Here is a 56,837-nt window from a genome sequence, read left to right on the forward strand (position 1 = left end):
GTGCCGGCCTGGTCGGTCGGAGCCGGAAGGGTCGTGGACCGGTTGATCGTGGTGAAGTCGTAGAGCCTGACCTTGATCGTGATCGTGCGGCCCGAGAGCCCGTTCTTCTTCAGTCGGCCGGCGACCTCGCCGGCCTGCCGGGTGAGGATCTGCTCCATGAGTGGCCGGTCGGTCAGGTCGGTGTCGTAGGTGCCTTCCACGCTGACCGACTTGGTCTCACGCTCGGGCTCGACGCGGCGGTCGTCCTGGGCCATGGCCAGCTTGTAGAGGTTGGTGCCGTGGGACTTGCCCACGAGGCGTACGAGCTCCTCGACGCTGACCTGCTCCAGATCGGCCACCGTGTGGATGCCCGCGCGGCGCAGGCGCTCGGAGGTGGCAGGACCGACGCCAGGGATCACCTTGACGTTCATCGGACGGAGCAGGTCGAGCTCGGTGCCGGGCGCCACCACGACCAGGCCGTCGGGCTTCTCGAGGTCGCTGGCGATCTTCGCGATGAACTTCGAGCTGGCCAGGCCGACGCTGGCGCTCAGCCCGCCGGTGACCTGGGCGACCTCCTCGCGGATCCTCGAGGCGGTCGCGGTGACGGTGTCGACCTCGAGGTCGGGGAGGTCGGCAGCGGCGAGGTCGACGAAGGCCTCGTCGAGCGAGAGCGGCTCGACCAGCGGGGAGAGTTCGCGCAGGATCCCGAAGACCTGCTCGCTGACCTTCTTGTAGGCATGGAAGCGCGGGTAGAGGAAGGCGGCGTGCCCGCACAGCGCACGGGCCTCGCGGGTCGACATCGCCGAGCGGACGCCGAAGGTCCTGGCCTCGTAGGAGGCGGTGCTGACCACGCCGCGTCCGCCGATGCCGCCGACGACCACCGGCTTGCCGCGCAAGGAAGGCTTGTCGCGCTGCTCGACCGAGGCGAAGAACGCGTCCAGGTCGAGGTGCATCACCGACGCGTGCGCTCTCATGGTGGCAACCTATCTGGCAGCGGGGACAGTCTGAGGCGGGCCGTTCACCGTCCACAGGTGCGGTTGGGGAGGCGGTTGTCCACAGGCACGGTTATTGGCGCCGAAACTGTCGGTGGGTCGCGGCGAGTGTGGTCCGCATGACCACGAAACTCTCCATCGGCCGTCCCGAGGACGTCCTGGCGGCAGTCCCCGTCCTGCTCGGCTTCCAGCCAGAGAAGTCGATCGTCATGCTGACCTTCGGCGGTGAGCATCAGGTCCACGGCAGGATCGACCTACCTCCGCCGGACGAGGTCGAGGACTGCCTGGACAGCCTGCTGCTGCCCGCGGTCCGACACCAGGTGCGCGGCGTCCTGCTCGTCCTCTACGACAGTGGCCCGCGCTTCGGCGTGAAGCTCGCCCGCCGTCTCGCCGAGAGGCTCGCCGAGTGCGAGATCGACCTGATCGGGTGCCTGCGGGTGCAGGACGGCCGATGGTTCGACCCGCTCGGGTTCCACGGCGTTTCCGAGGATGGCGTGCCTTTCGATGTCGGGGCGCATCCGTTCCGCGCTCAGGCGGTCTACGACGGACATCTGGTGCGCCGCTCACGGACGGAGCTGGCGGCCTCGATCGCCGCTGTGCCCGCGGCTGTCGCCGAGACCGAGGCGGCGCTGGAGCAGGCGTCGCCGATGAAGATCTACGAGGTCGGCAGGCTGGTCGACGATGCGGTCGCAGGGATGGTGCTGTCGGCCGTCCAGATCGCCTCCCTGCTGCTCGCGCTGCGCGACCCGCAGCGGCGCGACGCCGCCTGGGGCGGGATGACCCGGGCAGAGGCCAGGTCCCACGTGCGCCTGTGGACCGATGTCGTACGCCGCAGCCCCGACGACCACGTCGCCCACCCGGCCGCCGTGCTGGCCTTCGCCGCCTGGCTGGGCGGTGACGGCGCGCTCGCGTGGTGTGCGCTCGACAGGTGCTTCGCGAGCGAGCGTCACCACGGTCTCGGTGTGCTGGTCGCGCAAATGCTCGAGGGTGCTGTTCCTCCGACGGCATGGGAGGAGGCGCTCACCTGGTCGGACCGTCCGGCCTAGTCGTTGCGGTAGCGCAGCCGCTTCCACCGGCGACCCAGCCCCGAGCGCGGATCGACCCACGCGTTGCGGGTCACCACGACGTACGTCAGGGGTGCCCCGATCTCCCGGAACGCGGCTCGGGCGGCGGCGAGCCAGCGGAGGTCGACGTCCTCGACCTCCAGGCCGACAGTGCCTATCGCCTCGGGCTTCGCTTCGGCAGTGCCTATGGCCTCGGGCTTCGCTTCGGCAGTGCCTATGGCCTCGGGCTTCGCTTCGGCAGGGCGAGTCAGCCACACGATTGGATCCGGCACGCCGACCCGGCGACGCATGCTGTGGATGATGTCGGTGCGCAGCCAATAGTCGGTGGGCTCGTCCTCGCGATGCGCGTGGGCTACCTCCTTGCCGCCCGGGATGCCGAGGTGGACGAGCGCCAGGAACGAGCGCCGATGCTCGGTGGCGGTGTGGTCGAGCACAGCACGTCGCAACCGCTTCTCGAGCACCGGCGAGAGCGGCTCGTGCAGCCCTTCGACGGACGTCTCGGACAGAGTGGGCATGGTGGCCATGGGCCTAGCGTGCAACGGACGCCGGAATCCCGCGACCGTCTTTCCACAGGCATGACCACGTACTACATCGCGAGATGAGGCAGGATGTCCCTTATGCCTTCTCTCCACATCACCGGCGACGAGGCCGCCGACAAGCTGCTCTCCGAGGATCCGTTCGCGCTGCTGCTGGGTATGGCCCTGGATCAGCAGTATCGGATGGAGGATGCGTTCAAGGGCGGTCACAAGCTGGTGACCCGCCTCGGCCACCTGGATCCCGCCAAGATCGCCGAGATGGACCCCGAGGAGTTCAAGACGATCGCCTCGACGCCGCCCGCGATCCACAGGTTCCCCGGCTCGATGTCGGCGAAGGTGCAGGGGATCGCGACCATCGTCACCAGCGAGTACGGCGGCGACGTCACCCGGCTGTGGACCGAGGCGACCAGCGGCAAGGACCTGCTCAAGCGGGTCCAGGCGCTCCCGGGCTTCGGGAAGCAGAAGGCGCAGATCTTCGTATCGCTGCTGGCCAAGCAGCTGGGAGTGCGGCCCGATGGCTGGCAGGAGGCCGTCGGTGACTACGCACTCGATGGTTACCGTTCTGTGGCTGACGTCGTCGACGTTGCGTCGTTGCAGAAGGTACGTGACTACAAACAGCAGAAGAAAGCCGCAGCCAAAGCAGCCGGATGAGTTGCTGGGGGACATGATGCCCCGGATGGGGAATGTTCACCACCATCGTGGCAGAATGAATCTGCGGCTCTTGACGACCCCGGGCCCTGCCGCGCCCAAACTCAGTTTTTGATAAGTCTCGACCAAGTTCGACGGAGAGGTGTTCGTGTCCTCGAACGCGCGCAAGATACCTGCTGAGGTACTCGCCCACCCTGCCGTGAAGGCGCTGATCGACCAGGCCAAGCCAACCGGACGGGTCAGTCCCGACCAGGTCCGCCAGGCCAGCGAGGATGCCGCGGTCGAGCCCAGGCACCTCAAGGCACTGCTCGGTCACCTGAGCACGCTCGGCATCTCGGTGGACCTCGGCACCGCCGTCACCGGCCGTGCCGCGGCGGCGACTACCTCGACCCGCAAGACGACCACGGCCAAGGCGCCGGCGAAGAAGGCCGCCGCCAAGAAGGCGGCGGCTGCGCCCGCGAAGCCGGCCACCGAGGTCGCGGCGAAGAAGGCCGATGAGCCCGAGCCGAAGAAGACGACCGAGATCGACGAGGACGGCGAGGAGATCGTCCTCGAGGACGTCGAGGTCGATGTCGACGACATCGAGGTCGACGACTCGGACAACGACACCGACGACGAGACCCCGGTCGTCCAGCTCGGTCCCGACGGCAAGAAGATCCTGCCCGACATCCCCGACGAGCAGTTCGAGAAGGATGTCGCCGCCGATCCCACGATCAAGGAAGACGAGAAGGAGGCCTCGAAGCAGAGCTTCGTCGTCTCCACCTCCGACGACACCGACGAGCCCGAGCAGACCGTCATGGTCGCCGGCGCGACCGCCGACCCGGTCAAGGACTACCTCAAGCAGATCGGCAAGGTCCCGCTGCTCAACGCCGAGATGGAGGTCGAGCTCGCCAAGCGGATCGAGGCCGGCCTCTTCGCGGAGGAGAAGCTCGGCAAGGGCGGCAAGATCACCCCGAAGATCCTCGACGAGCTCGAGTGGATCGCCGAGGACGGCAAGCGCGCCAAGAACCACCTCCTCGAGGCCAACCTCCGTCTCGTCGTCTCGCTGGCCAAGCGCTACACCGGCCGCGGCATGCTCTTCCTGGACCTGATCCAGGAGGGCAACCTGGGTCTGATCCGTGCGGTCGAGAAGTTCGACTACACCAAGGGCTACAAGTTCTCGACGTACGCCACCTGGTGGATCCGTCAGGCGATCACCCGCGCCATGGCCGACCAGGCCCGCACCATCCGTATCCCGGTGCACATGGTCGAGGTCATCAACAAGCTCGCGCGCGTCCAGCGCCAGATGCTCCAGGACCTGGGCCGCGAGCCCACCCCGGAGGAGCTGGCCAAGGAGCTCGACATGACCCCGGAGAAGGTCATCGAGGTCCAGAAGTACGGCCGCGAGCCGATCTCGCTCCACACCCCGCTGGGTGAGGACGGCGACTCCGAGTTCGGCGACCTGATCGAGGACTCCGAGGCGATCGTCCCGGCCGACGCGGTCTCCTTCACGCTCCTCCAGGAGCAGCTGCACGCGGTGCTCGACACGCTCTCCGAGCGTGAGGCCGGCGTCGTCAGCATGCGCTTCGGCCTGACCGACGGTCAGCCGAAGACTTTAGACGAGATCGGCAAGGTCTACGGGGTCACCCGCGAGCGCATCCGCCAGATCGAGTCCAAGACGATGTCGAAGCTGCGACACCCGTCCCGATCGCAGGTTCTGCGCGACTATCTCGACTGAATCTGGCTAAGATCTCCTCGAACGCCTTCCCGGACTTCTGGGAGGGCGTTCGCCATTTCGGCAGATTCGCCTGCCACAACTGCCCCGCGACAACTGCGGATTCGGCTAGGTTGCACGGGTCGGTTTGTCCGCGTCCCGGGAGGTCTTCTCGTGCCTATGCGTCTCTCACGTCCACACCGGCCGGCCCTGGCCGCGGCCGGAGCGCTGCTCGGTGGCCTGCTCGTCGCGGTTCCGATCACGGCGGTTGCCTCGGCCGCCGAGCCCGACTGGAATGCCTGCCTGGCGGGCACCACCGACCGACAGGCGGTCTTCGAGCGAGCGGCGAAGACCAGCGGGGTGCCGGCCGAGGTGCTGCTCGCGGTCTCCTACATGGAGTCGCGCTGGGACGCCCACGGGGAGGCACCGAGCACATCGGGCGGCTACGGACCGATGCACCTGACGGACCTGCCGGCCCTGGCGAAGGACACCGAGGCCCATCCCGACCCGCTCGGCAAGGGCGACGGCTCCAACCTGCCCGCAACCACCACGCGCCAGCGCGAGGAGGCGGTCAGGCTGGGTGAGGTCGAGACGCTGCGTACGGCCAACGACATCACGGGGATCCCGGTCGCCGACCTGCGCGAGGACGCGGTCGCCAACATCTGCGGTGGCGCGGCGGTGCTCGCCGACTACCAGGAGGCCGCGGGCGGGGCCGAGACCCTGGCGGACTGGAGTGCGGCAGTGGGCCGCTTCAGCGGGGCCGCCGACGAGGCGACCGCTCTCAAGTTCGCCCGGCAGGTGTTCGCGACGCTGAGCGCGGGGGAGTCGCGTACGACCAACGACGGGCACCAGGTCACCCTGGCCGCGAAGCCGGTCGCCGCCAGCGAGGAGGCGATCGGTCGGCTCGACCTCGCCGAGTCCTCGACCGGGGACGCGGTCGAGTGTCCGGCCGTGCTCGGCTGTGAGTCGCTGCCGGCGCCCTACGAGCAGACCGGCGACACGATCGGCGACTACGGCAACCACGACCTCGGCAGCCGGCCCGAGGAGGGGTCGGTCGACTACATCGTCATCCACGACACCGAGACCTCCTACGACGGCACCGTGAGGCTGGTCCAGGACCCGACCTACCTCGGCTGGCACTACACGCTGCGCTCGGTCGACGGCCACGTCGCTCATCACATCCCCGGGAAGGACGTCGGCTGGCACGCCGGCAACTGGTACGTCAACAGCCACTCGATCGGGCTGGAGCACGAGGGCTACGCCGCCGACGGAGCGTGGTACACCGAGGCGATGTACCAGACCTCGGCCACCCTGGTCGGCTACTTGGCCCAGAGCTACGGGATCCCGCTGGACCGGGCCCACATCATCGGCCACGACCAGGTCCAGGGCGTCGCGCCGGCCAACGTCGCCGGGATGCACTGGGACCCTGGCCCCTACTGGGACTGGAGCCACTACTTCGACCTGCTGCGGTCGCCGATCAAGGCCGACCGGAAGTCGCGAAGCGAGATCTGGACGGTCAACCCCGACTTCGACACCAACACCGGCAACGTGATGACCGGCTGCACGGAGGCGGGCGTCCCCTGCCCGAGCGACCGGGGCACCAACTTCGTCAACGTCTACTCCGAGCCCTCCACCGACGCTCCGCTGCTGCCGGACACCGTCGTCGGCGGCTCCGCCAAGGTCTCCAACTGGGGCCCGCGCCTGGCGGCCGGGCAGAAGGTCGTCGTCAACGACCGGACCCGCTCGACGTGGTGGGGAGTCTGGTTCGGCGGCAAGCAGGGCTGGATCCAGAACCCCCGCGACGTACTGCTGCCCTCCGACGGCAAGGCCGTCACCCCGAAGGCCGGCGCCGCCGCGAAGGTCTACGGCACCGCCTATCCGACGAAGGCCAGCGACTATCCCGACGGGGTGACGCCACGGACGATCGCGCCGCTGCAGTACACCATCCCCGCAGGTCAGAAGTACGTCCTGGCCGACGCGACGGTGCCGACCGACTACTACAAGGCGGTCAACTTCAACTGTGCCACCGTCGACGGCGTCCCCGACTGCATCGTGATCACCGGCGACACGACCTACTACCAGATCTGGTTCAACCACCGGATCGCGTACGTCATGGCCGACGACGTGACAGTCACCAACGGCTGACCGACCCCAGCCGAGACCGCAGGAGATGCGGCCGAGAATGTAGTTGTGGGCGACGAAACCNTTCTTGAGACCGGCCTTCTTCCGCTCCACGACGCGGGCGTCGCGGGTCAGCAGACCGGCCTTCTTCAGGGTCGGGCGGTTGGCGTCGGTGTCGACGTCGTTCAGCGCACGGGCCACGCCGAGACGCAGCGCGCCGGCCTGACCGGCGATGCCGCCGCCGTCGATGCGGGCGATCACGTCGAAGCGACCCTCGAGCTGCAGCGCGGCGAACGGCTCGTTCGCGATCTGCTGGTGCAGCTTGTTGGGGAAGTAGTCCTCGATGGTGCGACCGTTGATGGTCCACTCGCCGGTGCCCGGGACGATCCGGACGCGGGCGACGGACTCCTTGCGGCGGCCGGTGGCGGCAGCCGGGGCGATGGTCGCCGGGCGCTCGGGGGTGTCGGCGGACGGGGCGCTCTCGGAGGTGTACGCGAGGCCCTGCTCGTCGGTCTCGAAGGTCTCCTCGACCTCTACGGTGTTCTCAGTCATGTCCTGGTCCTGGCTCACTGGGCGATCTGCTTGATCTCGAACGGAACGGCCTGCTGCGCGGCGTGCGGGTGCGTCGGACCGGAGTAGACCTTGAGCTTCTTGAGCATCTGGCGGCCGAGCTTGTTCTTCGGCAGCATGCCCCAGACAGCGGTCTCGATCGCCTTGCGGGCGTCCTTCTCGAGGATCTCGCCGATCGGGGTCGCGGTCAGACCACCCGGGTAGCCGGAGTGGCGGTAAGCCAGCTTGGTCTTGGCCTTGTTGCCGGAGAGGGAGACCTTCTCGGCGTTGATGACGATGACGAAGTCGCCGGTGTCCGCGTTGGGCGCGAAGATCGCCTTGTGCTTGCCGCGGAGGAGCTCAGCGGCCTGGACAGCGAGGCGGCCGAGACGGACGTCGGTCGCGTCGATCACGAGCCAGGCGCGCTCGATGTCGCCCGGCTTGGGAGCGTAAGTACGCACGTGTGCCTTCTTAGTTCGTTGGACCCGGCGCACGGATGCGCACCGGGATGGTGCTGCGTGGCTTCTGACGAACACGGCCCGGCTTGCCCTGCCCTCTGGGTGTTCCAGCGGCAGTCATCCGGATCTGCGTCCCTGACCGTGCGAAATGATCAGGACGCGGCAGGAGTCACGACCTCACAAGGTTACGAGCCCCCGCACGGCGGAGACAAATCAAGACGTACGCCGCCGGTCGGGGAGCCGGGCGGCGTACGCGATCTTGGGATGGGTCAGCTCGACTGACCCTGGGAGGACTGCCCGTCGGACCGGTCCAGTTGCTGGCCGAACCCGCCGGGGCCTCCGCCACCTTGGCCGAAGTCAGGCATCTGGCCACCGTCGGGCGTCTGCCCGTAGGGCATCTGATCGCGCATCTGGCCGAGCTCTCGCGGGCCCTGGTCGTCGCCACCATCGACGACGGCGGCGACCACCCCCGCGACGACCCCACCGCCGAGGACGAGACCGACGGCCGCAGCAGCTGCGACGCTCTTCCAACCGAAGACCCGCTCGGAGAGCTTCTTCTTCGGCGTCGGCGAGACCGGCGCGACCGGCGCGACCGGCACGACCGGCACCGCAGCAGCGGCGGTCGGAGGACCGTAGGTAGGCGGCGCGTACGCCGCCGGCGCGGGCTGCTCGACGGCCGGCTGCACCGGCTCGGGAGCCTCGCCGTCCGTACTCTTGTCGCTCATGTTTCCAGAGTGCGCCGGCTTCCTGTGGGGAGGCTGTGCCAGGCCTTTGGTGCCCCTGAAAACCCAGGGCGACAACGATGAGACATCTGGCGTAGCCTGATCGTAGGATTGTCCGACAATCAGATGATCCTCATCGGATCACCGAGAACGCCCCACAGATGGAGGAGTGCGATGACCCTGCTCAACGAGGCTCAGGCCACCGCTGCGACCAGCTTGACCCCCGCCGCTTTCGCGGCCGCCGAGGCGCACTCCGCGCACAACTACCACCCCCTCGAGGTGGTGATCAGCCACGCCGAGGGCGCCTGGGTGACCGACGTCGACGGCCGTCGCTGCCTCGACATGCTGGCCGGCTACAGCGCGCTGAACTTCGGTCACGGCCACCCCGCTCTGCTGTCCGCGGCCCGTGAGCAGCTCGACAAGGTCACTCTCACCTCGCGTGCGTTCGTGCACGACCAGTTCGCCGAGTTCACCGCCCGCCTGGCCGCGATGTGCGGCAAGGACATGGTGCTGCCGATGAACACCGGCGCCGAGGCGGTCGAGACCGCGATCAAGGTCGCCCGCAAGTGGGGCTACGACGTCAAGGGCGTCCCCGCCGACCAGGCCGAGATCATCGTGATGGCCGGCAACTTCCACGGCCGCACCACCACGATCGTCGGCTTCTCCGACGACGCCGACGCGCGCGACGGCTTCGGCCCGTTCGCTCCCGGCTTCGTGATGGTCCCCTACGCCGACCTCGCCGCGATCGAGGCCGCCATCACCCCCAACACCGTGGCCGTGCTGGTCGAGCCGATCCAGGGTGAGTCCGGCGTCGTCATCCCCGCCGACGACTTCCTGATCGGGCTGCGCGAGGTCTGCACCCGCGAGAACGTGCTCTTCGCCGCTGACGAGATCCAGGCCGGCCTGGGCCGTACGGGCTACACCTTCGCCTGCGACCACGCCGGCGTGAAGCCGGACATGTACATCCTCGGCAAGGCCCTCGGTGGCGGCATCGTCCCCGTCTCGGCCGTCGTCGCCGACCGCGACGTGCTCGGTGTCATCGGCCCCGGCCAGCACGGCTCCACCTTCGGTGGCAACCCGCTCGCCTGCGCCGTCGGCACCGCCGTCATCGACCTGCTCGAGACTGGTGAGTTCCAGGCCCGCGCCGAGGCGCTCGGCCAGGTCCTGCGCGACCGGCTGATGGCGATGGTCGGCAAGGGCATCGTCGGCTTCCGTTCCCGCGGCCTGTGGGCCGGCGTCGACATCGACCCGGCCATCGCCAGCGGTCGCGAGATCTGCGAGCGCCTCCTGGCCCGCGGCGTACTCGCCAAGGACACCCACGGCTCCACCATCCGCCTCGCGCCGCCCCTGGTGATCGCCGAGGACGACCTCCACTGGGCCCTCGACCAGCTCGAGGCGGCCGTCTCGGCCTGACGCCAGCGAATCTGTAGTTCTGGCGGGCCGAATCCGTAGTTGTGGGCGACGAAACTCAACTTTCGTCGCCCACAACTGCCATCTCNCGAGGGCGGTGACCTGGTCGGCACTCAGCTCGAAGTCGAAGATCGCGAGGTTCTCCTCGAGCCGCTCGCGGCGTACGGACTTGGGGAAGACGATGTCGCCACGGTCGATCTGCCAGCGGAGCAGCACCTGGGCGGGCGACTTGCCGTGGGCGGAGGCGATCTCGGCGACCACCGGGTCGGCGAGCTCACCGCCGCCCTGCCCGAGCGGGGACCACGACTCGACCTTCGCGCCGTGCGCCAGGGTGGCGGCGCGAGCGGCCTCGTTGGCGAAGTAGGGGTGGACCTCGATCTGGTTGACCGCGGGCGCGACACCCGTCTCGGCGACGATCTTGTCGAGGTGGTCGGGCTGGAAGTTGGAGACGCCGATGGAGGTGGTCAGGCCCTCCTCGCGGAGGCCGACGAGGGCCTCCCACGTCTTCGCGTACGTCCCGTCGTACCGCGTCGGCAGCGGCCAGTGGATCAGGAACAGGTCGACGCGGTCCAGGCCGAGCAGCTCCAGGGACCTCTCCAGCGATGCCTTCGCCAAGGCCTGGTCGTGCTGGGAGTTGTTGAGCTTGGTGGTGACGTAGACGTCCTCGCGGGCGAGCCCGGCGCTCTTCAGCGCGGCGCCGACTCCGGCCTCGTTCTGGTACATCTGCGCGGTGTCGATGTGGCGGTAGCCGACCTCGAGAGCCTGGCTCACCACCTGCTCGGTCTCGTCCTGCGGAACCTGCCAGACGCCGAGACCGAACTGCGGGATCGAAGTGCCGTCATTGAGCTTGATCGTGGGAACCGTCATACCCACATACAACCAAGCGTGCGATGGCCTATTCCATCTTCGCTTCCATCTCAGCCGATCGTCACGGTCACGACGTTGGAGTAGATGCCGGTGTCGATGTCCTTCATCCGGAACTTGTGCTTCCCGACCCGGCCGGACTGGATCGGGGTGGAGAACTGCTCGCCCCTGACCGGTACGTCCGGGATCCCGAACTCCTCCCAGCCCTGCCCGTCGTTGCGCTCCAGGCGGAGGATGGCGCCCTCGCCGCGCGGGTAGATCCCGCTGAGGTCGATCTGCTCCATCGGCTTCGCCTGGACGATTCCGGCCTGGAGGGTGATCTCCTTCTTCGCCGGCTTCTCGTCGACGGTCCTGGACGGCGACGGGCTCGTGGAGGCCGCCTGCTTCTCCGGAGCGCTCGTGGGCGAGGCGTTGAGCGTGATCGCCGGCCCGCTCGCGGTCTTGGTCGGCTTGGGCGACGGAGCGTAGAGCGATGCGCCCGCGTCCGGGTCGGTGGCCTGGTCGTCGGCGGCACCGCCGCCACCCAGGCCCAGGATGTTGGCACCGACAAACATCCCGATCCCGATGATCAGTCCCACCCCGACCGCGACCGCGACGAGCGCCGTGACTCCGGCTGCGATCGGGTGCTGCCCGCCCTGCTTCACATCTGCTCCTCGACCCGCCCGTGGTGATGGTGACAATTCAGCCACACGTTCCCGGCGAGCACCACCAGATCAGCTGATCAGCTGCTGACGGCGCGCGATGGCGGCAGCCTCCGTGCGACTCCCCGCGCCCAGCTTCCCCAGGATGTTGGAGACGTGCACGGAGACCGTCTTCGTGGAGATGAACAGCTGCTTGCCGATCTCGCCGTTGCTGCGGCCCGCGGCCACCAGCGTCAAGATCTCGCTCTCCCGCGGCGTCAGCGACGTCGACGTCGCCTGCTGCTGCTTGACCGCCGTCGCGCCGAGCGATCTCAGCTCGTCGAGCAACGGCTGCAGCCCGAGCCGCTTCGCGGTCGTCCGGGCCTTGTCGGCGGTCACCCGCGATCCTGCCACGTCGCCCGTGGCCCGCTGGATGGTGGCGTACGTCGTCCGGACGGCGGCCAGACCCGGGACGTCGCCGTAGGCCTCGACCTGCTGCTCGGCGCGCTCCCAAGCCGCCAGCAGCGACTCCTGGGGCGGGGCGTCGATGCCGGCCAGCCAGTGGACGCGCAGCACCTCCGCCTCCAGCCGGGCGGTCCAGGACCGCCCTTCGGGACCCCACTCGCCGGGCTCGTACTGCGCGACCACCTGCTCACCGTCACTGTGCAGCCCGTCGACGGCCTCCACCAGCGCGGGCCAGCGCGCCGCCGGCAGTGAAGGCAGCATCTGCGCGATCCCGGAGGCGGCCACGACCGCCAGCCGCACCCGGCCGCCGAACCACTCGGTCCAGAACTGGGAGAGGGTGTCGACCGCGTCCGCGTAGACCTTGAGCACCCCCTCGGGGTCGCCGGCACGGGCGAGCGCGATCATCTCCACGATCGAACCGTAGAGGGCGATCAGGCCCTCCTGCGTCCAGAACGGCCGCAACGCGTTCGCAGCCTCACCGACCGATGCCCCCTGCGCCTGCTCCATCATCATCCGGAGCACGTCGAGAAGCGCCACCGGGACCGGCGGCGCGTCCGGCAGGTTGCCCCCGGTCAGCGCCAGCGCCTCCTCCCACTCCCCCAGGACCATCTGCATCCGGACGATGTCGGAGCGAGCCGCGGCGGCGTAGGGCGACCACTGCAGCGACTCACCGCCGGCGTCGTCGATCACCGCCCGGAACCACCTCAGCGCTTCCGCGTAGTCCCCGGCCTCGTCGTAGGAGCGGCCGAGCGTGAAGAGACCCCGGCTGACCGCGTACGTCGACCCGACCTGCCGTGCCTGCTCGATCGTCTCGCGCAGCACCTGCCGGAAGCCCTCGACCTTGTCGCCGCCACCGCGACCGGTGCGGACCTTGAGCATCGACAGGCTGGTGGCCATGTCGGAGGCGAGCTTGGAGAGGCTGTGTCGCTCGGCGATCTCGATGCCCTCCAGCCCGACGGCCTCGGCCTCCTCGCTGCGGCGGAAGGTGACCAGCGTCCGGGTGCGCACGGCGAGAACCGCGCACCGCGCCTTGGGCTCGGCGTCTGCGGGAAGTGCGACCATCGCGTCGTGGGAGTGGGTGAGCGGGTCGCCGTTCTCCATGGCGAGGGCCGCCTCGGCCCGGGTCGCCAGCAGCAGCGCGCGGCCCACGGACGGGCCGGCCGGGATGGCGTCGAGCCGCTCAGCCAGGATCGCGTCGGCCCGCGAGGGCAGTCCGGCGAGGATGAGCGTGTCGGCGGCGCGCTCGTAGACCCGGTCCAGGTTAACCGCGGCCGCCTGGGCGACCTTCGGGTCGGCGGCGAGGCCCAGCGCCTTCTCGTAGTGGTGGGCGGCCTCGCCCACACCACTGACGCTGCGGGCCTCCTCGGCCGCGGCGATGCGAGCCCGGAGCGCGGTCGCGAGGTCGCCGGCGTGCTTGGCGTGCAGCGCGAGCTCCGCGGCCGCACCCAGCCCGGGCGTCTCCTTCAGCACCTCGGCGAACCGAGCGTGCAGCCGCACCCGCTCACCGGGCAGCAGGTCGTCGTAGACCGCCTCGGCGAGCAGCGCGTGGCGGAACGTGTAGCGCGAACCGGTCGGCTCGAGCACCTTCTGCTCGACCGCGGTGCGCAGCGCGTCATCGAGCTCGTCGGTCTTCATCTCGGTCACCGCGGCGAGCAGCTCGTGAGTGACCCGGCGCCCGGCGATGCTCGCCGTGCGGACCACGCTCCGGGCCGAGCCGTCGAGCCGGTCCAGCCGCACCAGCAGCAGGTCGGCGAGGTCGACCGGAAGGTCCTCGTCGCAGCCGGCCTGCACCAGCTCCTCGACGAAGAAGGCGTTGCCCTCGGCGCGACGTACGACTCGCTCGGCGTCGACCTTGCCGGGAGCCAGCTCGTGGACCAGCAGTCGCACCGAGTCGTCGGAGAGCGGCTCGAGCACGATCCGCTCGACATCGGGCAGCCGGCCCCACTCGCCGACCTGGCGGCGCAGCGGGTGGCGGCGGTGGATGTCGTCGGCGCGGTAGGACGCGACCATCGCCACCGGACCGTCGTAGGGCCGGGTGAAGAGGTAGGTCAGCAGGTCGCGGGTGGACTGGTCGGCCCAGTGGGTGTCCTCGACCACGACCAGCAGCGGCGCCTTCTCGGCGGCCGCCTCGAAGAGGGTGTGGACGGCATCGAAGAGCTGTCCGCGGTCGGTGCCGGTCGGGGCGGCTCCCTGGTTGGCGCCCATCACGCGGCGTACGGGCCTCAGCCTGGCCAGCGCCGGATAGTCGGCCGCCACCCGCTCGACCACGTCGGGCAGGTCCGCGACGATGCGGTCGAGGATCTCCGAGAACGGCATGTACGCCACGGCGCTCTCGCCGAAGTCGACGCAGTGTCCCGCGTGCACCTGCCAGCCGTCGGAGACGGCACTGTCGCGCAGCGCGGTGAGCAGGCGCGTCTTGCCGACGCCGGCGTCACCGGCGAGGAGGACGTGCTGGCGCCGACCGGAGCTCGAGCCCGACTCCTCGGTGGACGAGACGCCGAGCAGCCCGGTGAGGGTCCGCAACTCAGGGTCGCGACCCACGAATGACCGAGCACTTTGCGCCATGTCCCCTATCATCGCGCCTCCGGGCCCGGGATTCTCCCGCATTACCGACCTCTGAGGACTCAGTTGTGTATCGAGTCCATCCGGCGGGGACGGCGGCGCCTCACCTGGCGAGCGAGGCGGTCGGCCGCGGTCGCGCGGCGAATGCTCTGCTGTCGGTACGCCAGCTCGGCGTCGTAGCTGATCTGGTTGCTGTAAGTCATGCATCCAGACTCGGCCCCTGAGGTAGCGCCACGCATGAGGCGCCTGCCTTAGGCGTACGTCAGGGGTGCCTCATTCGGCCGTGATCAGCGTCACTCCACGAGCCCGCGACGGCGGCCGATGGCCGCCGCCTCGGTGCGGCCGGAGGCGCCGAGCTTGGCCAGGATGTTGGAGACGTGGACGGAGACGGTCTTGGTCGAGATGAACAGCTGCTTGCCGATCTCGCCGTTGCTGCGCCCGGCGGCGACCAGAGCGAGGATCTCGCTCTCCCGGGCGGTCAGCTGGCCGGAGGGACCGGTCGCCGACCGCTGCGGCGTGCTGCCGAGGGTGAGCAGGTGGTCGAGAAGCGGTCGAGCGCCGAGCCGCTTCGCCGCTTCCCTGGCCTGATCAGCCAGCACACGAGCGCCGGCGGTGTCGCCGCCGGCCCGGAGGATCTCGGCGAGCCGGACCCGTGACCAGGCGAGCTCGTGGACGTGCGGAAAGGCTTCGAAAGCGGCCACGGTCTCGCGCCACGCCTCGACGAGGTCGGCCTGCTCGGGCACGGAGATGCCGGCCAGCCAGTGGGCGCGGAGCCCCTCGGCCCGCAGCCGCGCCGACCACGCCTGCCCCTCCAGCCCCCAGGGCTGCTCCGTCTCGACGGGCCGCGTGCCGGCCTCGAGGATGCGGTCCACCTGCGCCATCACCTGCGGTCGCGCACCGACGGGGACGGCCGGGACGGCGGAGCCGATCGCACCGACGGCGATCGCCGAGAGCCGGGCATGGGCGCCGAACCACGCTCCCCAGCCGGTGGTGAGTGCCGCGACGCCGGCGTCGTAGGCCTCGATCGCCCCGTCGATGTCTCCACGCCCCGCGGCGGCCCGGATCTCGATGGGTGCCGACTCGCTCGCGGTCGCCACCTCCTGCTTCCACGACGGCCTCAGCCGCCGTGCCTCGGCGCCGACATCGGCGCCGCGGGCCTGCTCGATCATCAGCCGCTTGGACTCCAGCCACGGCCACAGCACCGGCGGGATGCCGTACGCGTCGGTCAGCGCGAGCGCCTCGTCCCAGCGGCCGGCTGTGTGGAGGTAGTCGAGCCAGGCGATCCGGGCATCGAAGGCGTACGGCGCCCAGGGGACGCCCCGCTCCACGCTGAGCTCGAAGGCGCTGCGGTAGCTCTCGCCGGCCTCGTCGCGACGGTCGGCCGCGTCGAGGGCGAAAGCGAGCTGGAGCCGGGCGCGGAACTCCGGGTGCAGCGCGCCGACCTTGGCGGCCCGCGCCACCGCCTCCCGGAGCGGCTCGATCCACAGCTGCGGCGGACGTCCCCACGACCCAGCCAGCGTCGCCGCGACCTCTGCGGCGAGGCCGGTCCGGCCGAGCTCCTCGGCCAGCGCCAGCGCCTCCCGGCCGGCTCGTTCGGCGTCGTCGTGACGGCGGTAGATCATCAGCGACCGGGCGTAGGCCGCGAGCAGCCGCGCCCGCACCAACGGCGGGGCGTCCTCGGGCAGCTCGGCCATCGCCTTCTCCGCGAGCGCCCCCACCCGGACGTCGTTGACGTACGCGAAGCTGGTCTCGATCTCGACCGTCATCAGCTGCGCGCGCCACAGCCCGGGCGCGTCGGCCGGGAGCGATTCCCGCTGCTCACGGGCCAGTTTCCCGGCCCGGTCGGCGTGCCCGGCGGCCACCATCGCATCGCTGGCCTTGACCACCAGATCGACGAGGCGCTGGGTGTCATGCTCGGAGTCGGCGCGGCCGGCGAGCTGGGCGATCGCCTGCTGATAGTGCTGCGATGCCTCGTCGGGCCCACCGGCGGCGGCTGCCTCGTCACCGGCGGCGATCCCGGCGGTGAGCGCGGTCTCGTGGTCGCCGGCGAGACGGGCGTGACGGGCGAGACCGGCCGCGCTGCCGGTCGTGAGGTCGCGGCTCAGCGCCTCGACGTAGCGCTGATGGAGCCGGACCCGCTCGCCCGGCAGCAGGTCGTCATAGACGGCCTCGCCGAGCAGCGCGTGCCGGAAGACGTAGTAGCCGTCCTCGCGCGGCACCAGGATCGCCCGCTCGATCGCCTGCCTCAGCCCGGCGTCGAGGGTGGCCCGGTCGAGACCGGCGACCGCCTCCAGGAGCTCGTCGCTGACGTCGCGCCCGGCGGCGCTGGCGGTGTCGACCACCTCGCGCGCGGTCGCGTCGAGCTGGTCCAGCCTGATCAGGAGCAGGTCGGCGAGGTCCCAGGGCAGCTCGTCGGCGCCGGCGGCCTGCACCAGCTCCTCGACGAAGAAGGCGTTGCCGTCGGCGCGACGTACGACGCTCTCGACGTCGACCCCGTCGGTGAGGTCACCGGCGAGCTCACCGACCAGGATGCGTACGTCGTCGTCCGAGAGCCGGCCGAGGTGGAACCGCTCGACGGACGGCAGCCGGGTCCACTCGGCGAGCTGGCGACGCAGCGGGTGGCGCCGGTGGAGGTCGTCGGCGCGGTAGGACGCGAGGATCGTGACCGGGCCGTCGAACGGCCGGGTGAAGAGGAAGGTCAGCAGGTCACGGGTGGACTGGTCGGCCCAGTGGGTGTCCTCGACCATCACCAGCAGCGGCGCTTTCTCGGCCGCGCGCTCCAGGAGTGAGTGGATCGCGGCGAAGAGGTTGCCCCGGTCGAGCGCCTCCTGGACGGCGGTGTCAGCCCCGCCGAGCGCGCGGGCCACGGGGGCCATCCGCAGGAGCGCCGGATGTACGTCGGCGACCTGCGCGACCACGTCGGGCAGCGCGGTGGTGATGTTGTCGAGGATCTCGGTGAAGGGCAGGTAGGCCTCGGCGCTGTCGCCGAAGTCGAGGCAGTGGCCGACCAGCACCTGCCTGCCGTCGACGGCGGCACGGCCGCGGAGCTCGCGCAGGATCCGGGTCTTTCCGACACCGGCGTCGCCCGCGAGGAGGACATGCCTACGTCCGCCCGGCTGTGCGGTGCCGTCCAGCCCCACCAGCCCCACCAGTGTCTCCAGGTCGGCATCACGTCCGACCAGCCTCTCGGCACTCTGCGCCATGAGCGCAATCATCGCGTCACCCGACAACAGACGCCGAGCCGGATCTCTCCCTGCTCGGCGTCTGCCTTGTTCGGTGCTGCCGTTCCGCGCCCGCATCTCAGCGAGTGCGGTTGCGTCGCGACTGACGAGCCTCGTTGGCCCGCTGGCGCTTGGCCAGGTCCTTCTGGATCTGCTGGCGGCGGTACTTGACCTCTGCTTCGTAACCTGCGGTGGTGTACATCTCGATCTCCTGCTGAGTTTGTCCTGCTGGGGTGTCCTGCTGACATCGAGAACACTCCTCCGCTGAGGTAGGCACCCGAATCGGTCGCGCGCCCTACTTACCGACCCAGGCGCCTTACTTTCCGACCTAGGGCAGGCGCTCCGCGCCTTAGACGGGACACTGGGCCTATGGAGTTCTCCGAGGTCGTACGTCGCCGCAAGATGGTCCGCAACTACACCAGCGATCCGGTCGACCCGGCGGTGATCGACAAGATCCTGCACAACGCCACCCGGGCGCCGTCGGCCGGCTTCTCGCAGGGCTGGGCCTTCCTCGTCCTCGACACCCCCGAGGACGTACGCCGCTACTGGGAGGCCACGGCCCCGGCAGTCAAGGCTGGGGACAACCCCGACAAGTGGCTGACCGGGATGATGCAGGCGCCGGTGATCGTGATCCCGTGCTCCTCCAAGGCCGCCTACCTGGACCGCTACGCGGAGCCCGACAAGGGTTGGACCGACCGCGACGAGGCCCACTGGCCGATGCCGTTCTGGCACATGGACACCGCGATGGCGACCATGCTGATCCTGCAGACGGTGGTCGACGAGGGCCTCGGCGCGCTCTACTTCGGCATCCCGCCGGAGTCCGACGCCGCGGTCCGCAAGGCGTTCGACATCCCCGCCGACTTCGACCCCATCGGCGCCGTCACCATCGGCCACCCCGCCTCCGGCGGCGCCAAGGGCTCCCCCACCCGCCGCAAGCGGGCCCCGCTCGAGGACGTCGTCCACCGCGGCCGCTGGTGACCCGTCAGTCGGTGGTCCGAGCCGCTCCACGAGCGGCAGCGGAATCCGGCGTACGCACGTGCGAGACCGCCATCGCGAGATCGGCCAGCCGGGGCGCGACGATGTTCAGGACCTCGAAGGCCGAGCCGAAGGGGCCATTGACGGTCACCGGCCGGTCCTCGAGCGCGCGGACGACGCGCTCGGCGCACTCCTCGGGGCTCTCGCCGCGGCCCTCGTACTCAGCGGTCGGGGCGATCATCGGCGTCCGCACGATCGCGACGCGCATGTTGGTGCAGGTCACGTTCTCGAAGTAGGCCTCACGGCTCAGGATCCGACCGAACACGTCGAGCGCCGACTTCGCGGCGATGTAGGCGGCGAACTTCGGCGCCTTGATCTGGTTGCCCCAGGTGACGATGTTGACCACGTGGCCGAACCGCTGGGCGCGCATCGCCGGCAGCAGGCCCATCGTGAGCCGGACCGCACCGAAGTAGTTCACGGCCATCATCCGCTCGAAGTCGTGGAAGCGGTCGTGGGTCAGCTCGAGCGACCGCCGGATCGACCGGCCCGCGTTGTTGACCAGGTAGTCGACCGCCCCGTGCTCGGCGAGCAGCTGCTCCACCAGCGCGTCGATCGAGTCACCGTCGGCCATGTCGACGAGGTAGGTCGACGCCCTCCCGCCGCTCTCCTCGATGGTCTTCCGCACCCGCTCGAGCTCCTCGGCCCGGCGGGCGGCGAGGAGCACGTGCGCGCCCCGTCGAGCCGCGGCGTACGACGTCGCCTCACCGATCCCGGAGCTGGCGCCGGTGACCAGCACCGTGCGCCCGGCGAGCGGCCCCGGAGCGCCGGTCACAGCCCGGATCGTGCGCGCCACCCGGGCGCGGGGTGTCTGCAGAAGCGGGAGCGAGAACAGGCTGGCCACGCCTTGCACCCTAGTGGCGTCAAGGGCGCACCGGTGCGTAGCGCAGGTCGACCTCCAGGTGCGGATCGTCGCCGACGAGGTTGTGCAGCCGGATCGGCTCGCCGCCGGGGTTGTCGTAGAGGCGGATGCCGTCGCCCAGGAGCACCGGCGCGATGTGCAGATCGATCTGGTCGATCAGTCCCCGCTCGAGGAGCTGGCGGCCGATGTCGGCGGAATGGACTTCGACGTTCTTCCCGCCGGCCGCCTCGATCGCGATCCGCAGCGCCTCCCCGACGTCGCAGCTGAGGAAGGTGACGTGCTCCTGCGGCCGGGCGTCCTCGGGGTGGTGGGTGAGGATGAAGACCGGACCCTGCCAGTCCCCGTACGGCATCGCGTCGGGGTAGGCATCGTGACCGTTGCGGCCGCCCAGGACGGCGCCGAGCTGCGAGGAGTACGCCTCCGCGACCCCGGGCGGGCCGGTGACGTCGCTCAGCCACGCCATCCCCGGCTCGGGACCGTCGACGAACCCGTCGAGCGACATCGAGAAGTGCCACAGCACCTTGCCGCTCATCACGAGACCTGCGCCCGGTCGAAGGTGATGTGGGTGACGCCGCTCGGCGTGGTGGTCGAGGCCACCTCGTAGCCGTCCTCCAGCGCCTCCAACCCGTCCCACAGCCGTACGCCACGGCCCAGGATGATCGGGACGACGGCGACGTGCAGGTGGTCGACGAGACCGGCCGCCAGGAAGTCCCGGAGCGAGGAGGGGCCGCCGCCGATGCGTACGTCCTGGCCGGCGGCCGCCTCCTGCGCCTCGGCCAGCACCTCCTCGATGGGCGCGTCGCGGAAGTGGAAGACGGTGCCGCCCTTCATCTCGATCGACTCGCGGGGCTGATGGGTCAGCACGTAGGTGGGTGTGTGGAACGGCGGCTCCTCGCCCCACCAGCCGGTCCAGTCTGGGTCGTCCTGCCATCCCGGAGGACCGAACTTGCCGGCCCCCATGATCTCGGCCCCGATGCCCTCCCAGGCGCGGGCGGCGAAGGCGTCGTCGGGATCGGCGGCCGGGTCGACCTCCATCCGCTCCCGGTGACCGGTCGCGCTCTGGAAGGTCCTGGTCGGGAAGAACCACTCCATCAGCCGCATGCCGGCGTGACCGAACGGCGCCTCCAGGCTCTGGCCGTCGCCGGTGGCGAATCCGTCCAGCGAGACGCCGATGGTGTGAGCGCGTACGAGTGACATGTCCGTCTCCCTCGAGTCCAGGGTGGTTGCACTTTGCAATCACTGGCGTCGAGAGTAGACTCCCCGATTGCAGATTGCAACCACTATTTCCGAGTGCAGGAGACACCGAGTGAGCGAGCCCAGATCGGGGTGCCCGATCAACGCAGCCGTGGAGGTCTTCGGCGACCCCTGGTCGGTGATCGTGCTGCGCGACGTGATGTTCGGGAACCGTCGCCACTTCCGCGAGCTGCTCGGCAGCTCCGAGGAGGGCATCGCGTCCAACATCCTCAGCAGCCGGCTGAAGAAGCTCGTCGACGGCGGGCTGCTCACCAAGGAGGAGGCCGGCCGCGGCCAGAAGGCGGCCTACGCGCTGACCGAGGCAGGCATCCAGACGCTGCCGATCATGGTCGCGCTCGGCAACTGGGGGCTCGCCCACCGCGACGGCACCCGGCAGCTCCGGGTCCGCGCGGAGCTGCTGCGCGATGCCGGCCCCGAGATGGTGGCGTCGTTCATGGACGAGCTGCGTGAGCTCCATCTGGGGACGCCACGGCCCGACCCCGACGCTCCGCGGGCGAGCGAGCGGCTCGCCGCGGCGTACGAGGCGGCCATGGCGGAGTGAGCCGGAGCCTCACTTCTCCTTGCCGTGGAGCTTCAGCCTCGAGATCTGGTTCTTCAGCTCGTCGAGGAAGAGCGTCCTGATGCTCTCTGTGTCCAGGGCGCCGTTGACCCCGCGCAGCTTGCCCTCGCCGAGCTTGACGCAGACGGCCGACCAGGCGGCGCCGATCGCGCCGGTGAAGCCCGCCGCGACGGTGGCGTTGATCGCGCCGCCGCCGACGGTGCCGAACCCGGGGATCATCTTGAGCAGGTTGCCGGCCACGGTGCGGCCGGCCTGGGTGGCGGCCGCGGTGGCCGCGATCGAGGCCATCGCGGCCTTGTCCACCTCGATGCCGTAGATCGCCGAGATGCGCGCCATCATCCCGAGCTGGATCGGCACCAGGACGACCGCGTCGGAGAACGGGATCGGGGTCGCTCCGGCCGCGCCGGCCGCGGTCGCGGCACCCGCGATCACGGTGTTCGCCTGCTCCTGCTTGCGCTTGAGATCCACCCTCTGCGCCGCGGTGAGGGCCTCCTCGACCCCTGCAGGCGCGCATCGAAAGGTGGCATCAACGAGTTCCTGCAGCCCGTGGACCTGCAGGCCCGAGAACTCGTCGGCCTTGGCGTTGGTCAGGTAGACCCGGGCCCCGTGCACGGGCAGGCCCCGCGCGTCGATCTGCTGGGCGAACTCGACCGCGTCCGGGTGGTAGGCACCCGTCGGCGAGGTCGGCACCTGGGTCATCACCAGCACGACCGGCAGCCCCAGGTCGGCGAGCTTCTGGATGAACGCGGCCTCGGTGTCCTCGAAGCGGCGGTCGGCGAAACGTACGGCGTACCAGGCGACATGGATCTGCTCGGACTGCGGCTTGCGGCGCCGCTCCTGGATCAGCTTGGCGAGATCCTTGATCACCCGGTCGCCCTCGACGCCGATCTCCAGGCCCTGGGTGTCGAGCAGCCCGAAGAAGCCGCTGGTGTGCAGGTAGAGCGTGGACTCCTTCGTCACCGGCTCGCCGATCCCGGTCGTCGCCACCTCCGCCCCGAACACGGCGTTGACCAGCGTCGACTTGCCGACCCCGGTCTTGCCGAAGACGGCGAGGTTGAACCGGCCGATCTCCTTGGCCGACTCGGAATACCTCTTGTGGAACTCGTCCTTGAACCAGCCGTCGGATGCGAAGTTGTTCACGGAGACAAGAATGCCAGCCGGCACCGACCCATCCGGGAAATCGCAGAGCCGGGGACTCGGACAGCTGAAATGTCATGGCCGGGTCCCCCGAGGAGGAATAGCGTGCCGGGCATGAGCCCACGGTCTCGCCTCGCGTACGTTGCCGCCCTCGCCACCGCAGTCGTCCTGGTCGCGCCCACGACTCCGGTCCACGCGGCCGAGCCTGGGACCCAGCCCTCCGACGTCACCCTCACCCGGTGGAACAGCCTCGAAGACTTCGCGGAGGGCAGGTCGAGCAACCTGCGCCCCGACCGGCACGGCACCCTCCGGATCGGCCGCGGCAGCGAGACGACCACCTACGCCGACCCGTTCGGCGACGGCACGGCCAAGACCTACGAGTACGGCACCTGGACCTCGCCCGTGGTGAAGACCGGATACCCGATCGACGAGTCGGTCACCTCGTGGGACGTCGACACCCCGACCGGCACCTGGGCCGAGATCCGGTTCCGCGGTCGGAAGGCCGACGGCACCTGGACGAAGTGGTTCGTGATGGGTCGCTGGACGGCCGGCGACGACTTCGCGGCCGGTGACATCCACCGCACCTCGGTCGAAGGACAGAGCGACACCGATGCGGCGCTCTACACCGACACGTACGTCGCCCGGACCGGCAAGGAGCCCGAGGCGTTCCAGACCAGGGTCACCCTGCTGCGCCCCGAGGGAGCGACCGTCTCCCCCAGCCTGCGGACGGTCTCGACGCTGACCAACGAGTACCTGCCCGACTCCGCCTACCCCGGCACCAGTACGCCGACCCTCGACGACGCGATCGATCTCCGGGTGCCGCCGTTCAGCCAGAACATCCACCGCGGCGAGTATCCGGAGTTCGGTGGCGGCGGCCAGGTCTGGTGCTCACCGACCTCGACGACGATGGTGCAGTACCACTGGGGTCACGAGGTCCCGGCGGGCGAGCTGACGGACATCGAGGCGCCCAACGGCGACCCGCAGGTCGCCTACGCCGCGATCAACACCTGGGACTACGCCTACGAGGGCGCCGGCAACTGGCCGTTCAACACCGCCTATGCCGGCCGCTGGGGCCTCGACGGGTTCGTGACCCGACTGCGCTCGCTGGCCGAGGCCGAGACCCTGGTGGCGGCCGGCTTCCCGCTGGTCGTCTCCGCCAACTGGGAGCTCGAGGAGATGCCGGAGGCGGGCTACGGCACCGACGGCCATCTGCTGGTCATCGGCGGCTTCACCGCCGAGGGCGACCCGATCGTCTACGACCCCAACTATCCCTCCAACGACGAGGTGCGCAACGTCTACACCCGCGAGAACTTCGAGCGGGTCTGGCAGACCTCGACCGATGGGATCACCTACGTCATCCACCCGCGGGACGTGCGGCTGCCCGGCGCAGGGAAGGCCACAAACTGGTGACGGAGACGCCACCACGGTGATTCGCACCACGACGGCCGACTAGGTTGCGGCCATGACACTCGATGCCGTCGCCGCTCTTCAGGCCGCACTTCGAGCCCCGACCGTCAACGACGGCTCCGGCGCAGAGAAGAAGGCGTTCGAGCAGCTCCACGAGGCGCTGCGCGAGCACTTCCCGCTGCTGCATGCGACCCTCGACCTCACCCCGGTCGGCGAGCACGGGCTCCTCTTCCGCTGGCCAGGCGCCTCGGCCGAGAAGCCGGTCGTGCTGATGGCCCACCAGGACGTCGTCCCGATCGCAGGCGCTTGGACCCACGACCCGTTCGGCGGCGAGATCGTCGACGGAGTGATCCACGGGCGCGGCACGCTCGACGACAAGGGCCAGCTGGTGGCGATCTGCGCCGCGGTCGAAGGACTCCTCGCCGACGGGTTCGAGCCGGCGTACGACGTCTGGTTGTCGTTCGGCTCCGACGAGGAGACGACCGGCGCGGCCGCGCGGGCGGCCGTCGAGGAGCTCCGCGACCAGGGGGTCGAGCCGTGGTTCGTGCTCGACGAGGGCGGCGCGGTCGCCTTTGACGCCTTCCCGGGCGTCGCCGCGCCGATCGGCGTCGTCGGCGTCGCCGAGAAGGGCACCACCGACGTACGCCTCCGGGTGACCGGCGACGGCGGCCACTCCTCCACCCCACGCCAGAACGGCCCCACCGCGCGGCTCGCCCGTGCGATCACCCGGCTCGACCGGATGTCGATGCCCGTCCAGCTGCCTGCGCCGACGGTCGAGATGTTCGAGCGGATCGCCCCGTACGCAGCCAAGCCCCTGCGACCCGTGCTGGCCAACGCCGGCCGGCTGGCGCCGGCGCTGGCCCGGCTGCTGACCCGGCTCGGACCCGAGCCCGCCGCGATGACCCGCACCACCGTCGCGATCACGACCCTCGAGGGCAGCCCGGCGGCCAACGTCATCGCCTCGGCCGCCTCGGCCGGGGTCAACCTGCGGATCATGGTCGGCGAGACGGTCGCCGAGGTCGTCGAGCGACTGCGGGCCGCGATCGGCGACAAGCAGGTCGAGATCGAGGTCGTCCGTGCCGGCGAACCGTCGCCGATCTCCCCGCGCGACGAGGCGTTCTCGCTGGTCACCGACACCATCGCGGAGATCTTCCCGGAGGCCGTACCGGCTCCCTACACGGTCATGGCCGCGACCGACTCCCGCTTCTTCTACGAGATCAGCGACCGGGTCTACCGGTTCGCGCCGTTCCGGATGTCCGCTGCCCAGCGCGCCACCATCCACGCCGCCGACGAGAACATCAGGGTCGATGACTACCTCGACGGGATCCGCTTCTACCGAAGGTTGGTCGAGTCGCTGTGACCACCGAAAGTCAGCGCACCGGCGTCGAGAAGGCCGCCCGCGGAATCTGGGTGATCGTCGGCTTCCTGGTGGCCGTCGAGTTCGCCAGCGGCATCCTGCAGGGCTACTACACCCCGATCTTCTCCGATCTCGCCGACCATCTCGGTGTCTCCGACGCCGACCTCAACTGGCTCGAGGCCGGGCAGCTGATCGTCTCCGCGTTGTGCGTGCCCCCGCTCGCCCGGCTCGGCGACCTGATCGGCCACAAGAAGGTGCTGCTGCTGGCGACCGGCATCACCGCGCTCGCCACCTGGTGGACCGTGGCCGCTCCCGACTTCGGCTCGTTCCTGGTCGCCTGGTCGATCCAGGGCGCCTACGTCATCTGGCTGCCGCTCGAGGTCGCCATCGTCCACAAGCGGACCGGGGGCGACACCGCCCTGACCCGTCGGGCCGCCGGTGTCCTGGTCGGCGCGCTGCAGCTCTCGGTGATCATCGGCGCGATCGCCGCCGGAGCCCTCGTCGGCATCCTCCCGATGTGGGCGATCCTCTCCTTCCCGGCCGTGGCCGTGACCGCTGTCTTCGCCGTCATCGCCGTCGGCATCGAGCCCGACTCCGGCACCAGCGGCGGCGCCTTCGACTGGCTCGGGCTGACGGTGCTGACCCTCGTGCTCGGCCTGGTCATGGCCGGCCTGGTCGGCGTACGCGTCCTCGGGGCCGGGTCTCTCCTCGCCTGGGCTCTCGTGGTCCTGGGACTGCTCACGCTGATCCCGTTCTGGCGCATCGAGACCGCGCTGGACGATGCCGGCGGGCGCGAGCCACTGATCGACGTACGCCTGCTGGTCTCGCGCGGGCAGTGGCCGATCCAGCTGACCGCGTTCCTCTTCGGGATGTCGGTGCTGGGAGCGCAGATCCCGCTGTCGACCTTCGCGCGCACCGATCCGGCCGAGGCCGGCTTCGGACTGGGCGCGGACGCGTCGTTCGTGTCGCTGCTGATCGCTGAGTACGTCATCGCGATGGCGATCTCCGCCTTCACCCTGCCGCTGTGGGCGCGGTTCCTCGGGCCGGTGCGGGCCCAGGCGGTCGCCTGCTTCCTGGTGGCCACGGGCTATCTGCTGTGGCTTCCGTTCCATGACTCCACCGGTCAGGGACTCCTCAACATGGCCGTCGTCGGGCTCGGCTCGGGCGCCCTGGTCGCCTCGCTGCCGGCGGCAGCCGCCGCGGCCGCGCCGTCCTCCCGCACCGCGTTCGCGACCGGCATGACCAACGCCACCAAGACCGTCGGCGGCGCCATCGCCTCGGCGGTCTTCGCGATCGCGCTCGCCGCGGACGGGTCGATCGCCGGCGAGGCGCACGCACCGTTGTCGGGCTACCTCACGGTGTGGGCGGTGTGCGGCGTCACCGCTCTCGTCGCCGGGCTGCTGCTCCTGCTGCCCCGCCGCACAACCAGCGCTGGGTAAACTTTCCCGCGCTGGAGGTGATCACGTGCCCACGAGCGAAGACCGGTCCGAGGAGCGCCCTGAGACGCAGGCGCCCCCTCTCTCCGACACTGCAAGCAAGGCGGCGGCCGCCGCCCGGATCGAGAACCAGACCAAGTGGGTCGACCTCCAGGTGCAGCGGTCGATCCAGCGCGGCGAGTTCGACAACCTCCCGGGCGCCGGCAAGCCGATCAAGAACCTCGACCGCGACCACGATCCCGACTGGTGGGTCAAACAGCTCGTCGAGCGGGAGCGGATCGTGGTGCTCCCCCGGTCGGTCCAGCTCCGCAAGGACGACGCCGAGCTCGACGGCCTCCTCGACACCCAGACCACCGAGGACGGCGCCCGCAGGATCGTCGAGGAGTTCAACGAGCGCGTCATCGCGGCCCGCTACGGCGCGCCCGAGGGCCCGCCGCTGATCACCATGCCTCGCGACGTCGACGCCACCCTGGGCGCCTGGCGGGAGCGCCGCGCCGCCCGGGCGGCGGCCGCCAAGGACGTACGCGGCCGGCAGCAGCCCCGGAAGCGCCGCTGGTGGCGCCGCGGCTGAGCGGTCAGCTCATCTCGCGGTCGTGCTCGCGGCGTGAGAACCGCGACCGGTATCGCCCCGGAGTCACGCCGACCTCCGAGGTGAACCCTGCCCGGAAGGTCACCGGCGAGTAGTAGCCGGACTCGTGGCTGATCCGCTCGATCGGCAGGTCGGTGGTCTCCAGAAGCGTCTTGGCGACCGCGATGCGCTCGGCGGTGACCCAGCGCATCGGCGTGGTGGCGAGGTCGCGCTCGAAGCGCCGGGCGAGGGTGCGCGGCGAGACCGCGGCAGCCGCCGCCAGACGCTCGAGGGTGACGTCCTCGTGCAGGTTGGCCCGGAGCCAGGTGCGCAGCTCGTCGAGCCAGTGGGCCTGCTCGGTGAGCGGGTCGGCCGCGACGTACTGTGCCTGGTCGCCGTCGCGGTGCGAGGCGATGACCAGGTTGCGGGCGATGGTGTTGGCGGCATGCTGGCCGTGGTCGGTGCGGATCAGGTGGAGGCACAGGTCCAGCCCTGCGGCCGAGCCCGCGCTCGTCAGCACGCCGTCGTCGACGTAGATCGCCCGCGGGTCGAGGTCGACCTGCGGAAACGTACGCCGGAACAGCTCCGCCCACCGCCAGTGGGTCGTGGCTCGGCGACCGTCGAGCAGCCCGGCTTCGGCCAGGGCGAAGGCACCGGTGCACAGCGAGACCATCCGGGCGCCGCCCGCGGCGGCCCGACGGAGCTCCCGGATCAAGGTCTGACTGATCGGGTCGCCCGGCCGGATCGCCGGCACCAGCACCGTTCCGAACTCAGCCAGCGCGGCCATCGGCTGCTGTGGCGTCAGCCGCGGCCCACCGTGGACCCGCACCCCGCGCAGGTCACCGCACAGCACCACGTCGTAGAGCGGGCTGGCGTCATGGTCCCAGTCGTAGCCGAGCGCCTCGAGCGGCATCCCGATCTCGAACAGGGTCATCCCGTCGACGATCGGGATGGCGATGGACGGCTTTGCTGGCATGGCAAGAATCTATCATTCTTAGTCAATCCTGCCACTCCTCCAGAGGGCTCCACGAGAGCACTCTGGAGTCATGACCAACTACAAGAAGAACCCCAGCAAGGTCCGCAGCACCGTCCGCTCCGTCCTCGCCGGCTTCGACGCCGGCGCCCGGATCCGTCACGGCGCCCAGGTCCCGAAGGACCATCCCTCCCGACGCCGGTCGTGATCGTTACAAGCCGAGACGCCTACCGGCCGGTAACCGCCGGCCGTTAGGGTGACCGGCATGAGTCACAAGAGCCCCAAGGACTTCTTCGCACCGTTGGCGGTGGGCGCTCCCGCACCACTGCGGGAGATCCCGGCACGGCCGAGTCGTGCGATCCATTTCTTCGACCCGTCGAACCCGAAGATGGCGGCCAAGGTGCCCGCCATGGTCGGCACCGTCGACGTGCTCCTCGGCAACCTGGAGGACGCCGTCAAGGCCGACAACAAGGTCGCCGCGCGCGAGGGTCTGGTGAAGATCGCCTCCGAGACAGACTTCGGGCCCACGCAGCTGTGGACCCGGATCAACTCGCTCGACTCCCCGTGGGTGCTCGACGACCTGATCACCCTGGTCACCGAGATCGGCGACAAGCTCGACGTAGTGATGGTGCCGAAGGTGCAGGGTCCCGAGGACATCCACTACGTGGACCGGCTGCTCGCGCAGCTCGAGGCCAAGGGCGGCGTACAGAAGCCGATCCTCATCCACGCCATCCTCGAGACCGCGCGCGGCGTGGCCAACGTCGAGGAGATCGCGCTCGCCTCCCCGCGCATGCAGGGCATCAGCCTCGGCCCGGCCGACCTCGCGGCCGACCGCAAGATGAAGACCACCCGCGTCGGCGGCGGCCACCCGGGCTACCTGGTCCGCCAGGACCCGGTCGACGGCGACATCCACGGCAACCGCACGGTCTTCCAGCAGGACCTGTGGCACTACACGATCGCGAAGATGGTCGACGCCTGCGCCGCGGCGGGGATCTACCCCTACTACGGCCCGTTCGGCGACATCACCGACGTCGTCGCGGCCGAGGACCAGTTCCGCAACGCGTTCCTGCTCGGCTGCGTCGGCACCTGGAGCCTGCACCCCAAGCAGATCGAGATCGCCAACCGCGTCTTCTCCCCCAGCGTCGAGGACATCAAGCACGCCCGTCGCGTGGTCGCCGCCATGGGCGACGGCACCGGCGCGGTCATGCTCGACGGCAAGATGGAGGACGACGCCAGCCTCAAGCAGTGCCTCGTGCTCGTCGACCTCGCCGAGGAGCTGGCCGCCATCGACCCGAAGCTCAAGGAGCTCTACGACGCCATCGAGGTGGACTGAACATGACTGACGCAACCTTCCGCCCCCTGCGCTCGGTTCTCTACATGCCGAGCTCCAACACGCGTGCCCTCGAGAAGGCCAAGACGATCACCGCCGACGCGCTGATCCTCGACCTCGAGGACGCCGTCGCCCCCGACGCCAAGCCGGAGGCGCGCGAGAACGCGGCCGCGGCCGTGACGTCGGGCGAGTACGGCAACAAGTACCTCACCATCCGCATCAACGGCGCCGACACCGAGTGGCACGCCGACGACCTGGCCGCCGCCGCCAAGGCAGGACCCGACGCCATCGTGGTCCCCAAGGTCAACAGCGCCCAGCAGGTGCACGACCTCGTCGCGGCCTTCGAGAAGGCCGGCGTCCCGGAGCAGACCAAGCTCTGGGCGATGATCGAGAGCCCGTACGCCATCCTCCACGCCGAGGAGATCGCCTCCGCCTCCGAGCGGCTGACGGTGCTCGTCATGGGCACGAACGACCTGGTCAAGGAGCTGTACGTCGACCACGTCCCCGCCCGCGCCAACCTGGTCACCAGCCTCCAGCTGGCCGTGCTCGCCGCGCGCGCGAGCGGCAAGGTCATCCTCGACGGCGTCTACAACAACGTGAAGGACGCCGATGGCTACGCGGCCGAGGTCGAGCAGGGCCGGATCTTCGGGTTCGACGGCAAGACCCTGATCCACCCGGCCCAGGTCGAGGGCGCCAACGCAGGCTTCGCACCCAGCGAGCAGGCGGTGTCCGACGCCAAGGGTCTCATCGAGACCTGGGAGGCGAGCGACGGTGGCGTCGTGACGTACAACGGCAAGATGGTGGAGAACCTCCACGTGGAGTCCGCGCGGCGCACGCTGAGCATCGCCGAGGCCATCGCAGCGTTGTAATCCACAGGAAGGTATACCCCCGGGCGTATCTTCCTCGTTACCTCCGGGGTGCATTTGGCCTTGTCAGTAACTTTTTTCTGAGAAGAAGGTGACAAGCAGGCGAGATTCTGGTTCCGTTACGTGCTGCGCGACACTACCGACACTCGCTACGCGCTCAGGAGACAGCGTCAGATGACTGAAGCGAATCGTCGGCCCGCGACGGGGGACCACTCGAACGTCCCACCCACGCCGGCTCGACACCCCGCCACACCGATGCTCCCCACGAACGACACCGCGCCCGAACCCCTCGAGATCGCCCGCCGCGCTCTCGAGGGGTTGTCGCCGGCGGACGAGTCGTGGTTCACCAATCCCAAGACGAACCCAGCCGTCGAGCGAGTGCGACCGCACCACACGCCGTACACACCACCGCCGCAGCCCGGCACGGCGCTCGTCCTGCGACACTCCGACGCCGGCTACTCCCAGCCGCCGCGGGCCACCTACCAGCGCCCGATGCCTCCGCACACCCAGCTGCCGCAGTACGCCTACCAGCCGAGCCCCTACACGGCGCAGCAGTTCCACCCCGCCGGGCCGGTGATGTTCGCCAACCCGGCGATGCCGTCGTACGCCGCCGCGCAGGTGCCGACCCGGAACGGCGTGGTCGAGGAGCACCGGATCCCGAAGAGCCGCGCCCGCAACAAGAAGGCCGTGCTGCTGCCGCTCGCCGCGATGGCGATCGCCTCGGCCGGCATCGGGGCCTTCGCCCAGGCCAACGTCGGACCGGGCCTCGAGACCACGCAGGCCAAGGCCCACGCCGGCCAGTACGACGCCGTACCCGTGGTCGACATCGCCGACCAGAAGGTCATCGACGCCCCCGGCGTGATCGCGCCGGAGAAGGCGTCCCTGTTCTCCCCTGCAGCCCCGGGCACCACCTCCGGCGGCAAGCACTCCAACGGCGACTACGACGCGCCCTCCACCGCCGAGGCCTACGGTGGCGCTCACTCCTCCAGCGGGACGATCTCCGAGCCCCGCGACGGGGACACCTTGTCGGACAAGGACCCGGCACCAGCTCCCGAACCGGCCCCGCAGCCGGCACCGGAGCCGGCCCCGCAACCCGAGCCGGAGCCCGAGCCCGAGCCGACCCCCGCACCGACGCAGCCGTCGCTGGGCGAGAACGTCGTCGCCCCGGTGCTCGACACGGTGACGGGTGTCATCGACGGTCTCACCGGAATCAAGCTCGACCTGACGCCGTAGTCATCGAGTGGCCCCAAACGGGGCCGTGACCTCATCCGAGGTCACGGCCCCGTTTGCGTATGCCCGGGTGGGTTACCCATGGCAAGGAAGGGCCATCTAGAAATAGGACCTCCGTCCCGATAACTTCCGTGGTTTTCTCTCGTTTGAGCGATGTGCCACCCCTTAACTCGGGAGTGCGCCAGGTTCCCCCGGATCTGGCAGGTGGCACGGCCCCGTTGCGGGGATCTTGGGGGATCCCCACCGCAGAATCGGAGTCCAACCAACAATGCGAAGCATCCGTACGTTCGCGCTGTCCGCAGCCGCTGCCGCCGTCGTCGGCGCAGTTCTGGTTGTGCCGGCGCCATCACAGGCCGCACTGACGAACACCTCCTTCGGGATGTTCGCGAGCGGCTTCGGCACCCGCGTGACCGGTGGAAGCATCCCGGCCAACTCGGGAGACCTCGGATACCAGACGATCGGGTGCACCCGTAAGGCTGGTTACGACGTCAACAACAACACCGCCGGCGCCAAGGTGCCCGGCCTCGGCACGATCGGTGCGACCACCACCAAGCAGCGCACCGTCAAGTCCGGCTCGACCGTCAAGTCCATCTCGGAGCACAAGATCGCCGACGTCGTGCTCGACAAGAGCCCGCTGGGCAAGGTCACCGTCGAGGGCCTCAGCTCGGTGTCCCAGGCTTGGTGGGACGGCAAGGCCTACAAGGCCGACTCCAAGGCCAAGATCGCTCACGTGGTCCTCGACCCGGCCGGCCCCGGCCAGAAGATCGACCTGCCGATCCCCGGCCGTGACAAGCCGCTCGTCATCCCGGGCATTGCCACCATCGGCCTGGGCAACACCGTCGAGAAGACCAACGCCGACGGCGCCGAGGCTTACGCCAACGGTATCTGGATCAAGCTCCACGGCACCGACTCCGAGGTCATCGTCGGTCGCTCGCGCGCCCAGATCAACGGCCAGGCGTTCTCCGGCGTCTTCTCCGGCTTCTCCAACTCCGTCGACGCCTCCGCTCTCGGCGGTGCCGTCCAGGTCGGCAAGAACCCGCTGACCAACGCCGGCTGCGCCGGAACCAAGGGCAAGCTGAAGACCAAGTCCATCGCCCACGTCCCGCTGGGCGAGGTCGGCGACATCGTGGACGTCAAGGGCCTCACGAGCGGTCAGCGTTCGAACCAGACCAGCACCACCGCCGGGGGTTACACCTTCGGTGAGGTCGCCAACGTCAACATCGGCGACGGCGCGATCCGCATCGAGGCCATCCGCGCCCAGGCGAACGCGAACTTCGTCAAGGGCAAGGGCTCGACGACGTCCATCTCGGGCACCAAGTTCGGTGACATCTACATCGGCAAGCAGAAGGTCTCCCTCGCCCAGCTCGAGTCGGCGCTCTCCCGCGTCGACATCCCCGGCCTGGCCAAGATCGAGACCAAGGTCGTCGTCGAGCGCAGCAAGAACCTGGTCGAGGTCGTCGCCCTGCGGCTGACGCTCCTCGACGCGACCGAGGGCACCAAGACGGTCGTGAACATCGGTCACGCGAAGTTCAAGGTGAACGCCAACAAGTGAGGCCTTGATCCACTGAGGCTGTCCTAAGAAACGGCCCGCGTCCTATCCCAGGTCGCGGGCCGTTTCTTCAATCTGAAGTTACTCGCGGGTAGTATCAACCCACCCTTACGCAACCGAACCGACCACAAGCACTAGGCTCGGTTGCATTCCGGCAGTCCTGCCCGCTGATGAGGAGCGCCTAGGCATGTTGCAGATCATCACCATCGTCGTGTGCCTCGCGACAACGGTGGCCGCCGTCTATCTGACAACCAAGGCGGTCAGGTCGATGCTCGCGGTCATCAAGATCGGTACGCCGATCAGCCGCGTCGACCAGCCACTGGCCCGCACGCTGACGATGCTGAAAGAGACCGTCCTCCACACGCGCATGTTGCAGTGGACCTGGGTCGGCATCCTGCACTGGTTCGCCTTCGCGGCGTTCATCGTGCTCTCGACCGCCGTCGGCTCGGCGTACTTCCAGCTCTTCTCGGCCGAGTGGACGATCCCCTTCATCGGGAAGTTCTTCCTCTACGAGTGGGTGGCCGAGGGTCTTGGTCTGCTGGGCGCACTGGGCATCATCCCGCTGATCATCTACCGGCTGCTGCACCAGCCGAGGACGCTGGGCCGCGGGACGCGGTTCTACGGCTCGGTCATGTGGCAGGCGTTCTTCGTCGAGGCGATGGTGCTGCTGGAGTCGATCGCGATCCTGTTCATCCGCGGTGCGGAGTACAACCTGGCCCTGGCCCACGGCGGCGAGCACGCCGAGCACGCCACCGGCTTCCACTTCCCGATCTCGCAGTTCTTCGGTGCCCTCTACCCGACCGGTCCCGACGCGATCGGGTCGCTGGAGAACATCATCTACCTCATCGCGGCCTTCAAGATCCTGTCCGCGCTGATCTGGCTCATGGTGATCTCGTCCAACCTGACGATGGGTGTCGCCTGGCACCGCTTCACCGCCTGGTTCAACATCTGGTTCAAGCGCGAGCCGGGTTCGCGTACGTCTGCTGCTGACGGCGCCCGCCCGCTCGGCACCGCGCTCGGCGCGATCAAGCCGATGCTCATCGACGGCAAGCCCGTCACCCTCGAGGACGTCGAGGAGGACCGGATCCCCGAGGACGCCATCCTCGGTGTCGGCTCGATCCAGGACTTCTCCTGGAAGGGCATCCTCGACTTCACCACCTGCACCGAGTGTGGTCGCTGCCAGTCGCAGTGCCCCGCCTGGAACACCGAGAAGCCGCTCTCGCCCAAGCTGCTGATGATGGGCCTGCGCGAGCACGCGTACGCCGCAGCCTCCGACGGCGACCTCAAGGAGAAGCCCCTCATCGGCAAGGCCGACGGCGCCCCGGAAGGCGCCGAGGGCAACGCAGAGGTCCTCGACTGGTTCTACAACCCGGAGGACGGCGGCTTCGTCATCGACGAGGACGTCCTCTGGTCCTGCACGTCCTGCGGTGCCTGCGTCCAGCAGTGCCCCGTCGACATCGAGCACGTCGACCACATCATGGACATGCGCCGCTACCAGGTGCTCGTCGAGTCGAACTTCCCCTCCGAGCTCAACGGCCTCTTCAAGGGCCTCGAGGGCAAGGGCAACCCCTGGAACATGAACGCCAACGCGCGCATGGACTGGGCCAAGGACCTGCCCTTCGACGTCAAGGAGGTCGGCAAGGACATCGAGTCGCTCGAGGAGGTCGACTGGCTGTTCTGGGTCGGCTGTGCCGGCGCCTACGAGGACCGGGCCAAGAAGACCACCCGCGCCGTGGCCGAGCTGCTCGACATGGCCGGGGTCTCCTTCGGCGTACTCGGCAACGGCGAGACCTGCACCGGCGACTCCGCCCGCCGCGCCGGCAACGAGTTCGTCTTCCAGGGCCTGGCTCAGCAGAACGTCGAGACGTTCAAGGAGTTCAAGGTCAAGAAGGCCGTCACCACCTGTGCTCACTGCTTCAACACGTTGAAGAACGAGTACAAGGAGTTCGGCATCGAGCTCGAGGTCGTCCACCACACCCAGCTGCTCAACCGCCTCGTCCGCGAGGGCAAGCTGACCCCGGTCGCGGACGGCGCCGGCGCCCACAAGCGCTCGATCACCTACCACGACCCCTGCTACATCGGTCGCCACAACGGCGTCTACGAGCCGCCCCGCGAGCTGCTGCAGATCATGCCGGGTGCGGAATACAAGGAGATGCCCCGCAACTCCGAGCGCTCCTTCTGCTGTGGCGCCGGCGGCGCCCGGATGTGGATGGAGGAGAAGATCGGGTCGCGGATCAACGAGAACCGCACCGACGAGGCCGTCGCCACCGGTGCCGACCAGATCGCCGTCGGCTGCCCGTTCTGCCGCGTCATGCTCTCCGACGGCCTGACCAAGGCCCAGGCCAACGGTGCCGCACGCGAAGAGGTCGAGGTGCTCGACGTCGCGCAGATGCTGCTCGCGTCCGTGAAGGGCGAGCAGGCGACCAAGCTGGCCCCGGGTGAGGGCGCGAAGGTCGGTGCAGCCGCCAAGGCGGCTCCGGCAGTCGAGGAAGCCGCTCCGGCCGCCGGTGCCGCCACCGCCGCTGCGGGTTCGTCGCTCTTCGACTCCCCCGCCGAGGCTGAGACCACCGAGACCGCGAAGGCTCCGGCCGACGCGTCCTCGCTCTTCGACACCCCTGCCCCGGCCGAGCCGGCCTCGGGAGGTACGTCGGGTGGCGGTTCGCTCTTCGACACCCCCGCTCCGGCCGCTGAGCCCGAGAAGCCGGCCTCCGGTGGGTCGCTGTTCGACGACAGCGGGTCGCTCTTCGACACGCCTGCGGAGGCACCTGCCGAGGAGACCCCGGCGTCGGGTGGCTCGCTCTTCGACGTGCCGGCCGACAAGCCTGCGGAGAAGCCTGCTGCGGATCTCGGGGCTGGTGGGTCGCTCTTCGACGTACCGGCTCAGGAGGCGGAGCCCGCTGCCGCACCCGAGGCGAAGGCAGCCCCGGCCGCTCCGGCGCCTGCCCAGGAGCCTGCCGTCGACCTCGGCGGAGGCGGCTCGCTCTTCGACATCCCGGCCGCACCTGCCGAGGAGGCCGCACCGGCGCCTGAGGCGAAGACTGCTCCGGCAGCCGAGCCCGCGGCCCCGGCTGCGACGCCGGCCGCTGAAGAGCCGAGCATCGACCTCAGCGCGGGCGGTTCGCTCTTCGACATCCCGGCCAGCGAGCCCGAGCCGACGACGGCCAAGGCAACGACGGAGGCCCCGGCCGCACCTGCTGCGCCTGCGGCACCCGCCGCGCCGGTGGCAGGTTCGGGAGTGACCTCGGAGCCGAAGACCGACGTCGACTTCGACAGCCTCGGCTCGCTCTTCGACATCGAGGCCCCCGAGGGCGCAGTCGCGGCCGCAGCTCCGGCTGCTCCCGCCCCCGCTGAGGCCGCACCCGTGGCCGAGGCCGCCCCGGAGACCGTGGTCGACGAGGCACCCGCCGCACCCGCCGAAGAAGCGGCGGTCGAGGTGGAGACCCCGGCCGAGCCCGAGCCTGAGCCCGAGCCCGAGAAGGCCGCCCCCGCGCCGGAGCCGAAGCCGGCACCGGCCGTGAGCGGAGAGGCTCACGCGCCGCGTACCGACGTCGACATCCACGAGGCAGGGTCGCTCTTCGACCTCTGACCCCAGCGCAGTCCGCTGCACCAGACGATGACACCTTGTGAGTGATTCACAAGGTGTCATCGTCATTTAGCCGAGACGTCGCTCGCGTCGGCCGAGACGGCACCAGCGTGCCCGCTCGCCCGACGCGCGTGACCTCTCGGCCGACGGGGGTGACGCCTCGGCGAGAGGCCTGACATCATGTGGCGTCAGATTGGGCTTGTGATGACGTCACGATGATGTCATAGTGGTGCGTATGGACATCACGCCTTACATCGACAGCCTGCGACGGGACCTGCTGGCCGCGGCCGAGGCATCGGGACCGGAGGCGCGGGAGACCGCGGAGCGGCTCACCTACGCACTCGACCCGGCCGCTCGGCTGGCGGTGATGGAGGCGGTGAGCCAGGCGGCCGCGGAGATCACGGCGGAGCTGCCGACCGGCAACGTGGACGTACGTCTGCGGGGCCGCGACCTGGAGTTCGGGGTCACGCTTCCCGAGCTCGCCGAGCCGGTTCCCCCGACGCCGCCGACACCGCCCGCTCCCCCTGCTCCTCCGGCGCCGCCGGAGCCGGAGGGCGACGACGCCCTCGCCCGAGTGACCCTCCGCATCCCGGAGTCGCTCAAGGCGAAGGCCGAGGAGGCTGCGGCCGAGGCCGGCCAGTCCCTCAACACCTGGCTCGTCGGCGCGGTCCGCGCGGCGACCCGCGAGAACGCGGTCAACGTCGACGTCGACCTCTCCGCGATCCCACACATCGTCAACGAGGCGATGAGCAGCCTCGATCCGTTCCGCGAGAGCTTTCGCGGCAGGTCCGACCGCCGGATGACCGGCTGGCTCTGACCTGAGCTCGAGACACCACCACGGACGGCCACCCGGCCGGTCCGGTAGATCAGCACACCCTGAGGAGCACCATCATGAGCACGTACACCTTCATGTCCACCGCCCCCGCCAAGCTGTTCGTCGAGTTCGGCAAGGGCAATCTCGAGGTCCAGGCGACCGACACCGACGAGACCGTCGTCGAGATCGACGGCGACGACGCCGAGAGTCTGGTCGTCGAGCAGAGCGGCGACACGATCAACATCATCGACCCGCACAAGGGCCCGTTCAGCCGCTCGCGGCGCTACGCCATCAGCGTGACGGCCCCCGCCCGCAGCCAGCTGCGAGCCCGTACCGGAAGCGCCGACATCGCCACCCACGGTGTCCTCCGGGCCGCCTGGCTCCAGACCGGGTCGGGCGACATCCGGATCGACCGGGTCACCGAGGAGTTCCAGGTCGAGTCCGGCTCGGGGGACGTCGAGGCGGACACCCTCGACGGGCACGCCTCGATCAAGTCCGGATCCGGTGACATCCGGATCGGTACGGTCCACGACCTGCAGACCAAGACCGGCTCCGGCACCGTGGAGATCGACGAGGTCGAGGGCGACGTGAGCCACTCGACCGGCGCGGGCGACTTCGCGGTCCACTCGGTCAGCGCCGGCCGGATCTCGGTGAAGGGCGCCTCCTCCGACGTACGTATCGGGATCCCGAACGGCACCCCGGTGTGGACCGACGTCAACACGGTGACCGGCCGGTGCACCAGCACTGTCGAGAGCGCTGGCGCACCGGCCGCGGGTGAGCCCTACGTCGAGCTCCGCACCACCACCGTGAGTGGTGACATCACCCTCATCGGGCTCTGAGCCCGGGAGGGAGGGGGCTACTTCTCCTTGCTGGGGTGAGGAGCGTCCGGCACGACCGGCCGGAGCACGCCCCAGGCGATGAAGGCGCCCCCGACGACGAGCAGGACGATGCCCGCCCAGAGGTTGGCGTTGGGCCCGCCGGTCTTGTCGACCTCGGGGTCACCGAACAGGCCCATCAGCAGCAGGATGACGCCGTAGACCGCGAGCAGGGACCCGATCACGTTGCGGATGTCGAAGAGCGACAGCAGCGTGCCGAGCAGCCCCTTGTTGGTCTTGGCCGGGTTCGATTCGCTAGGCATCTCAGTCTCCTCAGAAGATCGCGTTCAAGATGGTGACCAGGACCAGCGCGAGACCCGCCAGGGGCACCGGGCGCTGCCACCACGGGCGACCTGCGTCCTCGGGATCCACCAGGTCCTCCCTCGGGGTCTCGGAGTAGACCAGACCCTTCAGAGAGCCTTCCGGCTTCGGCGCGGTCACCAGCGAGACGAGCACGCTGACGATGATGTCGACGCCGAAGGCCACACCGGCAGCCACGAACGACGCACCCTGACCGGACAGCGGCAGGACGCCCACGGAGAGTCCGCCGAGCGTGCCGTCGGCGAGGATGCCGACGCCCACCGCCGCCAAGGTGCCGGAGACGAGACCCGCCCAACCGGCGGTCGCGGTCATCCGCTTCCAGAACATACCCAGGATGAACGTCGCGAACAGCGGAGCGTTGAAGAACCCGAACAGCGTCTGCAGGTAGTCCATGATGTTGGAGAAGCTGGACGCCAGGACAGCGGTGAAGATCGCGATGGCGGTCGCCGCGACGGTCGCCCACCGGCCGAGCTTCACGTAGAAGTCGTCGGGGCGGTCCTTGATGATGTACTCCTGGACGATGTCGAAGGACACCACCGTGTTGAAGGCGGAGACGTTGGCCGCCATACCGGCCATGAACGCCGCCAGAAGACCGGTGATCGCCAGGCCGAGCAGACCGTTCGGCAGCACCTCCGCCATCAGATAGAGCAGCGAGTCGTTGTAGGTCACGCCCTCACCCGAGGCACCGCCGGCGACCGACTCCCCCGCCTTCGTCCGTGCGATCTCGGTGACCAGGACCGCCGCGATCATGCCGGGGAGGATGGTGATGAACGGGATGAACATCTTCGGGTACGCACCGATGATCGGCGTCTTGCGGGCCGCGCTGATCGAGTCGGCGGCCATCGCTCGCTGGACCTCGACGAAGTTGGTCGTCCAGTAGCCGAAGGAGAGCACGAAGCCGAGACCGAACACGATGCCGACGACCGAGAGGAAGTCGGAGGAGAAGCCGGTCAGGGCGGCGCCGGGCCAGGAGTTGAGCTGGTCGGCGGCGGGCGCGATGGTGTCGGGGTTGGCGGCCGCGGCCTTCTCGATCTGCGAGGTCAGACCGTCCCAGCCGCCCACCCGGTGGAGGCCCAGGAGGGTCAGCGGCAGCAGACCGGCGACGATCACGAAGAACTGCAGCACCTCGTTGTAGATCGCGGCCTTCAGACCACCGAGGGTGATGTAGGAGAGCACGATCACCGCGGCCACGATCAGCGCCACCCACAACGGCCAGCCGAGCAGCGCGTGCACGATGGAGCCGAGCAGGTAGAGGTTGATGCCGGCGATGAGCAGCTGCGCCACCGCGAACGAGAGCGCGTTGACCAGGTGGGCGCCGGTGCCGAAACGGCGTTTCATGAACTCGGGGACCGAGCGCACCTTCGAGCCGTAGTAGAAGGGCATCATCACGACGCCCAGGAACAGCATGGCCGGGATGGCACCGATCCAGAAGTAATGGACGGTGGGGAGGCCGACCTGCGCCCCCGTTGCCGACATCCCCATGATCTCGACCGCGCCGAGGTTTGCTGAGATGAAGGCGAGACCGGTGACCCACGCGGGCAGGGACCTACCCGAGAGGAAGAAGTCGACCGAGCTCGACATGCCGCGGCTGGCCAGGAAGCCGATGCCGAGAACGAACGCGAAGTAGATCGCGATCAGGAGATAGTCGACCGCGTTGGCCTGGATCAGGGTGTCCGCGGCCAGGATGCTTGCTTGCATTCCGAGACCCTTCTATTTGATTGGGCGCACCAAACTTAACCACGCGTACGCCTCAAGAACGCGCTGGGTCACCCCTTCATCGACACGCCTTCTCGCCAGTAGCCCATGAAGGCGACCTGCTTGCGCGGCATCTCGAGCTCGTTGACCAGATGACGGCGCAGCGCGGTGACCATCCGGGACTCCCCCGCGATCCAGGCGTAGCGTCCGTCCTCGCCGTTCTCAGCACCGTTCGTGGAGCCGTTGTCGGGGCCGGCGACCTCCTCGCCCGAGGACGAGTAGTCCGGCGTCTCCCACAGGTCCGGGTCCTCGACCTCGACCGAGGTCACGTCGTCGGGCGTCGCGTCGAAGCCGAGCAGCCCACCGACGGCGGCCAGGGCCGGGCCGCCCACGGGCGCGCCCTCGCGCGGTAGCCAGCTGACCTGCAGCCCCTCAGGCGCAGAGACCTCCTGTACGTCATCAGCGACCGGCACCTCCAGGAAGGCCGATCCGGTGGCGTCCGCCGGCAGCGACTCGAGGATCGAGACGATCGCCGGGACGGCGGTCTCGTCGCCGACCAGGAGCAGCCGGGTCGCGTCACCGGGAAGCCACTCGATCCCGCCGTAGGCCTCGCCGAGCTTGGGCCCGGCAACCAGGATCTCGTCGCCCGGCTTGGCCGCACCGGCCCAGTCGGAGCCGGGACCGTGTGCGCCGGGGTGCAGCACGAAGTCGACGTACAGACGCTTCTCGATGCCGTCCCCCTCGACCGAGCGGATCGTGTATGTGCGCATCCGCGGGCGCTCGTCTTCGGGGAGGGCGAGCCATTCGGTGTACCAGTCCTCGGCCGAGAGCTCGGGCAGCACGCCCGGGGTGGCCGGGAAGAGGAGCTTGATGCGCTGGTCGAGGGTCGGGCCGTCGTTGCCGAAGTCGGCCAGGTCGTCGCCGGCCAGCTCGATCCGGGCGAAGGACGGGGAGAGGCGCTCGACGGAGCGCACCGAGACGCGGGCGAGGACGGGCATGTCAGGCTCCTTGTGCGTGGGGGTGAGCTGTGGGTCGATGGTGACGGCCGATGGGGATGACCATCGGTGTGCCCGAGACGGGGTCGACGATGACCTGGGACTCCAGGCCGAAGACCTGCTCGACGCGGTCGGCGGTGACCACCTCGGCGGGCGTGCCGGTGGCGGCGACCTTTCCGCCGCTCATCGCGATCAGGTGGTCGGCGTAGCGGGCGGCCAGGTTGAGGTCGTGGAGCACCATCACGACGGTGGTGCCTCGCGACGAGCGCAGCCCGTGGAGCAGGTCGAGGAGGTCGATCTGATGGGCGACGTCGAGGAATGTGGTCGGTTCGTCGAGGAGCAGCAGGTCGGTCTGCTGGGCGAGCGCCATCGCCACCCAGACCCGCTGCCGCTGGCCACCGGAGAGCTCGTCGACGATCCGGTCGGCGAGGTCGAGCGTGTTGGTCAGCTCGAGCGCCTCGGCGACAGCCGCGTCGTCCTCGGGCGACCAGCGCTGCAGCGCGCCCCGGTGGGGCTGGCGACCGCGGCCGACCAGGTCGACGACGGTGATCCCCTCGGGTGCGATCGGCGACTGCGGCATCAGGCCGAGCGTCTTGGCCACCGCGCGGGTGGGCTGCTTGTGGACCGCCTTGCCGTCTAGGACCACCTGCCCGGAGATGGGCCGGAGCAGCCGTGCCATCCCGCGCAGCAGGGTCGACTTCCCGCAGCCGTTGGCGCCGACGATCACGGTGGTCAGGCCGTCAGGGATCTCCAGGGAGACCTCGTCGACGATGGGATCAGCGCCGTAGCCGAGGCTCACACTCTCCGCCGCGAGCCTCATCTTGGCCTCTTTCATGTCATCGCCTTCCAGCCCGCCCGCTGGCGAGCAACCACAACAGGAACGGCGCCCCGAACGCACCGGTGACGACACCGACCGGGAGGTTGGTGCCGGGGAATCCATAGGCCGCGACGTAGTCGGCCCCGACCATCACGACAGCGCCGACCAGCGCGGCACCGAGGATCGTCGTACGCCCGCCGTTGAGGACCCGGGCGATCGGCCCGGCGACGAAGGCGACGAACGCGACCGGGCCGGTCGCGGCGACCGCCAGCGCACACAGCAGCACGGCGAGCAGGAGCAGCAGGTCGGCGTAGCGGTGGGTGACACCGAGCGCGTTGGCGACGTCCGGACCGAGCTCGAGCACCCGCTGCGACTTCACCGTCCAGGCGACCAGCGGGAGCAGGATGACCAGGGCGACGAGCAGGATCCGGATCGTCGGCCAGGAGGCCGAGTTGAGGCTGCCGGTCACCCAGCGCAGCGCGAGCTGGGCGTCGTACTCGTTGGCGCGGGTGAAGAGGTACTGGATCACGGCGACCAGACCGGCGGCGGCTGTGACGCCGACGAGCACCAGCCGGTAGCCACCGTCGCTGCCGGCCACCAGCCGGATCGCAACGGCGGTGAGGACCGCACCGATGATCCCGGCGACCGAGAGCGCCGAGCCGTTCAGCGAGAGGACCACGATCGCGAAGACCGCCGACGCGCTCGCCCCGAGCGAGATGCCGAGCATGTCGGGGCTGGCGAGCGGGTTGCGCAGGGTCGACTGGAAGATCGCGCCGGCGGTGCCGAAGGCGACTCCGGCCAGCACGCCCAGGACCGCCCGCGGCAGCTTCGACTCCATCAGGATGAAGGTCGCGCCAGGGATCTCCTCGCCGCCGAGGATCCGGAAGAAGTCCGGCAGCGTGATGATGTAGTCGCCGGCGAGCACCCGGAGCGCGAACAGCCCGAACAGGGCCGCGCCCAGGCCACCGGCCACCAGGACGAGCCGCCGCTGCGGGATGCGCCGGGCGCTGCGTACGACTGCGGTGGGGTTGATCGACTGAACGCTCATCTGTTCACTCGCTGACGCTCGCTCATAGTCCGGCCATCCGTCCGCGGCGCAGGAAGAAGACGAAGACGGGTACGCCGACGACGGCCGCCATCACACCGACCTGGATCTCCGAGGGCGGCCAGATGACCCGGCCGACCACGTCCGCCAGGAGGGTGAGGGCGGCGCCGAAGCCCGCCGAGAGGGGGAGCACGCGGGTGTAGGCGGAGCCGACCATGACCCGGACCATGTGGGGGACGATCAGGCCGACGAAGCCGATCGGCCCGCACAGTGCGGTGGCGGTGCCGGTGAGGAGCACGACGCCGAGGCCGATGACGGCGCGGTCGATGCCGGTGCGCCGTCCGAGCCCGCGCGCGAGGTCGTCGCCGAGGGCGAGCGTGTCGAGGGTGCGGGCTCCACCCAGGGTCAGCAGTGCGCCGACGGCCAGGAAGGGCAGCCCGGTCAGGACGATGTCCCAGCCACGGCCGCCGATGGTGCCGACCTGCCACAGCCGGATCACGTCGAAGGTGGCCTTGTCGGTGAGCAGGACGGCGGTGGTCCACGAGGTGACCCCGGCGGCGAGCGCGGCACCGGCGAGGACGAGCTTGGCCGGGGTCGCACCACCGGAGCCGAAGGAGGCGACCGTGTGCACGAGAATCGCGGCGGCCGCGGCGCCGGCGAAGCCGAACCAGAGGTAGGCGTTGAGCGAGCCGATGCCGAAGACCGAGACCGCCAGCACCATCGCGAACGTGGCCCCGGAGTTGAGTCCGAGGAGCCCCGGGTCGGCCAGCGGGTTGCGGGTCAGACCCTGCAGACAGGCACCGGAGAGCGCCAGCGCGGCTCCGACCAACAGCCCGAGGACCGTACGCGGCATCCGGGTCTCCAGGATGCCCTGGCCGACGGTGCCCTCACGCCACAGATCCAGCGGGGAGACGAGCTTGGCGCCGATCAGCATCGAGGCGACGACGGCGACCAGGAGGACGCCGGCGAGCAGGATCACGACCCGCAGCATCGACGACCGGCCCCGGCCGCGCGGATCCGCGGCCGGGGCTCGGTTGAGCGTCGTCGCGAGGGTCACTGACCCTCGAGTGCCTTGACGATGCCCGGGACGAACTCATCGATGGCGTAGGGCACCGACAGCGGCGTCGGGGTGCCTGCGGCGAGCGAGGCGACGTTGTCGGTCGAGGCCCACATGTGACCGGCCTTGATCGCGGGGATCTGGCCAACCAGCTTGTCCTTGGCGTACGTCTCGGCGTCCGCGTCCTCCACCGCATAGGTGAACAGGAAGTCGGACTCGAGCTCGCTGGCCTTCTCCGCGGAGACCTGGGCGAAGAACTCGCCCTTCTTGGTGTTCTCCTCGACGACCGGCGCGTTCTTCATGCCCAGGTCGGAGAGGAAGTCCGGGCGGGCGTCCTCGGTCGTGTAGAACGGGATCTGGGAGAGGTCGGCGGTCGACAGCGCGGCCCAGATGAAGGTCTTGCCCTGGATCTCAGGGGTGTCCTTCTTGGCGTCCTCGTAGAGCTTCTGGGTGTCGGCCTCGACCTCGTCGGCCAGCTCGTTGCGGCCGGTGGCCTTGCCGACCATGTCGAGGGAGTCCTCCCACGCGGTGGCCCAGGGCTGGTCCGGGTAGGCGACGACCGGCGCGATCTCGGAGAGCTTCTTGTACTCCTCCTCGGTGATACCCGAGTAGGTCGCCAGGATCAGGTCGGGGGTCTGCTTGGCGACCTCGTCGACCGGGATGGCATCGGTCTGGTCGAGGATCGCCGGCATGTCGGCGTCGAGCTCCTCGAGCTTCTCGTCGAACCAAGGCGTGGTGCCGTCCTCGTCGCCGCCCCAGGTGACCTTGGGGATGCTGACGGGCACGACGCCCAGGGAGAGGAGCATGTCGGCGTCGTTGACACCTACGACGGAGATGCGCTTCGGCTCCTCCTCGATCTTGGTCTCACCGAAGGCGTGCTCGATGGTCACCGGGAAGGCACCCGAGTCGGCCTTCGAGGTCGACTCCTGGCCCGAGTCGGCGGATTCGGTGGAGCCCGTGCTGCAGGCAGCCAGGCCGGAGACAGCAAGCGCGGTGCTCACTGCGATGAGTACGGGACGACGGATCACGTGGGGAACCACCTCGGGTTAGGCAATGCTTAGTTAGGACAGCCTAAACACATTCTGGTTTCCACGAGATATCGGCCCCCAGGGTTTGGGACGACACAGCGGACGGTCAGGGCCTGACGAACGCCGCCCGTTCGGCCTCGACTCGATCCCGGATCACACAGTCGAGCGAGTGGTCGTTGATGATCCCCATCGACTGCATGAACGCGTACATCGTCGTCGGCCCGACGAACTTCCAGCCTCGCTTCTTGAGGTCCTTGGAGAGGCTGATCGAGGCGGCAGAAGTGGCCACAACCTCCGGGACCTCGAGCGGCTCGGGCTCGAACCCCCAGACGTACGCAGCCAGCGACCCGCGCTCCTCGACGAGCTCGACCGCGCGGCGGGCGTTGTTGATCGCCGCCTCGATCTTGCCGCGGTGGCGGATGATCCTCGCGTCCTGCAGGAGGCGCTCGACGTCGCCCTCGTCGAACTCGGCCACCAAGTGGTAGTCGAAGCCGGCGAAGACCTCGCGGAACGCGGGCCGCTTGTTGAGGATCGTGCGCCACGACAGCCCGCTCTGGAACCCCTCCAGGCAGATCTTCTCGAAGAGCCGAACGTCACCGCCGGCCGGAAAACCCCACTCGGTGTCGTGGTAGTCCAGGAACTCCGGCGCCCCTCCGGCCCACGCGCAACGCGTCTGACCGTCGGCGGCCAGGAATGGTGCTTCACTCACCCACCCGACCCTAGCCGCGACCACCGACAGCCCTCAGGATTCGTCCGCCGGCCGCTCAGATCTTGGTGCGGTGGAAGCTCTGGAAGCTGCGCGAGGCGGTCGGGCCGCGCTGGCCCTGGTAGCGGCTCCCGTACTTCTCGCTGCCGTAGGGGTTCTGGGCGGGCGAGGTGAGCCTGAAGAAGCAGTACTGACCGATCTTCATCCCCGGGTAGAGCTTGATCGGCAGCGTCGCGACGTTGGCCAGCTCGAGCGTCACGTGGCCGGAGAAACCCGGGTCGACGAAGCCGGCGGTGGCGTGGGTGAGTAGGCCGAGACGCCCCAGCGACGACTTCCCCTCGACCCGCGCGGCGATGTCGTCGGGCAGGCTGACGGTCTCGTAGGTCGACCCGAGCACGAACTCGCCCGGGTGCAGGATGAACGGCTCATCCCCCTCGGTCTCGATCTGCCGAGTGAGCTCGGACTGGTCCACGGCCGGATCGATCGTGGCGTACTTGTGGTTGTCGAAGACTCGGAAGAACCGGTCCAGACGTACGTCGACGGACGACGGCTGCAGCATCGACTCGTCCCAGGGGTCGATGACGATCCTTCCGTCGTGGATCTCGGTCAGGATGTCCTTGTCGCTGAGCAGCACGAGCCAAACCTAACGCAGCCGGGCGCGACGTACCCCTCCTGCGGCGTCTCGGGAATCTCCCCTGCCTCATCCGTCACAGATTCCGCGGCAGAGTCGTACGTCCCGGGGTAAACCCGATTGAATCGGGGCCATGGCACTGGATGCGCTGATCCCCGGCGGCTACCGCCGGTACGTCGCGCTGGGCGACTCCTTCACCGAGGGCGTCGGTGACGCCGACGCACGTCGCCCGAACGGCGTGCGCGGCTGGGCCGATCGGGTCGCCGAGGTGATGGCCGAGCGGACCCCCGAGTTCAGCTACGCCAACCTCGCCGTCCGCGGGCGCGGGATCGACCGGATCGTCAAGGAGCAGGTCGCGCCGGCGATCGCGCTCGAGCCGGACGTGGTGACGATCTATGGCGGGTCGGTCGACCTGATGTGGCCGCACGTCGACATCGACGCCCTGCTCGCGACCTACGAGTCCGCGATCGGCGAGCTGGTCGAGACCGGCGCGAAGGTGGTGGTCTTCACCGCCTATGGCGCACGGGCGTCCACCGTCGGGCGACTGCTCCGCGGGCGCTTCGCGGTCTACAACGAGGCTGTCCGCGAGATCGCGCAGCGGCGCGGCGCGACGCTGGTCGACTTCTGGCGGATGACCGAGTACGACGACGCCGGCTACTGGGACGGCCACGGTTTCCTGGGCGCCCCCGGCCACCAGCTGATGGCGATCAAGGTCCTCGACACCCTCGGCGTACGTCACCACCTCCCCACCCCGAAACCGCTGGTCGTCATCGAGGAACCGAGCATCGGCGGGCCCATCCGCGAGGTCCGGCGGCTGGCCGCCCGCGCGCTCCCCTGGGCCGTACGCCGCATGCTCCGCGGCCCTGCGGGCGACGGGCTCTCGGCCCGCTATCCCCAGATGACCCGACTTTCCTGAACCGGTTTCACACCTGGCTGGGTGTGTGGGGTAACATCCTGGTCGCACCTGCGGACGTAGCTCAGTTGGTAGAGCGCAACCTTCCCAAGGTTGATGTCGCGAGTTCGAATCTCGTCGTCCGCTCCACGTTCCATAGCAGGTCAGCCCGCACTTTCGTCGTCATCGTCGTCAGTGCGGGTTTCTGTTTGGGCCTCAGATGCCCCCAGGATGCCCCCGACCCTCTTGGCTGAGTCCCAGAGGTTGTTGTCGATGAGGTGGCCGTAGAGGTCCATCGTCATCGCTGCGGAGGCGTGCCCCAAGATCCTCTGAACCACCTTCGGGTCAGCGCCAGCACCGAGCCAGAGGGAGGCGCAGGTGTGGCGGAGGTCGTGCACGCGGAGCGTCGGCCGGTCGATCTTCTTGATAGCCGCCGACCAGCCGACCGAGCGCTTCCAGTTCGGCTCACTCAGCGGCCCACCCTTCGGGGCTTGGAAGATCCAGTCACCGGACTTCTTGCCCTCACACCACTTGTCGATGATCGGCACCAACTCGGCCACGAGGGGCACCAGGCGGCCAGCGCCCTTGCCTCCCAGATTCCTGGCCGCGTCAATACACAGACGCCGTGGCCTGGTCCACTTCCACGCGCTCATCCGGCTCGACGGCCCGGACGGTCCCGGGCCGGCCGCGAGCGCGGCCTCCGGGGGCGTGCGGCCTGGCGGCCGGTCCCCCTACGCGCCGCGCAAATGAAGAAGAGCGCCCAGTCCGTAGACCAAGCGCTCACTCTCCAAGTCGCCACAGAGCCAACCCGCTACCCGATCGGACAGCCGTTCAGCCGATCCGAGATCTCCGCCGTGCGATCATCGTTCCGTGGCCACTGCGTCCCTCGAACCACTCGCCGACTATCGCGCCGCCCTCGTCGAGATGGACGGCCTTCGACTGGCCGACGACCGACGAGGGAAACGATGGAACCGCTGCGTCCACCGCGTGCAACGAGCACAGCTCCAACTCCGCCAAACAGCAGAAGGCCAAGCCGCAATCGCCGCACTGATCGACGATCCGGTCCCCACCGTCGCGCACTGGGCCGCCTCACACGCACTCTTTTGGGATGAGGACCGGGCACGCACCCACCTCGAGCGTGTGGCAGCGAGCAACGAGACAGGGAGTTTTGACGCCCGCATGACTCTCCAAGAGTTCGATGCCGGCCGACTGCGCCACGACTGGCAGCCACCCAAGCACGGATAGCAACAGGTCCGATCTCGGTGCGCCGGGACGACTGGTTGGACCTAGAAGCCACGCAACTTCTTCCGCCGATGACGAGGGCGGGGGCAGCCGTAGCGGCGTACGCTCTCCAGCCCTCGACGAGTCGAACCGCGGTAGCGCTTTGTACGTCAGGGGCAAGCCCCCGAACCCCCGCCAAGGGGGCCAGGTGCCGGAATGGGTGACGCTCCGCCCCCGCGATACGGACACTCGCACGTGCCCCCAGGATGCCCCCGATACGCTTGACCAGGCCCATCATTGCCATGAAGAACCAGCACCAAGCCCCGGTCCACGTAAGCGCGAGCAAGCGGGGGTGGGATTGGGTAATCTGATTCCCAAGGTTGATGTCGCGAGTTCGAATCTCGTCGTCCGCTCCATAGATTCGGGCCGTGCCGTGTGGCACGGCCTGTTTCAGTTCACTTGCACGATCCAAGTGACGCAGCACACGATTGCGGGCGTTTACGGCTTGCTTCCATTAAGATTGGGTTTCTGTTTTCCAATCATTGTGTGAACGACACGTAAAGGATCACTCGACATGCCCGCGGGCTCGAGCAGCCGATTCACCGACGGACGAGTCCCCGACCACGGCATCGGAGATCTCTTCACCTACGAGGCGCGCCTCCAGGCACGACTCGACGTCGAAGCGGCCCTGGCCGAGGCCGAGGCGGCCGTGAAGGTGATCCCCGCGGAGGCCGGCGAGGCGATCGCCGAGGCCGCCGATCTGGACAAGCTCGACATGGACCGGATCGAGAAGGCCACCGCCGAGCACAGCCACCCGCTGACGCCGCTGGTCGAGGAGCTCTGCCGGGTCGTCGGCGCGAAGCACGGTGGCTGGGTCCACTGGGGCGCCACCACACAGAACATCACCCAGACCGCCGACCTGATCCTGCTGCGCCAGGCGCACGACAAGATCCTCGACCTGCTCGGTGATCTGCTGCGCTCTCTGTCGAAGGTCGCCGAGGCCGGCGCCGACGTGCCGATGCCGGGGCGCACCCACTCCCAGCACGCGGTCCCGATCACCTTCGGCTTCAAGGTCGCCATCTGGATCGACGAGATCGCCGCCCACGTCGACCGGCTCCGCTCGGTCGAGGACCGCGTCTTCCGGCTGCTCATGGGCGGCGCCGCCGGCACCATGGCCTCCTTCGGCTCCCATGCCCGCGCCATCGAGACCGAGACGGCTTCCCGGCTCGACATGGGCTCGATGCCGGTCCCCTCGCGCGCGATCAACGACGGCATGGTCGAGTGGGTCTCGATCCTGGGGATGCTCGGTGGCACCGCCGGCAAGATCGGCAAGGACGTCTACTCGATGATGCAGCCCGAGTTCGGGGAGGCCTTCGAGCCGATCCCCGAGGGCACCATCGGCTCCTCGACGATGCCCCACAAGCGCAACCCGCAGCTCACCCTCGACGTCATCACCGCCGCCACCCAGCTGCGCGGGCTCGTCGCCCCGGCGATGGAGTCGATGCTCCACGACCACGAGGCCAACGGCGCGATGACCGGCATCCTCGAGGACGCGGTCGCCCAGGCCTCTCGCCTGGCCGGTGACGTACTCGCAAGGCTCGTGGTCATCTTCACCGGCCTGACCTTCGACGAGGACCGGATGCGCGCCAACCTGGCTCTCTCCGGCGGCCTGATCGGCTCCGAGTCGCTGATGCTCGAGCTCGGCGAGCGCATCGGGCGCCAGGTCGCCCACGACGTCGTCTTCGAGCTGGCCCAGCGCTCCGCGGTCGACGACATCGACTTCGCCTCGCTCCTCGCCGATTCGCCCGAGGTCTCGGAGCACTTCACCCGCAGCGAGATCGCCGACCTGCTCGACCCGTGCCGCCACCTCGGCGAGTCCGCCAACATCGCCCGCTCGATGGCCGAGCACGCCCGCCGGGTCGCGGACACCATCCAGATCCCCGCCGTCTGAGGCTGGCGTTGCACGGACGTCGATAGGCTGCGTACGTGTCTTTCGAAGGTTTCCCCGTTGCAGCGCTCGACTTCTACGAGGACCTCGAGGTCGACAACACCAAGTCCTTCTGGGAGGCCCACAAGCACGTATACAAGGAGTCGGTCCACGCGCCGATGAAGGCGCTCACCGACGAGCTCGCCGAGGAGTTCGGCAGCGCCAAGATCTTCCGGCCCTACCGCGACGTACGTTTCTCGAAGGACAAGCTCCCCTACAAGACCCACCAGGGTGCCTTCGTGGCGGTGGCGCCGCAGACCGGCTACTACGTCGAGGTCTCGCCGCGCGGCATCCGCACCGGTGGTGGCTGTTACTGGTTCGAGCCGCCCCGGCTGGCGGCCTTCCGCGACGCCATCGTCCACGACCACTACGGCGCCGACCTGGAGAAGCGCCTCGCGGTCGCGGAGAAGAAGGGCTACGAGGTCACCGGTGACCGCCTCAAGACCGCCCCGCGCGGCATCGACAAGGACCACCCCAAGATCGAGCTCCTCCGCCACAAGTCGATCCACCTCGGCCGCACCATCGGCTTCGAGCCGATCATCCACACCCCCGACCTCGTCGGCGAGGTGAAGAAGGACTGGCGAGCCGTACGTCCTCTGGTCGAGTGGATCGCCGAGCACGCGGTGGCCTGAGGGCGGGGCACTTTCCCGCCATGGCGCCGTTGTGCGACCAGGAGAGCGCTATCCGGTGCGCATTTTCCCGCCATGGCGGGAAAATGCCGCGACCGATCAGGGTGAGGTGAAGCTCGCCATGGTGCGCTCGGGCTCCCAGAAGGCCTTCATGGAGGCGATGCGGCCCTCGTCGTTGACCGTGTAGACCATGATCAGCTCGGTGGTGGTGTAGCTGCCGTCGGGGAACGACGTCTTGATCTTGCCGATGTTGGCGCAGGTGTTGCCCTCGGGGTTGGCGAAGGAGTCGTTGATCTCGAACTCGAACCTGTGGACCGACGCGATCGCCTTCTCCCAGAACGCCTTGAGCCCCTCGTGTCCGTGGTGGCCCTTGCCCTCGGGATCGAACATCGACGGCCCTACCGGATCCTCGAGCACGCAGTCCTCGGCGTAGATCGTCAGCCACTCGTCGAGGTCGCCCTTGGCGACGGCGGCATAGGAGCGCTGGCCCGCCGTACGTGCGGGGTGTTCGTCGTCGGGGGCGTTCCAGGTGATGGCGTCGGAGGAGATCATGCGGCAGATCGTACGCCGAAACTGAAACGTGTTCTACCGGCCGAGCGCTAGCAAATGTGAGCAAGACCCCTACTCGTGAGTAGACCCGGGCTTGCCACCCCTTAACCACATGCCTATTCTTGATGTTACCCGCCAGTAGTGCGTGCCGACCGGCGCTCCCGCAACTGGTACATCCGACAAAGGTTATGAAGGTGGATCAGTGAGCCACTACAAGAGCAATCTCCGCGACATCGAGTTCAACCTGTTCGAGGTCTTCGGCACCGACAAGGTCCTCGGCACCGGTCCCTTCGCGGACCTGGACGTCGACACCGCGAAGGAGATCCTCGCCGAGGTCGAGCGTCTCTCGCGCGAGGACCTCGCCGAGTCGTTCGTCGAGGCCGACCGCAACCCGCCGGTCTTCGACCCCAAGACCAACACCGCGCCGGTCCCGGCCGCGTTCAAGAAGTCGTACGACGCGTGGATGGAGTCGGGCTTCTGGAGCCTGCACACTCCCGAGGAGATCGGCGGCCAGGTGGCCCCGAACTCGCTGGTCTGGGCGACCGCCGAGATGCTGCTGGGCGCCAACCCGGCGATCTGGATGTACGCCGCCGGCCCGTTCTTCTCGAAGGTCGTCTACGAGAACGGCAACGACCGCGACAAGCAGATCGCCAAGATCATGGTCGAGCGCCTCTGGGGCTCCACGATGGTGCTGACCGAGCCCGACGCGGGCTCCGACGTCGGCGCCGGCAAGACCTTCGCCACCCCCAACGAGGACGGCTCCTGGAACATCACCGGCGTCAAGCGCTTCATCACCAGCGCCGAGTCGGACCTGCAGGAGAACATCATGCACCTCGTCCTCGCTCGCCCGAAGGGCGTCGAGGGCGTCGGCGGCCCGGGCACCAAGGGCCTCTCCCTCTTCCTCGTACCGAAGTACCACTTCGACCACGAGACCGGTGAGCTCACCGGCGAGCGCAACGGTGCGTACGTCACCAACGTCGAGCACAAGATGGGCATCAAGGTGTCCAACACCTGCGAGCTCACCTTCGGCGACCCGCAGGTCGGCGGCGGCGAGGCCGCCAAGGGCTGGCTGCTCGGCGAGGTGCACGACGGCATCCGCCAGATGTTCGACGTCATCGAGAACGCTCGCATGATGGTCGGCACCAAGGCGATCGCGACCCTCTCGACCGGCTACCTGAACGCTCTCGAGTACGCCAAGACCCGCGTCCAGGGCGCCGACCTCGTCGCCGCCGGCAAGACGGACCCGCGCGTCACGATCACCCACCACCCCGACGTGCGCCGCTCGCTGCTGGTGCAGAAGTCGTTCGCCGAGGGCATGCGCGCGCTGGTCTACTACACGACCTCGTGGCAGGAGAAGGTCGTCCTCACCGAGGACGGCTCCGACGAGAACAAGCTGGCCGCCGCGGTCAACGACCTGCTGCTGCCGATCGTCAAGGGCTACGGCTCCGAGCGCGCCTGGGTGCTGCTCGGCACCGAGTCGCTGCAGACCTTCGGTGGGTCGGGCTTCCTCCAGGAGTACCCGATCGAGCAGTACGTCCGCGACGCCAAGATCGACTCGATCTACGAGGGCACCACCGCGATCCAGGGCCAGGACTTCTTCTTCCGCAAGATCGTGAAGAACCAGGGCGCCGCGCTCGGCCAGATCGCCGGCGAGATCCAGGCCTTCCTCGACGCCGAGGGCTCCGCCGAGCTCAAGGAGTCGCGTGCCCTGCTCGGGACCGCTCTCGAGGACGTCAACGCGATCGTCGGGCACATGTTCAACGACCTGATGGCCTCCCAGGAGGAGATCACCAACATCTACAAGGTCGCCCAGAACACCTCGCGCCTGCTGCTCGCCGTCGGCGACGTCGTGGTCGCGTGGCTGCTGCTGCGCCAGGCCGAGATCGCCCTCGCCGCCCTCGCCGGTGACGCCGGCAAGGACACGGACTTCTACACCGGCAAGGTCGCCGCCGCGAAGTTCTTCGCCTCCTACAACCTGCCCAAGCTGACCGCTGAGCGGGCGATCGCCGAGGCGATCGACAACTCGATCATGGATCTGCCCGAGTCGGCTTTCTGATCAGGTTCTGACTGGCACGTACGAAGCGGCCCGCCCGGTGAACCGGGCGGGCCGCTTCGTCGTCTNATCTTCTTCTCGTCAGCCAGCTGGCTGCGGTGGTGGACCAGGAAGCAGCTCATACAGGTGAACTCGTCCTCCTGCTTCGGCTTGACCTCGACCGCGAGCTCCTCGTGGCTGAGGTCGGCTCCCGGGAGCTCGAACGACTCGGCCGCCTCGGCCTCGTCCTCGTCAACCTTGCCCGAGTTCTTGTCGTGACGACGAGCCTTGAGCTCTTCGATGCTCTCCTCGGACTGGTCCTCTTCATTTTTACGCGGTGCGTCGTAGTCCGTCGCCATATGCGCCACTCCCCTTCTCACTCATCTTCAGTCCCCCCGCGCGCCCCCGAGGGCAGCGGCACGGCCCGTGATTGTGCACCATCAATGCGGATTTCGCACACTCAACCGGATCCGCGTCGCCGAAACGTTCTGTCATCTGGCGGTATTCCCTATCACGGGGATAGATGAGCAGTGAGTTTCGGGTGGGTGAACGCGGCTGTACCGACGGGGCTCCGGGACCTTCCCGGCCGCCGGCCGGTCATAGATCTACATCAACCAGCGGCTTTCAGTCGGGTACGACACCCGGGAGCGAGTCAACTGGCAGAAAACCGGCCTGAACAGCCGCTTTCCGTAGTTCATCGTAGCCGTGGGCTGGTGCGACGATCACGAACCGGCGACCGCCGATGCCGGTCGTCGCCTCCCATCGAGCACCGGCGGCCTCTGCCACCAGGCCGGCCGCGGCATGGTCCCACAGGTGCAGCCCCTCCTCGAGGTAGCCGTCGAGGGTCCCCTCGGCCACCCCGCAGATGTCCAGGGCCGCCGATCCGATGCGACGAACGTCACGTACGACCGGCAGCAGCCGGACCAGTGCTTCTGCCTGAACCCGGCGGAGCTCGGCGTCGTAGGAGAACCCGGTGGCGATCAGCCGCTGCCCGAGCTCGGCGGGCTGACGTACGCGAATGGGCTCGCCGTCCTTGACCGCGGCGACCGATCCGTCGGGCTGCCGGAAGGCGGCGTAGAGAGTGCCGCGGGGCACGTCCACGACCGCTCCCGCGACGACCTCGCCGGCGTACTCGGCCGCGATCGAGACCGCGTAGCTCGGCAGACCGTAGAGGAAGTTGACGGTGCCGTCGATCGGGTCGACGATCCAGCGTACGCCGCTGGTGCCCATCGTCTCCTCGCCCTCCTCGCCGAAGAAGGCGTCCTCCGGACGCTCCTGGGAGATCAGCCGCCGGATCAGCGCCTCGGTGTCCCGGTCGGCCTCGGTGACCACATCGGTCGCGGTCGACTTCGTGGCCGCCACCTCGACCACGCCGGCGGCCCGCTCGCGAACGAGATCGGCGGCCGCGCGGGCGGTCGCCACCGCGAGCGCGAGCAGGTCTCCGGCCTTAGGAATTGGGCGCTGCGGTGCGGGCTGAGCCGACGCTGGATGCTCTGTCATGGGGCCGACCCTATGCCGCGGCTGATCAGCTGATCATCCGGAGTACTGGGGCGAGTCCTCTCCGGACAGGGTCGGCAGCTGCGAGCGCTGGTTGAAGCAGCAGCCCGCGGGACAGCGGTCGGGGCCGGGGCCCAGGTCGCCCACGGTAGGCCGCTCAGGGGCCTCCCCGCGCTCCGCAGCGGCACGCTCGAGGAGCAGGTCGCGTACGGCGGCCACGAAGCGCGGGTCCTCCCCCGCGGTCGGGCTGCGGCGGGCATGGATCCCGAGCTTCTCGGCGGTGGCCATGGCCTCGGTGTCGAGGTCGTAGACGACCTCCATGTGGTCGGAGACGAAGCCGACCGGGCACATCACCACGGCGCGTACGTCGTCGCCCGCCAGGTCCTGGAGGTGGTCGTTCACGTCCGGCTCGAGCCACGGGATGTGCGGCGCGCCGGAGCGGCTGCAGTAGACGAGGTCCCACTCGTGGGGGACCCCACGCCGCTGCGCGACCTGCTCGGCGATCACCTCGGCGACGTCGAGGTGCTGGGCGACGTACGCATTGCCGTCGGGGCCGGCGTTGTCATTCATCGAGGTCGGGATCGAGTGGGTCACGAAGAGGATCCGCGCGCCATCACGCTCGTCCTCGGGCAGGTCCTCGAGGGAGGCGAGCACCCCGTCGACGACGGGTGCCACGAAGCCCGGGTGGTTGTAGTAGCGCCGCAGCTTGTCGAGCACCGGCGCGCTCTCCACGTCACCGCTCTTGTCGCACGCCTCGAAGAGGTTCTCGCGGTACTGCCGGCACGAGGAGTAGGACGAGTAGGCGCTGGTCGCGAAGACCGCCGCCCGCTTGATCCCGTCGGCCCGCATCTGCGCGACCGTGTCGCTCAGGTAGGGGTCCCAGTTGCGGTTGCCCCAGTAGACCGGCAGGTCGATCCCGTTCTCCGCCAGGTCGCTGCGCAGCGCCGCCAGGAACGCCCGGTTCTGGTCGTTGATCGGCGACTTCCCGCCTCGATCGAA

Annotated in this window: 51 protein-coding genes, 1 tRNA gene and 3 pseudogenes (2 of these 55 cut by a window edge); 25 read left to right on the forward strand and 30 right to left on the reverse strand. The window is 69.1% G+C overall.

What is annotated here, in order from left to right; genetic code table 11:
- Window positions 1-953: the 5' portion of a DNA polymerase IV gene (locus ACFX43_RS09700; protein ID WP_378819987.1), read on the reverse strand. The gene continues 358 nt to the left of window position 1, outside the view; 953 of the gene's 1,311 nt are visible here — the first part of the coding sequence; it begins with the start codon at window positions 951-953; the stop codon falls past the left edge of the window.
- Window positions 954-1,090: 137 nt separating this feature from the next.
- Here ACFX43_RS09700 and ACFX43_RS09705 point away from each other — a divergent pair, with 137 nt between their 5' ends.
- Window positions 1,091-2,017, forward strand: coding sequence for a DUF4192 domain-containing protein (locus ACFX43_RS09705; RefSeq protein ID WP_378819990.1), 927 nt, complete (start codon window positions 1,091-1,093; stop codon window positions 2,015-2,017).
- Here the strand turns inward: ACFX43_RS09705 and ACFX43_RS09710 are convergent.
- Window positions 2,014-2,559, reverse strand: a complete 546-nt coding sequence (locus tag ACFX43_RS09710) for a hypothetical protein (protein ID WP_378819992.1) — start codon at window positions 2,557-2,559, stop codon at window positions 2,014-2,016. The two genes, ACFX43_RS09705 and ACFX43_RS09710, sit on opposite strands and share 4 nt — an antisense overlap.
- Window positions 2,560-2,643: 84 nt before the next feature.
- Between ACFX43_RS09710 and ACFX43_RS09715 the strand changes: the two genes are divergently transcribed.
- The 3 genes from ACFX43_RS09715 (at window position 2,644) to ACFX43_RS09725 (ending at window position 7,057) form a co-directional block, all read left to right on the forward strand.
- Complete coding sequence (locus ACFX43_RS09715; protein WP_378819995.1) at window positions 2,644-3,222, forward strand: HhH-GPD-type base excision DNA repair protein; 579 nt, start codon at window positions 2,644-2,646, stop codon at window positions 3,220-3,222.
- A gap of 139 nt (window positions 3,223-3,361) precedes the next feature.
- Complete coding sequence (locus ACFX43_RS09720; RefSeq protein ID WP_378819997.1) at window positions 3,362-4,936, forward strand: RNA polymerase sigma factor; 1,575 nt, start codon at window positions 3,362-3,364, stop codon at window positions 4,934-4,936.
- Between the two features lie 156 nt (window positions 4,937-5,092).
- Window positions 5,093-7,057 (forward strand): N-acetylmuramoyl-L-alanine amidase, encoded by a 1,965-nt coding sequence (locus ACFX43_RS09725; protein ID WP_378820000.1) that lies wholly within the window; start codon window positions 5,093-5,095, stop codon window positions 7,055-7,057.
- A 39-nt stretch (window positions 7,058-7,096) separates the two neighbouring features.
- On the opposite strand, the pseudogene rpsI reads toward ACFX43_RS09725, so the two are convergent.
- The 3 genes and pseudogenes from rpsI to ACFX43_RS09740 form a co-directional block, all read right to left on the reverse strand.
- Window positions 7,097-7,585, reverse strand: a pseudogene (gene rpsI / locus ACFX43_RS09730) (30S ribosomal protein S9); the annotation flags it as partial.
- 14 nt (window positions 7,586-7,599) lie between these two features.
- Window positions 7,600-8,043, reverse strand: a complete 444-nt coding sequence (rplM, locus tag ACFX43_RS09735) for a 50S ribosomal protein L13 (RefSeq protein WP_141791781.1) — start codon at window positions 8,041-8,043, stop codon at window positions 7,600-7,602.
- 266 nt (window positions 8,044-8,309) lie between these two features.
- A complete protein-coding gene (locus ACFX43_RS09740) occupies window positions 8,310-8,765 on the reverse strand; it encodes a hypothetical protein (protein WP_378820003.1) in 456 nt (151 codons plus the stop codon).
- 171 nt (window positions 8,766-8,936) lie between these two features.
- On the opposite strand from ACFX43_RS09740, the gene rocD reads away from it, so the two are divergent.
- Entirely contained in the window at window positions 8,937-10,175 is a 1,239-nt protein-coding gene (gene rocD, locus ACFX43_RS09745) for an ornithine--oxo-acid transaminase (protein ID WP_378820005.1), read from the forward strand.
- A gap of 87 nt (window positions 10,176-10,262) precedes the next feature.
- Here rocD and ACFX43_RS09750 read toward each other — a convergent pair.
- The 6 genes and pseudogenes from ACFX43_RS09750 to ACFX43_RS09775 form a co-directional block, all read right to left on the reverse strand.
- Window positions 10,263-11,039, reverse strand: a pseudogene (locus ACFX43_RS09750) (aldo/keto reductase); the annotation flags it as partial.
- 50 nt (window positions 11,040-11,089) lie between these two features.
- Entirely contained in the window at window positions 11,090-11,680 is a 591-nt protein-coding gene (locus ACFX43_RS09755) for a hypothetical protein (protein WP_378820007.1), read from the reverse strand.
- A 69-nt stretch (window positions 11,681-11,749) separates the two neighbouring features.
- Complete coding sequence (locus tag ACFX43_RS09760; protein WP_378820010.1) at window positions 11,750-14,662, reverse strand: AAA family ATPase; 2,913 nt, start codon at window positions 14,660-14,662, stop codon at window positions 11,750-11,752.
- Window positions 14,663-14,745: 83 nt separating this feature from the next.
- A complete protein-coding gene (locus ACFX43_RS09765) occupies window positions 14,746-14,886 on the reverse strand; it encodes a hypothetical protein (RefSeq protein ID WP_355226461.1) in 141 nt (46 codons plus the stop codon).
- Between the two features lie 90 nt (window positions 14,887-14,976).
- Window positions 14,977-17,886 carry an AAA family ATPase gene (locus ACFX43_RS09770; protein WP_378820014.1) on the reverse strand — a complete coding sequence of 970 codons (2,910 nt, stop codon included), beginning with the start codon at window positions 17,884-17,886 and terminating at the stop codon, window positions 14,977-14,979.
- 97 nt (window positions 17,887-17,983) lie between these two features.
- Window positions 17,984-18,106 carry a hypothetical protein gene (locus ACFX43_RS09775; protein ID WP_378820017.1) on the reverse strand — a complete coding sequence of 41 codons (123 nt, stop codon included), beginning with the start codon at window positions 18,104-18,106 and terminating at the stop codon, window positions 17,984-17,986.
- Window positions 18,107-18,273: 167 nt separating this feature from the next.
- Between ACFX43_RS09775 and ACFX43_RS09780 the strand changes: the two genes are divergently transcribed.
- The gene (locus ACFX43_RS09780; protein WP_378820019.1) at window positions 18,274-18,882 is read left to right on the forward strand and encodes a nitroreductase family protein; all 609 of its coding nucleotides are present in this window, start codon (window positions 18,274-18,276) and stop codon (window positions 18,880-18,882) included.
- A gap of 4 nt (window positions 18,883-18,886) precedes the next feature.
- Here ACFX43_RS09780 and ACFX43_RS09785 read toward each other — a convergent pair whose 3' ends face one another.
- Genes ACFX43_RS09785 through ACFX43_RS09795 form a run of 3 tightly spaced genes read right to left on the reverse strand, consistent with a single transcriptional unit; the run spans window position 18,887 to window position 20,995 of the window.
- Complete coding sequence (locus ACFX43_RS09785; protein ID WP_378820021.1) at window positions 18,887-19,780, reverse strand: SDR family NAD(P)-dependent oxidoreductase; 894 nt, start codon at window positions 19,778-19,780, stop codon at window positions 18,887-18,889.
- Window positions 19,781-19,799: 19 nt separating this feature from the next.
- Window positions 19,800-20,330, reverse strand: coding sequence for a dihydrofolate reductase family protein (locus tag ACFX43_RS09790; protein WP_378820024.1), 531 nt, complete (start codon window positions 20,328-20,330; stop codon window positions 19,800-19,802).
- Complete coding sequence (locus ACFX43_RS09795; RefSeq protein ID WP_378820027.1) at window positions 20,330-20,995, reverse strand: dihydrofolate reductase family protein; 666 nt, start codon at window positions 20,993-20,995, stop codon at window positions 20,330-20,332. Before ACFX43_RS09795 ends, ACFX43_RS09790 begins: the two co-directional genes overlap by 1 nt.
- 109 nt (window positions 20,996-21,104) lie before the next feature.
- Here ACFX43_RS09795 and ACFX43_RS09800 point away from each other — a divergent pair, with 109 nt between their 5' ends.
- Entirely contained in the window at window positions 21,105-21,593 is a 489-nt protein-coding gene (locus tag ACFX43_RS09800) for a winged helix-turn-helix transcriptional regulator (RefSeq protein WP_378820030.1), read from the forward strand.
- A 9-nt stretch (window positions 21,594-21,602) separates the two neighbouring features.
- Here ACFX43_RS09800 and ACFX43_RS09805 read toward each other — a convergent pair whose 3' ends face one another.
- Window positions 21,603-22,751 carry a GTPase family protein gene (locus ACFX43_RS09805; RefSeq protein ID WP_378820033.1) on the reverse strand — a complete coding sequence of 383 codons (1,149 nt, stop codon included), beginning with the start codon at window positions 22,749-22,751 and terminating at the stop codon, window positions 21,603-21,605.
- A gap of 111 nt (window positions 22,752-22,862) precedes the next feature.
- On the opposite strand from ACFX43_RS09805, the gene ACFX43_RS09810 reads away from it, so the two are divergent.
- The 4 genes from ACFX43_RS09810 to ACFX43_RS09825 are packed head-to-tail and all read left to right on the forward strand — an operon-like array spanning window position 22,863 to window position 27,519.
- Window positions 22,863-24,158 (forward strand): C39 family peptidase, encoded by a 1,296-nt coding sequence (locus tag ACFX43_RS09810; RefSeq protein WP_378820034.1) that lies wholly within the window; start codon window positions 22,863-22,865, stop codon window positions 24,156-24,158.
- Between the two features lie 52 nt (window positions 24,159-24,210).
- Window positions 24,211-25,515 carry a M20/M25/M40 family metallo-hydrolase gene (locus ACFX43_RS09815; RefSeq protein WP_378820037.1) on the forward strand — a complete coding sequence of 435 codons (1,305 nt, stop codon included), beginning with the start codon at window positions 24,211-24,213 and terminating at the stop codon, window positions 25,513-25,515.
- Entirely contained in the window at window positions 25,512-26,951 is a 1,440-nt protein-coding gene (locus ACFX43_RS09820) for an MFS transporter (RefSeq protein WP_378820039.1), read from the forward strand. The genes ACFX43_RS09815 and ACFX43_RS09820 overlap by 4 nt, the downstream gene beginning before the upstream one ends.
- A gap of 25 nt (window positions 26,952-26,976) precedes the next feature.
- Window positions 26,977-27,519, forward strand: coding sequence for a DUF1992 domain-containing protein (locus ACFX43_RS09825; protein ID WP_378820041.1), 543 nt, complete (start codon window positions 26,977-26,979; stop codon window positions 27,517-27,519).
- A gap of 4 nt (window positions 27,520-27,523) precedes the next feature.
- Here the strand turns inward: ACFX43_RS09825 and ACFX43_RS09830 are convergent, their stop codons facing one another.
- Window positions 27,524-28,492 (reverse strand): GlxA family transcriptional regulator, encoded by a 969-nt coding sequence (locus tag ACFX43_RS09830; RefSeq protein WP_378820043.1) that lies wholly within the window; start codon window positions 28,490-28,492, stop codon window positions 27,524-27,526.
- A gap of 70 nt (window positions 28,493-28,562) precedes the next feature.
- Between ACFX43_RS09830 and ACFX43_RS09835 the strand changes: the two genes are divergently transcribed.
- The 8 genes from ACFX43_RS09835 to ACFX43_RS09870 all read left to right on the forward strand — a co-directional run bounded on the left by ACFX43_RS09835 (window position 28,563) and on the right by ACFX43_RS09870 (window position 38,700).
- Window positions 28,563-28,697: a hypothetical protein gene (locus ACFX43_RS09835; protein ID WP_350718664.1), complete on the forward strand. Its 135-nt coding sequence runs from the start codon at window positions 28,563-28,565 to the stop codon at window positions 28,695-28,697.
- Between the two features lie 57 nt (window positions 28,698-28,754).
- Window positions 28,755-29,822: an HpcH/HpaI aldolase/citrate lyase family protein gene (locus ACFX43_RS09840; protein WP_378820047.1), complete on the forward strand. Its 1,068-nt coding sequence runs from the start codon at window positions 28,755-28,757 to the stop codon at window positions 29,820-29,822.
- Between the two features lie 2 nt (window positions 29,823-29,824).
- Window positions 29,825-30,688, forward strand: coding sequence for an HpcH/HpaI aldolase/citrate lyase family protein (locus tag ACFX43_RS09845; protein WP_378820048.1), 864 nt, complete (start codon window positions 29,825-29,827; stop codon window positions 30,686-30,688).
- 252 nt (window positions 30,689-30,940) lie between these two features.
- Window positions 30,941-31,918 (forward strand): hypothetical protein, encoded by a 978-nt coding sequence (locus ACFX43_RS09850; RefSeq protein ID WP_378820051.1) that lies wholly within the window; start codon window positions 30,941-30,943, stop codon window positions 31,916-31,918.
- Window positions 31,919-32,183: 265 nt separating this feature from the next.
- A complete protein-coding gene (locus tag ACFX43_RS09855; RefSeq protein ID WP_378820053.1) occupies window positions 32,184-33,467 on the forward strand; it encodes a choice-of-anchor P family protein in 1,284 nt (427 codons plus the stop codon).
- A gap of 184 nt (window positions 33,468-33,651) precedes the next feature.
- Window positions 33,652-37,050, forward strand: coding sequence for a (Fe-S)-binding protein (locus tag ACFX43_RS09860; RefSeq protein WP_378820054.1), 3,399 nt, complete (start codon window positions 33,652-33,654; stop codon window positions 37,048-37,050).
- Between the two features lie 232 nt (window positions 37,051-37,282).
- Complete coding sequence (locus ACFX43_RS09865) at window positions 37,283-37,864, forward strand: toxin-antitoxin system HicB family antitoxin (RefSeq protein ID WP_378820057.1); 582 nt, start codon at window positions 37,283-37,285, stop codon at window positions 37,862-37,864.
- 74 nt (window positions 37,865-37,938) lie between these two features.
- Window positions 37,939-38,700, forward strand: a complete 762-nt coding sequence (locus ACFX43_RS09870) for a DUF4097 domain-containing protein (RefSeq protein WP_378820060.1) — start codon at window positions 37,939-37,941, stop codon at window positions 38,698-38,700.
- Window positions 38,701-38,717: 17 nt separating this feature from the next.
- On the opposite strand, the gene ACFX43_RS09875 is transcribed toward ACFX43_RS09870, so the two are convergent.
- From ACFX43_RS09875 to dcd, 9 genes are all read right to left on the reverse strand, one after another.
- Window positions 38,718-38,999 (reverse strand): hypothetical protein, encoded by a 282-nt coding sequence (locus ACFX43_RS09875; protein ID WP_378820062.1) that lies wholly within the window; start codon window positions 38,997-38,999, stop codon window positions 38,718-38,720.
- Window positions 39,000-39,009: 10 nt separating this feature from the next.
- Window positions 39,010-40,740 (reverse strand): sodium:solute symporter family protein, encoded by a 1,731-nt coding sequence (locus ACFX43_RS09880; RefSeq protein WP_378840820.1) that lies wholly within the window; start codon window positions 40,738-40,740, stop codon window positions 39,010-39,012.
- An 83-nt stretch (window positions 40,741-40,823) separates the two neighbouring features.
- Window positions 40,824-41,750 carry a siderophore-interacting protein gene (locus ACFX43_RS09885; RefSeq protein ID WP_378820063.1) on the reverse strand — a complete coding sequence of 309 codons (927 nt, stop codon included), beginning with the start codon at window positions 41,748-41,750 and terminating at the stop codon, window positions 40,824-40,826.
- 1 nt (window position 41,751) lies between these two features.
- On the reverse strand, window positions 41,752-42,582 hold the full coding sequence (locus tag ACFX43_RS09890; protein ID WP_378820066.1) for an ABC transporter ATP-binding protein: 831 nt from the start codon (window positions 42,580-42,582) through the stop codon (window positions 41,752-41,754).
- 1 nt (window position 42,583) lies between these two features.
- On the reverse strand, window positions 42,584-43,612 hold the full coding sequence (locus ACFX43_RS09895) for a FecCD family ABC transporter permease (protein ID WP_378820067.1): 1,029 nt from the start codon (window positions 43,610-43,612) through the stop codon (window positions 42,584-42,586).
- A gap of 22 nt (window positions 43,613-43,634) precedes the next feature.
- The gene (locus ACFX43_RS09900) at window positions 43,635-44,666 is read right to left on the reverse strand and encodes a FecCD family ABC transporter permease (protein ID WP_378820070.1); all 1,032 of its coding nucleotides are present in this window, start codon (window positions 44,664-44,666) and stop codon (window positions 43,635-43,637) included.
- Window positions 44,663-45,694 carry an iron-siderophore ABC transporter substrate-binding protein gene (locus tag ACFX43_RS09905; protein ID WP_378820072.1) on the reverse strand — a complete coding sequence of 344 codons (1,032 nt, stop codon included), beginning with the start codon at window positions 45,692-45,694 and terminating at the stop codon, window positions 44,663-44,665. Before ACFX43_RS09905 ends, ACFX43_RS09900 begins: the two co-directional genes overlap by 4 nt.
- 106 nt (window positions 45,695-45,800) lie before the next feature.
- On the reverse strand, window positions 45,801-46,403 hold the full coding sequence (locus ACFX43_RS09910; RefSeq protein WP_378820075.1) for a DNA-3-methyladenine glycosylase I: 603 nt from the start codon (window positions 46,401-46,403) through the stop codon (window positions 45,801-45,803).
- 55 nt (window positions 46,404-46,458) lie between these two features.
- Window positions 46,459-47,034 carry a dCTP deaminase gene (dcd, locus tag ACFX43_RS09915; RefSeq protein WP_141794788.1) on the reverse strand — a complete coding sequence of 192 codons (576 nt, stop codon included), beginning with the start codon at window positions 47,032-47,034 and terminating at the stop codon, window positions 46,459-46,461.
- Between the two features lie 130 nt (window positions 47,035-47,164).
- Between dcd and ACFX43_RS09920 the strand changes: the two genes are divergently transcribed.
- Both ACFX43_RS09920 and ACFX43_RS09925 read left to right on the forward strand, forming a co-directional pair.
- Entirely contained in the window at window positions 47,165-47,947 is a 783-nt protein-coding gene (locus ACFX43_RS09920; protein WP_378820078.1) for an SGNH/GDSL hydrolase family protein, read from the forward strand.
- 50 nt (window positions 47,948-47,997) lie between these two features.
- Window positions 47,998-48,073: transfer RNA gene (locus tag ACFX43_RS09925), tRNA-Gly, on the forward strand.
- 14 nt (window positions 48,074-48,087) lie between these two features.
- On the opposite strand, the gene ACFX43_RS09930 is transcribed toward ACFX43_RS09925, so the two are convergent.
- Window positions 48,088-48,576: a tyrosine-type recombinase/integrase gene (locus ACFX43_RS09930; RefSeq protein WP_378820080.1), complete on the reverse strand. Its 489-nt coding sequence runs from the start codon at window positions 48,574-48,576 to the stop codon at window positions 48,088-48,090.
- A 217-nt stretch (window positions 48,577-48,793) separates the two neighbouring features.
- On the opposite strand from ACFX43_RS09930, the gene ACFX43_RS09935 reads away from it, so the two are divergent.
- From ACFX43_RS09935 to ACFX43_RS09945, 3 genes are all read left to right on the forward strand, one after another.
- Window positions 48,794-49,168, forward strand: coding sequence for a hypothetical protein (locus ACFX43_RS09935; RefSeq protein ID WP_378820083.1), 375 nt, complete (start codon window positions 48,794-48,796; stop codon window positions 49,166-49,168).
- A 550-nt stretch (window positions 49,169-49,718) separates the two neighbouring features.
- Window positions 49,719-51,095, forward strand: coding sequence for an adenylosuccinate lyase family protein (locus ACFX43_RS09940; RefSeq protein WP_378820085.1), 1,377 nt, complete (start codon window positions 49,719-49,721; stop codon window positions 51,093-51,095).
- A 35-nt stretch (window positions 51,096-51,130) separates the two neighbouring features.
- Window positions 51,131-51,763 (forward strand): DUF2461 domain-containing protein, encoded by a 633-nt coding sequence (locus ACFX43_RS09945; protein WP_378820088.1) that lies wholly within the window; start codon window positions 51,131-51,133, stop codon window positions 51,761-51,763.
- A 96-nt stretch (window positions 51,764-51,859) separates the two neighbouring features.
- On the opposite strand, the gene ACFX43_RS09950 is transcribed toward ACFX43_RS09945, so the two are convergent.
- Window positions 51,860-52,312 (reverse strand): nuclear transport factor 2 family protein, encoded by a 453-nt coding sequence (locus ACFX43_RS09950; RefSeq protein WP_378820090.1) that lies wholly within the window; start codon window positions 52,310-52,312, stop codon window positions 51,860-51,862.
- Window positions 52,313-52,511: 199 nt separating this feature from the next.
- On the opposite strand from ACFX43_RS09950, the gene ACFX43_RS09955 reads away from it, so the two are divergent.
- The gene (locus tag ACFX43_RS09955; protein ID WP_378820093.1) at window positions 52,512-54,365 is read left to right on the forward strand and encodes an acyl-CoA dehydrogenase; all 1,854 of its coding nucleotides are present in this window, start codon (window positions 52,512-52,514) and stop codon (window positions 54,363-54,365) included.
- A gap of 71 nt (window positions 54,366-54,436) precedes the next feature.
- Here the strand turns inward: ACFX43_RS09955 and ACFX43_RS09960 are convergent.
- The 3 genes and pseudogenes from ACFX43_RS09960 to ACFX43_RS09970 form a co-directional block, all read right to left on the reverse strand.
- Window positions 54,437-54,700 (reverse strand): annotated as a pseudogene (locus ACFX43_RS09960) (DUF4193 domain-containing protein); the annotation flags it as partial.
- 265 nt (window positions 54,701-54,965) lie between these two features.
- Window positions 54,966-55,841 carry an inositol monophosphatase family protein gene (locus ACFX43_RS09965; protein WP_378820096.1) on the reverse strand — a complete coding sequence of 292 codons (876 nt, stop codon included), beginning with the start codon at window positions 55,839-55,841 and terminating at the stop codon, window positions 54,966-54,968.
- Window positions 55,842-55,874: 33 nt separating this feature from the next.
- Window positions 55,875-56,837 carry the 3' portion of a ferrochelatase gene (locus ACFX43_RS09970; RefSeq protein ID WP_378820097.1) on the reverse strand. The gene runs 144 nt beyond the window's last position, so the window shows 963 of its 1,107 coding nt (coding positions 145-1,107); its start codon lies off the right edge, out of view; its stop codon occupies window positions 55,875-55,877.

The organism is Nocardioides sp. YIM B13467 (assembly GCF_042788075.1).
GTDB lineage: Bacteria > Actinomycetota > Actinomycetes > Propionibacteriales > Nocardioidaceae > Nocardioides.

What these genes read in the sequence shown, in the direction of transcription:
- ACFX43_RS09705 (WP_378819990.1), top strand. Translation starts at nt 1,091, where the DNA reads ATGACCACGAAACTCTCCATCGGCCGTCCCGAGGACGTCCTGGCGGCA.
- ACFX43_RS09710 (WP_378819992.1), bottom strand. Translation starts at nt 2,559, where the DNA reads ATGGCCACCATGCCCACTCTGTCCGAGACGTCCGTCGAAGGGCTGCAC.
- ACFX43_RS09715 (WP_378819995.1), top strand. Translation starts at nt 2,644, where the DNA reads ATGTCCCTTATGCCTTCTCTCCACATCACCGGCGACGAGGCCGCCGAC.
- ACFX43_RS09725 (WP_378820000.1), top strand. Translation starts at nt 5,093, where the DNA reads ATGCGTCTCTCACGTCCACACCGGCCGGCCCTGGCCGCGGCCGGAGCG.
- ACFX43_RS09740 (WP_378820003.1), bottom strand. Translation starts at nt 8,765, where the DNA reads ATGAGCGACAAGAGTACGGACGGCGAGGCTCCCGAGCCGGTGCAGCCG.
- rocD (WP_378820005.1), top strand. Translation starts at nt 8,937, where the DNA reads ATGACCCTGCTCAACGAGGCTCAGGCCACCGCTGCGACCAGCTTGACC.
- ACFX43_RS09765 (WP_355226461.1), bottom strand. Translation starts at nt 14,886, where the DNA reads ATGACTTACAGCAACCAGATCAGCTACGACGCCGAGCTGGCGTACCGA.
- ACFX43_RS09770 (WP_378820014.1), bottom strand. Translation starts at nt 17,886, where the DNA reads ATGGCGCAGAGTGCCGAGAGGCTGGTCGGACGTGATGCCGACCTGGAG.
- ACFX43_RS09775 (WP_378820017.1), bottom strand. Translation starts at nt 18,106, where the DNA reads ATGTACACCACCGCAGGTTACGAAGCAGAGGTCAAGTACCGCCGCCAG.
- ACFX43_RS09780 (WP_378820019.1), top strand. Translation starts at nt 18,274, where the DNA reads ATGGAGTTCTCCGAGGTCGTACGTCGCCGCAAGATGGTCCGCAACTAC.
- ACFX43_RS09790 (WP_378820024.1), bottom strand. Translation starts at nt 20,330, where the DNA reads ATGAGCGGCAAGGTGCTGTGGCACTTCTCGATGTCGCTCGACGGGTTC.
- ACFX43_RS09795 (WP_378820027.1), bottom strand. Translation starts at nt 20,995, where the DNA reads ATGTCACTCGTACGCGCTCACACCATCGGCGTCTCGCTGGACGGATTC.
- ACFX43_RS09810 (WP_378820034.1), top strand. Translation starts at nt 22,863, where the DNA reads ATGAGCCCACGGTCTCGCCTCGCGTACGTTGCCGCCCTCGCCACCGCA.
- ACFX43_RS09815 (WP_378820037.1), top strand. Translation starts at nt 24,211, where the DNA reads ATGACACTCGATGCCGTCGCCGCTCTTCAGGCCGCACTTCGAGCCCCG.
- ACFX43_RS09830 (WP_378820043.1), bottom strand. Translation starts at nt 28,492, where the DNA reads ATGCCAGCAAAGCCGTCCATCGCCATCCCGATCGTCGACGGGATGACC.
- ACFX43_RS09835 (WP_350718664.1), top strand. Translation starts at nt 28,563, where the DNA reads ATGACCAACTACAAGAAGAACCCCAGCAAGGTCCGCAGCACCGTCCGC.
- ACFX43_RS09840 (WP_378820047.1), top strand. Translation starts at nt 28,755, where the DNA reads ATGAGTCACAAGAGCCCCAAGGACTTCTTCGCACCGTTGGCGGTGGGC.
- ACFX43_RS09845 (WP_378820048.1), top strand. Translation starts at nt 29,825, where the DNA reads ATGACTGACGCAACCTTCCGCCCCCTGCGCTCGGTTCTCTACATGCCG.
- ACFX43_RS09850 (WP_378820051.1), top strand. Translation starts at nt 30,941, where the DNA reads ATGCTCCCCACGAACGACACCGCGCCCGAACCCCTCGAGATCGCCCGC.
- ACFX43_RS09855 (WP_378820053.1), top strand. Translation starts at nt 32,184, where the DNA reads ATGCGAAGCATCCGTACGTTCGCGCTGTCCGCAGCCGCTGCCGCCGTC.
- ACFX43_RS09860 (WP_378820054.1), top strand. Translation starts at nt 33,652, where the DNA reads ATGTTGCAGATCATCACCATCGTCGTGTGCCTCGCGACAACGGTGGCC.
- ACFX43_RS09865 (WP_378820057.1), top strand. Translation starts at nt 37,283, where the DNA reads ATGGACATCACGCCTTACATCGACAGCCTGCGACGGGACCTGCTGGCC.
- ACFX43_RS09870 (WP_378820060.1), top strand. Translation starts at nt 37,939, where the DNA reads ATGAGCACGTACACCTTCATGTCCACCGCCCCCGCCAAGCTGTTCGTC.
- ACFX43_RS09875 (WP_378820062.1), bottom strand. Translation starts at nt 38,999, where the DNA reads ATGCCTAGCGAATCGAACCCGGCCAAGACCAACAAGGGGCTGCTCGGC.
- ACFX43_RS09885 (WP_378820063.1), bottom strand. Translation starts at nt 41,750, where the DNA reads ATGCCCGTCCTCGCCCGCGTCTCGGTGCGCTCCGTCGAGCGCCTCTCC.
- ACFX43_RS09890 (WP_378820066.1), bottom strand. Translation starts at nt 42,582, where the DNA reads ATGAAAGAGGCCAAGATGAGGCTCGCGGCGGAGAGTGTGAGCCTCGGC.
- ACFX43_RS09895 (WP_378820067.1), bottom strand. Translation starts at nt 43,612, where the DNA reads ATGAGCGTTCAGTCGATCAACCCCACCGCAGTCGTACGCAGCGCCCGG.
- ACFX43_RS09920 (WP_378820078.1), top strand. Translation starts at nt 47,165, where the DNA reads ATGGCACTGGATGCGCTGATCCCCGGCGGCTACCGCCGGTACGTCGCG.
- ACFX43_RS09930 (WP_378820080.1), bottom strand. Translation starts at nt 48,576, where the DNA reads ATGAGCGCGTGGAAGTGGACCAGGCCACGGCGTCTGTGTATTGACGCG.
- ACFX43_RS09940 (WP_378820085.1), top strand. Translation starts at nt 49,719, where the DNA reads ATGCCCGCGGGCTCGAGCAGCCGATTCACCGACGGACGAGTCCCCGAC.
- ACFX43_RS09950 (WP_378820090.1), bottom strand. Translation starts at nt 52,312, where the DNA reads ATGATCTCCTCCGACGCCATCACCTGGAACGCCCCCGACGACGAACAC.
- ACFX43_RS09965 (WP_378820096.1), bottom strand. Translation starts at nt 55,841, where the DNA reads ATGACAGAGCATCCAGCGTCGGCTCAGCCCGCACCGCAGCGCCCAATT.